Here is a 57,116-nt window from a genome sequence, read left to right as displayed (position 1 = left end):
TGCGTCCGTCGCGCTGGTCACCCCGGAGACCGCCACCAAGTCCCCCGAGGAGATCGACCTCAAGGCCGTCGCCGAGGCGACGGTGAAGGTCCGTGAGGAGACCCGCCGGCCGATCGGCTGACGGGTCTCCTCACGGACACGGACGGTCAGTTGGCCAGCAGGCCCTCCAGGACGTGTGTGTCCGGAAGGGGCCTGCGGGCCTGGCCCGGCGCCGGGCAGCGCGGGTCGAGCCGCAGCCTCGCGAGGTCGCGCCCCGCCACGCCCCAGGCGTGCGGGGAGTACCGCTCCCAGGCCAGCTGCGGCGGGTTGTACCAGCCGTCGCCGAGCCCGCCGAGCATGAACTGCGCCTCGGCCAGGTCGGGTCCGAGCCGGTAGACGAGACCGCCGAAGATCGACGCGAACACATGGCCGTCGTGCACGCTGAGTTCGCCGTAGCTCGGCAGCCGGCCCGTCCGGATCACGGTGCGGGTGGCCAGGTCCATGGCGAACCAGGCGCCCGCGAGCCGCTTGTAGACCCCGTAGAGCACACCGTCGGACACCGCGACGTGCTGAAGGCTCGCGTAGCCCTCGATGGGCGTGACCTCCCACAGCACTTCACGCCGCGTCAGGTCGAAGGCGGCGATCGTGGCGCTGGGCCGGGTCGGCGGGACGCTGCCTCCGCCCCAGGTGTCGCCCGCGAGATAGGCGATCCTGCGGCCCCGCCGGTCGTCCAGCGCGAGGGACATCACGCTCTGGTCGGTGATCACGTCCTTGTAGACCGTGATCTTGCGCCGCCGCCGGTCGAGCGAGGTCAGCGCACCCTTGAGCAGACCGACCCCCGGGGCCGAGGCCACCAGCAGCAGATCCTGGTCGCGCACATGCGCCATGTCCGTCGGGCGCTGCTGGTCGTGGTCGATGAAGCCGAGCGATCTGACCCTTCCGCGGTCCGGGTCGAGCTCCAGCAGCTCGGTGCTCGGGTACATCGCCGCGTACAGCCTGCTGCCCACGACCTGGAGCTGTTTGGGCTCCCCCGCGACGCTGGTGCGCCGGGAGGTGCGGGTGCCGCGCGTGGTCGTGCGATGGGTGGTGATGGAGAAGTGCCCGCCGACATGGACGACGCCGCGCGACTCGTACGCCATGGACTGCACCGGGTCGGGCCCGGACAGACCGGCGTCGATCAGTTCCACTATCTCCGACTGCTTGCTCTCCAGGTTCAGCCACCAGAGCCGGCCGCTGCCCGCCGCGCCGAGCAGTGTCGTGGCGTCGAGCGGGACCACGGCGCGGTGTTCGTCGCCGGGCGTCGGGGCGGCGACGGGGACGAGCGTGTCGCCGTCGCGCCGGTAGACGGTCCCGGTCGGGCGGCCGACGCAGTACAGCGTGCCGTCCGCCGTCATGGTCATCGCGTCGAGCAGCCGCTCGGCGGCGGGTGTGGCGATCACCTTCGCGTCACTGCCGTCGGGTGCCATGTCGACGAGGTACTTCGTGAGCGCCGCGATCACCCGGCCGTCGCGGGCGATGATGGCGGCCGCGCCGCCGTACGGGGTGGGGGTGATGTTGGTCTTGGCGCCCGTGGTGCGGTCGTAGGCGACGACGTAACCGGACGGCAGCGTTCCCGCGTATACGAAACGGTCGTCGGCCGCGATCGCACGGACGTACTGCTGGCCGGCGAACGCCACGCCGAGATTACGCAGCGTGCCGGTGGAGGGCTTGTACTCCCACACCTCACCGCGGGGCGAAGTCCCCGCGTAGACGGTGCCGTCGGGCGCGGTCGTCAGACACCAGACGAAGCCGCCGGACGGACCGATCGTGCCGATGAGCGCGACCTGGCCGGTCGCGGGGTCGAAGCGGTAGATGTCCGGGAACGGATACGTCCCCGCGTAGATGTGCCCGCCCGAGACCGTCGTCGCCCAGCCGCCCTCACCGCGGTTGAGCCTGACGGCCCTGGTGAGCGTCTTGGACGGAAGGTCGATCTCGCCGAGCACCGGAGGGTTCTGACCGCGGGCGACGACGTACGCCTTGTCGCCGAGAACGGTCATGCCGACGATCGCCGCGGTCAGCGACGCGACGCCGTACATCGCGATCGTGGGGCCCGAGCAGGGATCGCTCGTGCCGGATGCGCCTGCTCTGTCTGCCGCCTCGGCACTCGCCTCGGCGGGGAAAAGGGACTGTCCCGCCACGGATGCCAGGGTGAACCCGGCTCCTGCCTGCAGTAACCGCCTGCGTTCCATGCGTCCTCCCCAGAGAATCGGACCACCGGGACACCATGCCTGGCGGGGCTCCACAGCGGAAGCTGCCGAACGAGCCTCGCGTTTGCGGGCGTCGGATGATCAACGCGGCACGGCGGCGCAGGTTACGAATGATCCCGTTTTCTGATGTATTCGAGGGAAACGCAGGCCTATGACCACACTTTCGGCAAGGTCAACGGTCTTTAGAAGGCAACACTTTCCAGTCAAAGCCTGCTGTCCGAAGAAACGTACCGCCATGACATCACCGCAGGTCAAACGGTAGTTCTCTGTTGGACCACCACAGATCATCCACATGGTGGACGGTGTTATGCGAGGACTCGAACCCGGTGCGAGCTGCCCGAACGGTCATTCGGTCACCTCAGTTCGCACGTATGCGGCCGGAAAGAAGCGCCGCATGTGCGTTCACTGTGCGCATACGCAAGACTCCCGAACGCAATCAACCCCCGAATGCAGGAGATTCACCGATGCGTTACATCCGCAACACGATCGCCACAACTGCCGCCCTGCTGCTGAGCGGTGCCGCCCTCTCCACCGCGCACGCCGCGCCCGCCGCGCCGACCGCGCAGCCGGCCGGTGCCAACAGCCTCTATGCCCCCTCCGCGCTGGTGCTGAGCATCGGCAAGGGCGAGGAGGCGGCGACCGCGACCGTCGAGCGTGCGGTCACCCTCACTTGTACCCCGCGTGCAGACGGCAGCCACCCGGCGCCGGTCGCAGCGTGCCGTGAACTGCGCGCGGTGGACGGTGAGTTCTCGGCCCTGAAGTCTTCGCCTTCGCACACGATGTGTACGCGCCAGTGGGACCCGGTCGTGGTCACGGCGACCGGCGTGTGGCAGGGACAGCACGTGTCGTGGTCGGAGACCTACGGCAACCGCTGCGAGATGGAGGGCAGCCTCGCCGAGGGTGCGGTCTTCTCCTTCTGACGCACAGGCTGATCCCGCCGAGCGGTGGGACGTTCGCACAGGCGCCCGGCCAGGAGCCGCGGCCGGCGCCACGTCAGGACCGCGCCGTACGGATCGCCGTGAAACGGATCGCCGCGAACGGATCGGTCTCACGGATCACGCTGGACGGATCGGGTCCGCGGATCAGGCCCCACGGATCAGGGCGTACGGATCAGGCGTCAGATCAGGGCTTCGGGTCGGGACTTCGGATCAGGGCTTCGGATCAGGGCGTACGGACGCCGTCCAGGAACGGCTCGATCGCCGAGCGCCAGCCCTCCGGCTGGTCGTAGTGCACCAGGTGGCCCGCGTCGACCACCTCCGCGTACTCCCCGCGCGGCAGCACCCTGACCATCTCCTGGGACTCGGCGCGGCCCAGTTCGCCGTCGAGGCCGCGCACCACCAGGGTGGGGCACTGGACCTGGGCCAGTTCCTCCCAGTGCGCGTCGTGGACCCAGGTCTCCCGGGCCTTGAGCATCTGCCGGCGGGAGAACACCGGACGCCAGCCGTCCGCCCGTTCCGCCATGACCTCGGCGAAGAACTCCCCGCGCGACGGCGTCGGACGCTCCACCCACGGATCGTCCTCGCCGAACCATCTGCGGACGTCGGCGAGCGTCGCGAACGGCACGGGCCAGGCCCGGAACCAGTCGTCCCACTCCCGCTGCGACGCCGCCCCGAGCGCCGACGCCCGCATGTCACAGATGATCAGCGCCTGGACCAGGTCGGGACGCTTGGCGGCGAGCTGCCAGGCGGTGAGTGCACCCATCGAGTGACCGATCAGGGTCACGGGGGCGAGGTTCAGCTGTTCGACGGCGGCCTCCGCGTCGGCGACGTACGCCTCACGGGTGAACGGGCCCTCGGGCGGCTTGTCACTGCGCCCGTGGCCCCGTTGGTCGAGCGCGACCGCACGGTGCCGGTCGGACAGCCAACGGGCCGTGGACGCCCAGTGGGACGCGCGGCCCATCAGGCCGTGCAGCAGTAAGACCCCCGGCGCGGGCTCCGGTTCACCGCTCCCCTTGGGCGGGTCCGCGAACTCCCAGGCAGCCAGGCGTACGCCATCGGCTCCGGTCACATCGATGCGCCGCACCATGTGCCTGGCACCCCCTTCTCTCCCCCGGTCGTCCAGATCGGTCGAAGTTCCCGCCAGCCTATCGAACTCCTATTCGAAAACGGGGTTCCGGCGTGCAACACCCCTCGTTCGAGTGACCACGCTCAAGGATTGACTTCCGCCGCCGAGGGGAGATCTTCAGCGGGAGGCGGGCCGCTCGGGGAAGACGGTCCGAGGGGACCGACCCTGGGAGCTCGGGGCTCCGGGTCGGAACAGGGGAGGACAGGCCCCGGCGCTCAAGGGCGCCGGGGCCCCTCTGTCGCTCCGGGGCGCACGCACTGCGCCGTTGTGCACACGGGACGTACGAGGGGCGCATCACTCTGACCTCCCCCTGCCTCCGCCGGCGGGATCCCCACCCCGACCGTGGGTCACAGCCTCTGCCCCAGCGTGGCACGCGATTCGCCCGGGCGCTGCCATTCCGGGCGGAAAACGTCTCCGCGAGGCGGTGAACGGGCCACCACCGCGCCGCCGGACGCGCCCCCGGCCGCCCCCGCGCGAGGGCGGGACGACGGTCACCGGCGCCTTGGTGCCTGCGGGTTGGGCCTGCGGCCGTGCCGGTGGTGCGGGCATGTGTGCCGCGCCGGGCCTGCGGCCGTGGCGGCGGTGCGGGCATGCGATGTGCCGCGCCGGGCCTGCGGCCGTGGCGGCGGTGCGAGCATGCGATGCGCCGCGGCGGGCCTGCGGCCGTGCCGCCGTTGCCGGTTGCCCGGCGGCGGTTGTGACCCGCCACTCCTGACGGTCGGGGCACGCCGCAGGTGCCGGGCCCACGCCTGCGGCCGGCGGATGCCCTACCGAGCCGCCTCGCGCTGCCTGTTGTGACGGCCGCACCGGCCCTGACGGACCGGCAGATCCTGACCGACCGCGGCTGCCGCTCGTCCGGCGCCGCCCCTTGCGTCCGGCCGCACCAGCCATCTGACGGACCGGCAGATCCTGACCGACGGTGCCTGCCGCTCGTCCGGCACCGCCCCTTGCGCCCGGCCGCACCAGCATCTGACGGGCCGGCACGTCTTGACCGACCGCGCCTGCCGGTGACTCGATCCGCCTGTTGCGTCCGCCGGCTCTACCGCTTACCCGGCCTTCGCCGGGACCGCCACGGGCGGCCGTCTGTTGTGAGCGAACGCACCGACCAGTCGGGCGGACCGACAGATCGTGCCGACTGCGACCGCCGCGTCTGGCGCCCGCCCGGCGCCGCCCGGACCGGTCCCGCGCCTGCCGGTCGCGCCCGGCCCATGCCCGCTGCCGCCGCATGCCCCGCGCGGCGTGCGGTGACGGACGGCGGCTGCCGCGCTGCCACCCACCGCTTCCCAGGCTTTCGCCAGGAGCGCCGCCTGGCGTGACCAGCCGTGCCTGCCGCCCGCAGCCGCCGGGTAGGCCCTGCCGGGCCTTCCCCCGCCGCCTGTTGCGCCCGGTCGCAGCGGCACCGACGGGCCGACACGCCATGGCCGACCGCGCCTGCCGCTTGCCGGGACGGACGCCTCCACTGGTGGCCCGTCCGGCGCGACCGGTCGCGCCTACCTCTCTGCCCGGCACCCACCGGCCACTCGGCGCGGCGTGCCCGACCGCCTTCCGCGACCAGCCGCCTCCGGTGGAGGCCGACGCCCAGCGCCCGCGTCCGCACATGCCTCCGGCGGCCGGGTGGCCCTGCCGGGCCTTCCCGTGCCGCCTGGTGTGACCAGCCGCACCGGCTGCCTGTCCGGTCGGCCCGTGGTGACGGCCGCGCCGGCAACTCGCCCCGGTCGGCCCGTTCTCCGCGCGCCCTGCCTACTGCTTGGCCACGAACACGTGCGACGCCACGTCCGCCTGGAGCTCCGCCGCCTCGCCGCTGCTGCCGACCAGCACTCCGCCGGCCGACTCCGTCACGCTCACCACCGAGCCGGGCTGCACGCCCGCCCGTCGCAGCGTGTACATCAGCTGGGCGTCCGTCTGGATCGGCTCGCCGATCCGGCGTACGATCACGGTCTTGCCGTCCGTGCCCGGGTCGAGGTCCGCGAGCGAGACCATGCCCTCGTCGAGGAACGGGTCCGCCTCCGCCTTCTCGCCCAGCTCCTCCAGGCCCGGGATCGGGTTGCCGTACGGCGACTCCGTCGGGTGGCGCAGCAGTTCGAGCACGCGCCGCTCGACGGCCTCGCTCATCACGTGCTCCCAGCGACAGGCCTCCGCGTGGACCTGCTCCCACTCCAGCCCGATGACGTCGACGAGCAGACACTCCGCGAGCCGGTGCTTGCGCATCACGCGCGTCGCCAGCCGCCTGCCCTCCTCGGTCAGCTCCAGGTGACGGTCGCCGGCGACCGTCACCAGTCCGTCCCGCTCCATGCGGGCCACGGTCTGGCTGACCGTGGGTCCGCTCTGGTCGAGCCGTTCGGCGATACGGGCGCGCATGGGCACCACACCTTCCTCTTCCAGCTCGAGGATGGTGCGGAGATACATCTCCGTCGTGTCGATCAGTCCGGACATACGTGCCCCTCGATGAAATCGTGATGCGCTGCGGCCCCGGGTCAATTCTTACGCATCCCACTGACAACCGTGCCGTGCCCGGCGAAGCCAAGGGCGGAGCCGGTGGAAAAACTCCGTGAAACCTGTCGGCAGGCCGGTACGGGAGGCCGTATTGACACAGCAATGGTCCAGACCGCAACGTGATCCGCGACGCGGGTATTCCCGCGCCTGTTCCCCACTCCCGGAACCTCCACCCCCGGAAAGGGCTCGGCGATGAGCGAGAGCAAGCTGGCCGGTCAGTTCTTCGACGCCGCGATCGGTCTGCTGCAGCGTGTACGGGACGAGGAGGCGGAGAACATCGCGGCCTCGGGCGAGGCGATCGCCGACGCCGTCGCCGCCGGGGGCCGTCTGTTCGCCTTCGGCGCCGGGCACTCGTCGCTGGCCGCGCAGGACGTCGTCTACCGCGCCGGCGGATTCGCCCTGATGAACCTGCTGGCCGTGCCCGGTGTCGTCGGTGTCGACGTCATGCCGGCGACGCTCGGCTCCGCCCTGGAGCGCGTGGACGGTCTCGCGGGTGCCGTGCTCGACTCCAGCCCGGCCCGGTCGGGCGACGTCCTCGTGATCATCTCCCTGTCCGGCCGCAACGCGCTGCCCGTCGAGATGGCGATGAACGCGCGGGCGCTCGGGCTCACCGTCATCGGCGTGACCTCGGTCGCGTACGCGGAGGAGACCAGGTCGCGGCACTCCTCGGACACCTTCCTCAAGGACCACTGCGACATCGTTCTCGACTCCAAGATCGCCGTCGGGGACGCGGAGCTCACCCACGAGGGCATCGAGGCGCCGTTCGCCCCCGCGTCGACGGTGGTCACCAGCGCGCTGATGCAGGCGACGATGGCGGCGGCCGCGGAACGGCTGGTCGAAAAGGGGATCGAACCGCCGCTGCTGCGGTCGGGGAACGTGGACGGCGGCCACGAGTGGAACGGCCGGGTGATGACGGAGTACGGCGACCGGATCTTCTTCCGGCACTAGGACGAGTCCGCTCGGCCTTCGTCCGGATCGGGCCCACCCGGTGAGCCGGGCCGGTGCATCAGTGCTCCGGCTTGTCTCCGTCCGTCGTCGAGGCCAGGTCGAGCGCGGCTGCGGTCAGGACCGACATGCTCTCCGCATAGACGGCGTCCGGGCGTTCGAAGGCCGGGCGGCTGGGCCCGCGCAGGAACGTCACCACGCCCAGCGTGCGGCCCCGGCTGCGCAGGACCGAGCACAGGGCGTGGACCATGTCGCGCGGCCACTGGCGGTCCGTCGACCAGTTCGCGGACGCGGAGGCCGGGGCACTCGCGCGGACCGAGCCGTTGCGGTCGGCCGCCTGGAGCGCCGGGTGGCCGTGCGGATAGCGGACCGGGATGCCGCCGCCCGCCACCGGGACGCACGGTCCGGGCGCGCCCGACGGTGTGGACGCCGTACGGACCAGACGGCGGCCGTCCGGCTCCATCAGGTCGATCAGCGCATGGTCGGCGAACCCGGCGAGCGCGAAGTCCAGATACGCCGTCGCCGCCTCCATCGGGTCCTCGCACTCCGCGGCGGCCCGGCCCGCGCGGTGCAGCTGGCTGGAGCGGAAGCGGAGGCGGTCCGCGTCCTGTTCCGCCAGCTTCGCCTCCGTCACGTCCTGGAACAGCCAGCCCACGCCCAGCGGTACCGGTTCCTCCGCGAGCGGCGAGGCCAGCCGCAGAAAGCCGCTGCGCCAGCACCGGCGGCGTTCGGTCTCGCCGGCGGGCAGGGTCACCCACACCTCGCTGAGGCCGCGGGCCGCGCCCTCCGCCAGCACATGGTGGAGCGCGCCCTCCAGCTGCTCCACGCCCTGGAGGACCAGTTCGCCCAGCGGCCGGCCGAGCGGTGAGGTCCGCCCGGCGCCGAGGGCACGTGCGGCGTAGCCGTTGACGACGGTCGGCCGCAGGTCCACGTCCACCAGGACGACACCCCAGGACGCGTCCTCGAACAGCGCCTCGCTCAGCGCGATCGAACGCTCCAGGTCGATCTGCGCATGGACCTCGCTGAACGCGCAGTACACCCCGGCGGGAGCGCCGTCGGCGCCGAGCACCCGCGCCGACTGGGTCCGTACGAGCACCCGGCCGCCGTCCTTGCGCAGCAGGGCGAACTCGTGGACCTGCCGGCCCGGCGCGTCCATCGCGGCCATGAGCCGGCCCTGGACCTCTCCGGCGTCGGCCGTCCGCACCGCCCAGCCGGCGAAGCCGCGGCGTCCTACGGCCTCCTCCGCCGACCAGCCGAGGATCCGTTCCGCCTCGCGGTTCCAGTGCGTGATGGTGGCGTTCGCGTCGAAGGCGCAGAGCGCGGCGTCCATCCCGTCCAGGAGTGCGGCGAGCAGTTCCGAACCGGGCACCGCGACAGGCTCGGGCCCCGTACCGGCACGCTCCGGCTCGTCGGGCCCGAGCGCGTTGGCGGCCTCACTCTTCGAAGCACTCATCCTGTACCCCCTGCAGGACGCGTCCGCGCGAGCTGATGCACGTCAGATCATTCAACTCGAACGTGACTCACGACACACGCTGTTCGGGTAAATCGTTGCCTGCCGGAAATGCGGACGCCGGGTGCCGGCCGGACGGCCGGCAACGGGGCGGAGAAGCGGCCGGCAACGAAACCGCCCCGGCCGGGCGGATGCCGGCCGGGGCGGAACGGTGTCGCGGAGGTGTCAGCCCAGGGTCGCGAGCGCCTGGTTCAGCGTCGCGGACGCCCGCATGACGGCCGCGGCCTTCGCCGGGTCGGGCTGGTAGTAGCCGCCGATGTCGGCCGGCTTGCCCTGCACCGCGATGAGCTCGTCGACGATGGTCTGCTCCTGCGCGGCCAGCGTCTCGGCGAGCGAGGTGAAGGCCTCGGCGAGCTTGACGTCGTCGCTCTGGCCGGCCAGCTCCTGCGCCCAGTACAGCGCGAGGTAGAAGTGGCTGCCGCGGTTGTCGATGCCACCGAGCTTGCGGCTCGGCGACTTGTCCTGCTCCAGGAACGTCGCCGTGGCGCGGTCCAGGGTGTCCGCCAGGATCTGGGCACGCGCGTTGTCGGTGGTCTGCGCGAGGTGCTCGAAGCTGACCGCGAGCGCGAGGAACTCGCCCAGGCTGTCCCAGCGCAGGTAGTTCTCCTTGACCAGCTGCTGGACGTGCTTGGGCGCGGAGCCGCCCGCGCCGGTCTCGAAGAGGCCGCCGCCGTTCATCAGCGGGACGACGGAGAGCATCTTCGCGCTGGTGCCGAGCTCCAGGATCGGGAAGAGGTCCGTCAGGTAGTCGCGCAGGACGTTGCCGGTGACGGAGATGGTGTTCTCGCCGCGGCGGATCCGGTCGAGGGAGAAGGCGATCGCGTCGACGGGCGACTTGATCTCGATCTGCAGGCCCTCGGTGTCGTGCTCCGGGAGGTACTGCTCGACCTTGGCGATCAGGTTGGCGTCGTGCGCGCGGCCCGCGTCCAGCCAGAACACGGCCGGGTCGCCGGTCGCCCGGGCGCGGGTGACGGCGAGCTTGACCCAGTCCCGGATCGGCGCGTCCTTGGTCTGGCACATCCGGAAGATGTCGCCGGCGCTGACCGCCTGCTCCAGCACGGCGTTGCCGCTGCCGTCGACGACCCGCACGGTGCCCGTGGTGGCGATCTCGAAGGTCTTGTCGTGGCTGCCGTACTCCTCGGCCTTCTGGGCCATGAGGCCGACGTTCGGCACCGAGCCCATCGTGGACGGGTCGTACGCGCCGTTCGCACGGCAGTCGTCGATGACGACCTGGTAGATGCCGGCGTAGCTGCTGTCGGGGATGACCGCGAGGGTGTCGGCCTCCTGGCCGTCCGGGCCCCACATATGGCCCGAGGTGCGGATCATCGCCGGCATGGAGGCGTCGACGATGACGTCGCTCGGGACGTGCAGGTTGGTGATGCCGCGGTCGGAGTCGACCATCGCGAGCTCGGGGCCCTCGGCGATCTCCGCCTCGAAGGACTCCTTGATCTTCGCGCCGTCGGGCAGCGACTCCAGACCCTTGAGGATGCCGCCGAGCCCGTCGTTCGGGCTCAGGCCGGCCGCGGCGAGCGCGGCGCCGTGCTCGGCGAACGTCTTCGGGAAGAAGGCGCGTACGACGTGGCCGAAGACGATCGGGTCGGAGACCTTCATCATCGTGGCCTTGAGGTGCACGGAGAACAGCACGCCCTCGGCCTTGGCGCGGGCGATCTGCGCGGTGAGGAACTCACGCAGCGCACCGACGCGCAGGACGGAGGCGTCCACGACCTCACCGGCGAGTACGGGTACCGACTCGCGCAGCACGGTGGTGCTGCCGTCGTCGCCGGACAGCTCGATGCGCAGCGACCCGTCCTCGGGAACGACGACGGACTTCTCGGTGGAGCGGAAGTCGTCGGCCGTCATGTGCGCGACGTTCGTCTTCGACTCGGGGGTCCACGCGCCCATGCGGTGCGGGTGCGCCTTGGCGTAGTTCTTGACCGACGCGGGGGCGCGGCGGTCGGAGTTGCCCTCGCGCAGGACCGGGTTCACGGCGCTGCCCTTGACCTTGTCGTACCGGGCGCGGATGTCCTTCTCCGCGTCGGTCTTCGGGTCGTCCGGGTAGTCCGGAAGCGCGTAGCCCTGCTCCTGGAGCTCGGCGACGGCCGCCTTCAGCTGCGGGATCGAGGCCGAGATGTTCGGCAGCTTGATGATGTTGGCCCCGGGGGTCTTCGCCAGTTCACCCAGCTCGGCGAGCGCGTCGTCGATGCGCTGGCCCTCCTCGAGGAACTCCGGGAATCCGGAGATGATGCGCCCGGCCAGGGAGATGTCACGGCTCTCCACAGTGACCCCGGCCGTCGAGGCATAGGCCTCGATCACCGGCAGGAACGAGTACGTCGCCAGGGCCGGCGCCTCGTCGGTGTGCGTATAGATGATGGTCGAGTCAGTCACCGGGTGCTCCGCTCCACGTCTGCAACATTGCTCGACATCAAGATATCCCGGGTTCGGGCCGTTCCCGGAAGGGCCCTCATTAAATGGCTTGAGCCGCCGCCTGCCGGTTCCTAAGGTGTGGGGCACACGATGAAAGGAGGTGATCCGGAAGTGGTTTCGTTTCGGATGCGTGAGGTGACTGCGGGCTAGAGGCCCGTTGTCGCACGATGTGCACAGACGGCAGGCCTCCTGCCGCAATCCCAAGCAGTCACCGACCCGCGGGCTCGCCGGTACATCCGGCCGGCTCCTCCGTCAGGAGGAACCAGAGCCCGCGGGTTTCTGCATGTCCGGGCCCGGTGCGGCTGATTCCCGGCGGCCCGGACGCGTCGGCGGGCCCCGCACCCGGTAGGAGCCGCCGCGGGCCCGGCCCGCTGAGTTCCTGTACGGAACCCTCTCCCCCGCGTGAAGATGGCCCCCTGCCCCATGAAGGAGTCGGTGCCATGCCCAGAGCCGTGCCCGAGCGCGACGCCGCGTGTGCCGTCGCGCAGGCCGCCGCCGTGGTCGGCGACTGGTGGAGTCTGCTGATCGTCCGGGAGACGGCCCGCGGCAGACACCGGTTCGACGCTCTCCAGCGCGAGCTGGACATCTCCCGGAAGGTGCTCACCGAGCGCCTGAACCACCTCGTCGACAGCAAGGTCCTGGAGAAGGTCCCCTATCAGCGCGGGCCCGTCCGGTACGAGTACCGGCTCACCGAGACCGGCCGCGCGCTGCTGCCCGTGCTCGTGTCCATGCAGGACTGGGCCGACCGCTGGCTGCTCGGGGACGGCACGCTGACCGGCACCGCGGACGAGCACAGCGCCGAGGCGCAGCGGGTGCACGAGCTGGTGGGCGGGCGGCTGGCGCGCTTCACCCTGCCCGTGCACAGCGGCGGGGACCTGGACCCGGTGGACGGCCGCTCGGCGGCCACCGTGCTGTTCTGCTACCCCGCGACCGGCCGTCCGGGTCCGCTGCCGGACGACTGGGACACCATCCCGGGCGCGGTCGGCTGCACGCTGGAGAACCGGCTGTTCCGCGACGCGTACGCGGACTTCACCGCGGCGGGGGTCGCGGTGCGCGGGGTCAGTACGCAGCGGCCCGACGAGCAGCGCGTCTTCGCCGCCGCCGAGGAGCTGCCGTTCCCGCTGCTCTCCGACATGGACAGCCGGCTGTCGGCCGCGCTGCGGCTGCCGACGTTCCGCGCCGGGCAGGGCCTGCGGCTGAAGCGGGCGGTGCTGGTGCTGGACCGGGAGCGCACCGTGCGGCATGTGCAGTACCCGGTGACCGACATCCCGGCCGCGGTGACGACCGCCCTGCGGGAGGCGTCCGCCCTGTCAGGGTGAGAGCCGCTCGATGTCCCATCCGCCGTCGCGGGAGGTGAACCGCAGCCGGTCGTGCAGCCGGTTCGCGTGCCCCTGCCAGAACTCCACCGCCTGCGGCTCGACCCGGTAGCCGCCCCACTCCGGCGGGGCGGGCACCTGCTCGCCCTCCGGGTGGCGGGCGGCCAGCTCCTCGTACGTACGGATCAGCTCCTCGCGCGAGCCGATCACCGAGGACTGGGCGCTGGCCCAGGCACCGAGCTGCGAGCCGTGCGGGCGGGTGCGGAAGTACGCCACCGTCTCCTCCCGGCCGATCCGGGTGGCGGTGCCCGTGACGACGACCTGGCGGGCGATGGGATGCCAGGGGAAGAGCACCGAGACATACGCGTTGGCGTCGATCTCGCGGCCCTTGCGGGAGCCGTAGTTGGTGTAGAAGACGAAGCCCCGGGAGTCGTACTGCTTCAGCAGCACCGTGCGCGACGACGGACGGCCGTCGGGGGTGGCGGTGGACACGACCATGGCGTTCGGCTCGTGCAGTCCGGCGGACGCGGCCTGCGCGAACCAGCGCGCGAACTGCTCCATGGGCGTGGGCGCGAGGTCCGTCTCCAGCAGCGGCGTGGAGCGGTAGTGCTCGCGCATCAGGGCGGGGTTCGGGGCGGCGTCGTCGGTCACGGGCTCATCCTGCCGCAGCGCCCGCTTCTCCCCGGCACCCAGTGCCGGGGATCCTGACAGGGGATTCGACACGGGAGTGGCACCGGGGAGGCGGGAGTGTGCCGGATGTCACGCTTCCCCGCATCGTCCGGACCCGCCAAAATCTTGCCTCGGGCCACTGTGGCTCCCCGACAGCAGGGGATATCGTGCCTGCCTCCCCGGCGTTGGGGTGACCGCCCGTCGCCCGGGGCATCACCGGGGTGACCGGTCCACGATCACGCACCGGCCGACCCGCACCCGCCGTACGCATCCCGAGGAGCCGCCTGATGTCCGACTTCGTACCAGGACTCGAAGGAGTCGTCGCGTTCGAGACGGAGATCGCCGAACCCGACAAGGAGGGCGGCTCGCTCCGCTACCGCGGCGTCGACATCGAGGACCTGGTCGGCCAGGTCTCGTTCGGCAATGTGTGGGGCCTGCTGGTCGACGGGGCGTTCAACCCGGGGCTGCCGGCCGCCGAGCCGTTCCCCATCCCGGTCCACTCCGGCGACATCCGCGTCGACGTCCAGTCGGCGCTGGCGATGCTGGCGCCCGTGTGGGGGCTGCGGCCGCTGCTCGACATCGACGCGGAACAGGCCCGCGAGGATCTCGCCCGGGCCGCCGTCATGGCGCTGTCCTACGTGGCCCAGAGTGCCCGTGGCCAGGGCCTGCCGATGGTGCCGCAGCGCGAGATCGACAAGGCGCAGACCGTCGTCGAGCGGTTCATGATCCGCTGGCGCGGTGAGCCGGACCCGCGGCATGTGAAAGCCGTCGACGCCTACTGGACCTCGGCCGCCGAGCACGGCATGAATGCCTCCACCTTCACCGCCCGTGTCATCGCCTCCACCGGCGCCGACGTCGCGGCGGCGCTGTCGGGCGCGGTCGGCGCGATGTCCGGGCCGCTGCACGGCGGTGCGCCCTCCCGTGTGCTCGGCATGATCGAGGAGATCGAGCGGACGGGCGACGCGACGGCGTACGTCAAGCGGACCCTCGACAACGGCGAGCGGCTGATGGGCTTCGGCCACCGGGTCTACCGGGCCGAGGACCCGCGCGCCCGCGTCCTGCGGCGTACGGCCAAGGAGCTGGACGCGCCGCGCTTCGAGGTCGCCGAGGCCCTGGAGAAGGCCGCGCTGGAGGAGCTGCACAACCGTCGCCCGGACCGGGTCCTGGCGACGAACGTGGAGTTCTGGGCGGCGATCATGCTGGACTTCGCCGAGGTCCCGGCCCACATGTTCACCTCGATGTTCACCTGCGCGCGCACCGCGGGCTGGTCGGCGCACATCCTGGAGCAGAAGCGCACGGGCCGGCTGGTCCGTCCCTCGGCCCGGTACGTGGGCCCGGGCACGCGCGGCCCGCAGGAGATCACGGGCTACGACGACATCGCCCGCTGATCCCCCTGCGCGTCCGCCCGTTCGATCCCCTTCCCGCGGTCAGGCCGCCGGCTCCAGCAGTTCCGCATGGTGCCGTGCGGCGACCAGCGGGTGGGCGCGCAGCTTGCCCTTGAGCTCGTTCTTTCCGTACTCCGCGAACAGCGGGTTCGCGGGGTCCGCCGTGACGCCGGGGGCGTGCGCCGCGTACGGGAAGGCGAGCGGCTCGACGCGGGCGTCCAGGCGCGGGTTGTAGAAGAACGGCACGGAGTACCGCTCGGTGGCGCCGGGCGGGCTCACCACCCGGTGGTGGGTGGCCTTCAGATAGCCGTCGGTGGCGACTTCGAGGAGCTCGCCGAGGTTGACCACGAAGGCCCCCGGCAGGGGCGGCACGTCGTGGAACACGCCGTCCTCGCGCTCGACCTGGAGGCCGCCGACGCTGTCCTGGTGGAGCAGGGTCAGAAAGCCGTAGTCCTTGTGCGCGCCGACGCCCTGGCCGCCCCCGTCCGCCGGACTGCCGGGGTAGCGCACCAGCTTGAGGTGGATGTGGGCGCGGTCGCCGAAGAGGTGGTCGTAGAAGTCCGCCGGGGCGCCGATGGAGACGAGCAGCTCGTGCAGCAGCCGCTCGGCCACCGTGCTCAGCCGGTCGATCCAGCCGAGCGCCGCGGTGCGCAGCTGCGGCAGGGCGGCCGGCCACTGGTTGGGGCCCTCCAGCCACCAGTACCCGGGCTCGCCGGGCGCGGGGACTCGGGCGGGCCGCTCGGCGCCGATGTCGAGCTGGTCGCGCCAGTCCTGGCTGCCGCCGGTGCGTTCGTCGCCGATGCGCGTGTAGCCGCGGAAGTGCGGCGAGTTGACGTTGTCGATGGCGAGCCGGTCGGCCTCGGGCAGCGCGAAGAAGGCGCGCATGGTGCTGTTGAGCGCGGCTGTCTCGGCCTCGGTGACGCCGTGACCGGTGAGCTGGAAGAAGCCGACGTCATGGGCGGCGCTGTGCAGCTGGGCGTGCAGCAGCGCGCGGGCCTGGGGGCCGCGGTCGGCGGCGGAGAGGTCGATGACGGGGAGCTGAAGAGAGGACATGAGTGCTTCCGCGGGGTGTACGGGATCCCACGGGGCCGCCGGGGGTGGTGGCGGGGCCGCGGGTGCGCCGGGGCGAACGGGATGGGCGGCCTGTCGCAGGGACGGGCCCGAGGTCAGACGGAGCGCCGACAGCCCATGCTCGTGACGCGGACGTAGTCCACGTGACGGCGTCGTACCAGCAGAAGCATGGGCCCAGGATACTGCGCGGGCCCCGAACGTCCTGTGGCGCGGGTCACACCGCCGCCGGTGGCGCGGCCCCGTCAGTCCAGCGTCTCGTCCAGCAGGGCGGCCCACTGCGCGACGACCCGTTTCCTGCGGGCGGTGTCGTCGGTGAGCAGGTTCGCCAGCCCCAGGCCGCGGGCCATGTCGAGCAGGCCCTGGACGGTCTCGCGCACGCCGGGCCGCGACTCGTCCACACCCAGGAGCTGGACCGCGATGCGGTGGGTCTCGCGCCCGACCCTGGCCTCCAGTTCGGTAACCCGGGGGCGTAGCTGTTCCTCGTTGGAGGCGGCGACCCACAGATGCAGCGCGGCACGGAACAGCGGCCCCGTGTAGAGGCCGACGAGGGCCTCGACGACCGCCGCGCGGTCCTGGCCCGGCAGCGAGCGCAGGGCCGAGGACCGTTCCTCGGCGACGTACTCCACGGCGGCCGTGAACAGGTCCTCGCGGGTCGGGAAGTGGTGCTGCGCCGCACCCCGGGAGACGCCCGCGCGCTCGGCGACCACGGAGACCGTGGAGCCTGCCCAGCCGTGCTCGGCCAGGCAGGCGACGGCGGCCTCCAGCAGGCGCTGCCGGGTGGCCCGGCTGCGGTCCTGCTTGGGGGCCTTCGACGTGGCTACAGCTCCCATACGGGATCCCGGCGTTCGATGAAGGCGGTCATGCCCTCCCGGGCCTCGGCCGACGCGAACAGGGACGCCGAGCGCTGCACCAGGTCCTCCGCGTCCCGCTCGAACGCGTCCAGCACCCGCGCGGTGACCAGCCGTTTCGACGCGGCCAGCCCCTGCGGGGAGGCCTTGCGCAGCCCGCCGAGAAGCGGCGCGAGTCCCTCGTCCACATCGTCGGCGGCGAGCGTCAGCAGTCCGATACGGGCCGCCTCCGCCGCGTGGAAGCGCTCCCCGGTCAGGTAGTAGCGCTCGGCGGCCCGCGGGTCCAGACGCGGCAGCAGCGGCAGCGAGATCACGGCCGGCGCGACCCCGATACGGACCTCGGTGAACGCGAAGTCCGAGTCGCTGGAGGCCACCGCCATGTCGCAGGCGCCGAGCACCCCGAGCCCGCCGGCGCGGGTCTTCCCGCTCACCCGGGCCACGACCGGTTTGGGCAGGGTGACGATCTGCCGCAGCAGGTCGACGAAGGTGTACGGGTTGGGCGGGGCCTTGAGATCGGCGCCCGCGCTGAAGGTGCTCCCGGTGTGGGTGAGCACCACCGCGCGTACGGCGTCGTCCTTGGCACAGTCGGCCAGCGCCTGCGCCAGGTCGCCGACGAGCCGCGCCGACAGGGCGTTGCGGTTCGCGGGCGAGTCCAGCGTCAGGGTGGTGATGCCGCGCTCGTGCGCGATGGCGACCAGCGTCACGTGTTCTCCCTTTCCCGGTCCCTCAGTTCACGCCGGAGAATCTTCCCCGAGGCGGCACGCGGGACCCCGCCGATGAACGAGACACGGCGGATCTTCTTGTAGGGGGCGACGCGCTCGGCGACGAAGGCGATGATGTCGTCCTCCGTCAGCTCCTCGGCGCCCGGCTGCCGTACGACGTACGCCTTCGGGATCTCGTTCCCGTCAGTGTCGTACACCCCGATGACCGCCGCGTCGGCGATCCCCTCGTGACCGAGCAGCAGCGCCTCCAGCTCCGCGGGCGGGACCTGGAAGCCCTTGTACTTGATCAGCTCCTTCACGCGGTCGACGACGAACAGCCAGCCGTCCTCGTCGACGCGTCCGATGTCGCCGGTGCGCAGCCAGCCCTCCTCGTCGATCATCGCCGCGGTGGCCTCGGGGCGGCCGAGGTAGCCCTTCATCACCTGCGGTCCGCGGATCGCGACCTCGCCCTCCTCGCCCGGTCCGACGTCCTTGCCCGGGTCGTCGAGGGAGACGAGCCGCAGTTCGGTGGAGGGGATGAGCTTGCCGACGGTGCCGGGCGGCGGGTTCTCGGCGCCGAGGGGGACGACATGGGTGCCGGGCGACAGCTCGGTCATGCCGTACGCCTGGCCGATGGGCGGCAGGCCGAGCCGCTTGGAGCAGGCGGCGGCCAGCTCGGCGTCCAGGGGCGCAGCGGAGCAGATGATGTACTCCAGCGACGACAGGTCGTACTGGGCGACCGCCGGGTGCTTGGCGAGCGCGAGGACGACCGGCGGGGCGACGTACAGCGCGGTGATGCGGTGCTTCTCGATCGCCGCGAGGAAGGTGTCCAGCTCGAAGCGGGGCAGGACGACGACGGTGGAGCCCTGCCGCAGCGGCGCGTTCATCAGCGCGGTGAGGCCGTAGATGTGGAAGAACGGCAACACGGCGAGGATGCGTTCGCCCGGGTTCATCGGGATGAGCGGGGAGAGCTGCGCCAGGTTGGTCGCGATGGAGCGGTGGGTGAGCATCACCCCCTTGGGGATGCCGGTGGTGCCGGAGGAGTACGGCAGGGCGGCCACGTCCTCGGCGGGGTCGATGACGACCTCGGTGTCGGGCGCGTCCGAGACGATCATGTCGAGCATGCTGGTGTGCCCGTCGGCCCGGTCGCAGACGAAGATCTCCTCGATGCCGGCGGCCAGTTCGGCGGCCCTGCGGGCGACTTCGAGCAGCGGTGAGACGGTGAAGATCCAGCGGGCGGAGGAGTCCCGCAGCTGCTTGGCGAACTCCTCCGCGGTGGCGAGCGGGTGGACGGTCGTGACGGACGCGCCGGCGCGGGTGGCCCCGTAGAAGACCGCGGGGTACGCGACCGTGTTGGGGCTGTGCAGGGCGAGGACGTCGCCCTTGCGCAGCCCCGCCTCGGCGAGTGCGGCGGCGATCCGGCGGTGGAAGAGGTCGAGCTGGGTGTAGGTGACGGTGGTGCCGTTCACCCCGTCGATCAGCGCGATCGTGTCCCCGAACTCGGCGGCCCGGTGGAGCACCGCGTCGTGGATCGGCTCGCTGACGGCAGGGACGTCTGCGTACTCACTGCTGAACACGGTTACCGGCATGGTCGGCCCCCTCGCTGTGTGGACGGCCAGAATCGCCTCTGTCAGTACGACTTGGGGAGACCCAGGGACTGGTGGGATACGTAATTGAGGATCATCTCCCGGCTGACCGGGGCGATCCTGGCCACGCGGGAGGCCGTGACCAGCGAGGCGAGGCCGTACTCCCGGGTCAGGCCGTTGCCGCCGAGCGTGTGGACGGACTGGTCGACCGCCTTCACACAGGCCTCCCCCGCCGCGTACTTGGCCATGTTGGCGGCCTCGCCCGCGCCGATGTCGTCCCCGGCGTCGTAGAGGGCGGCGGCCTTCTGCATCATCAGCCGGGCCAGTTCCAGTTCGATGTGGGAGGCGGCCAGGGGGTGGGCGATGGCCTGGTGGGCGCCGATGGGGGCCTTCCAGACCTGGCGGTCCTTGGCGTAGGAGAGGGCCGTGGCGAGTGCGTACCGCCCCATGCCGATGGCGAACGCGGCGGTCATGATGCGCTCGGGGTTGAGGCCGGCGAACAGCTGGAGCAGTCCGGCGTCCTCCTCGCCCACGAGCGCGTCGTGCGGCAACCGCACGTCGTCGAGGACCAGCTCGAACTGCTTCTCGTGCGCCTGGAGTTCCATGTCGATCTGCGAGCGCCGGAAGCCGTCGGCGTCCCGGGGGACGATGAACAGGCACGGCTTGAGGCTGCCGGTCCGCGCGTCCTCGGTCCGCCCCACGATCAGCGTCGCGTCGGCGATGTCGACACCCGAGATGAAGACCTTGCGCCCGGTGAGGGACCAGCCGTCCTCGGTCCGGTGCGCGGTGGTCGTGATCCGGTGCGAGTTGGACCCGGCGTCCGGCTCGGTGATGCCGAAGGCCATCGTGAGGCTGCCGTCCGCGAGGCCGGGCAGCCAGGTGCGCTTCTGCTCCTCGGTGCCGAAGCGGGCGATCACGGTGCCGCAGATCGCGGGCGAGACGACCATCATCAGCAGCGGACAGCCCGCGGCCCCCAACTCCTCCAGCACGATGGAGAGTTCGGCCATGCCACCGCCCCCGCCGCCGTACTCCTCGGGCAGGTTCACCCCGAGGTAGCCGAGCTTGGCGGCCTCCGCCCACAGCTGTTCGCGGTCGTATCCGCGGCCGTGCCGCTTCCCGAGCGCGGCGACGGCGGCACGCAGGTCCTTGTGCTCCTGGCTTTCTACGTTCATGACGCGGTGACCTCCTGGGTGGCTTCCGCCGGCGCTTCGTCGACGACGGCGAGCAGGGCGCCGACCTCGACCTGGCGGCCGGTGACGGCGTGGAGCGCGGTGAGCGTGCCGGAGGCGGGCGAGACGATGCGGTGCTCCATCTTCATGGCCTCCAGCCAGATGAGCGGCTGCCCCTTGTCGACCCATGAGCCCTCGCCGATGCCCTCGGCGAGACGGACGACGGTCCCGGGCATCGGGGCGAGCAGCGAGCCGGGTTCGGTGCGGTCCTCGGGGTCGGGGAAACGGGGCCGCGCGGTCAGCGTGTGGGACCCGGCCGGGCCCTCGACGTGCACGGTGGCTCCGTACGCGGTGACGTCCCAGGCGCGGACGACGCCGTCCGTCTCCAGGACGACGCGTCCGGGAGCGGTGTCGAGCACGCGCAGCCCCGGCATGTCCTCGACGGTGTAGCCGCCCCCGCGGGCGGGCCGGTAGCGGACCTCGTGCTCGCCGCCGGACCGGTCCGTCCAGGTCTTGGTCTGTGCCTGCGCCGGGAGGTTGCGCCAGGCACCGCCGAAGCGGCCCCCTCGTGCGGCGGCGTCCGCGAGCGCCGCGGCGACGGCGGCGAGTCCGGCGTCGGGCGCGGGCCGGGTGAGGCCGTCGAGATGCCGGTCGTAGAACCCGGTGTCGAGCTGTCCGGACGCGAAGTCCGGGTGTTCCAGGGAGCGTACGAGCAGCTCCCGGTTGGTGACCGGACCGTGCACCCGCGCCCGGCGCAGGGCGTGCGCGAGCCGGCGGACGGCCTGCTGCCGGGTGGGCGCCCAGGCAATGACCTTGGCGATCATGGGGTCGTAGTGGACGCCGACGGTGTCGCCGTCGGCATAACCGGTGTCCAGACGGACCCCGGGGTCCACGTCGAGCCGCCGCAGGGTGCCGGTCTGCGGCGCCCAGCCGCGGGCCGGGTCCTCCGCGTACAGCCGGGCCTCCACGGCGTGGCCGTTCGCGGCCGGCGGGTCCGCGGGCAGTGCCTCGCCCTCCGCCACCCGGATCTGGAGGCCGACGAGGTCGATGCCGAACACCGCCTCCGTGACCGGGTGTTCGACCTGGAGGCGGGTGTTCATCTCCAGGAAGTGGGCGGTGCCCGCCGGGGAGACGAGGAACTCCACCGTGCCGGCGCCCACATATCCCACGGCGCGCGCCGCGGTCACCGACGCCTCGTGGAGCGAGGCCACCAGAGCGGGCGCGAGTCCCGGTGCCGGGGACTCCTCGATCACCTTCTGATGGCGGCGCTGGAGTGAGCAGTCCCGGGTGCCGAGGGCCCAGACGGTGCCGTGCGTGTCGGCGAGGATCTGGACCTCCACATGGCGGCCCGCCTCGACGTACGGTTCGACGAAGACCTCGCCGTCGCCGAAAGCGCTCAGCGCCTCGGCGCGTGCCGCCTCCAGTTCCCCGGCGAGGGCGTCCAGCGAGCGCACGATCCGCATACCGCGGCCGCCACCGCCCGCCGCCGCCTTCACCAGGACCGGCAGATCGGCCTCGGTGACCTCGCCCAGGGGCGCGAGGCCCATCAGCTCCTTGGCCCGGGTCTTCGACGCCATCGCCTCGATCGCGGCCGGCGGCGGCCCGATCCACACGAGTCCCGCGTCCGCCACCTCCTGCGCGAACGCGGCGTTCTCGGACAGGAATCCGTACCCCGGGTGCACCGCGTCGGCGCCCGCGGCGAGCGCCGCCTTCACGATCAGGTCGCCGCGCAGATAGGTGTCGCCGGGGGCGGCCCCGGGGAGCCGTACGGCGGCGTCCGCCTCCCGTACGTGCAGGGCGGAGGCGTCCGCGTCGGAGTACACGGCGACCGTCGCGATGCCGAGTTCACGGCAGGTCCGGAAGACCCGGCAGGCGATCTCGCCGCGGTTGGCGACCAGGACAGTGGAGATCATCGTCAAGCCCTCACATCCGGAAGACGCCGAAGCCGCCGCGCGCGCCTTCGACGGGGGCCGTGTGGATCGCGGACAGGCACAGACCCAGCACCGTGCGGGTGTCGCGGGGGTCGATCACCCCGTCGTCGTACAGCCGTCCCGACAGGAACATCGGCAGCGACTCCGCCTCGATCTGCTGCTCGACCATCGCGCGCAGTCCGGCGTCGGCCTCGTCGTCGTACGGCTGTCCCTTCGCCGCCGCGGAGGCGCGGGCCACGATGGAGAGCACACCGGCGAGCTGCTGGGGGCCCATGACGGCGGACTTGGCGCTCGGCCAGGCGAAGAGGAAGCGCGGGTCGTAGGCCCGGCCGCACATGCCGTAGTGCCCGGCGCCGTAGGAGGCGCCCATCAGCACGGACAGATGCGGGACCTTCGAGTTCGACACCGCGTTGATCATCATGGCGCCGTGCTTGATGATGCCGCCCTGCTCGTACTCCTTGCCGACCATGTAGCCGGTGGTGTTGTGCAGGAACACCAGCGGTACGTCACGCTGGTTGGCGAGCTGGATGAACTGCGCCGCCTTCTGCGACTCGGCGCTGAACAGCACGCCCTGCGCGTTGGCGAGAATCCCCACGGGATAGCCGTGCAGGGACGCCCAGCCGGTCACCAGGCTCGGCCCGTACAGCGGCTTGAACTCGTCGAAGTCGGAGCCGTCCACGATCCGCGCGACGACCTCACGGGGGTCGAAGGGCGTCTTCAGATCCTCGGGCACGATCCCGAGCAGCTCCTCCTCGGCGTACTTGGGGTCCCCCATGCCGGAGGCCAGGGGAAGCTCGGTCGGACCCGGATCGGGCTGTGCCTTGCGCCAGTTGAGCCGCGCCACGATCCTGCGGGCCTGACGCAGCGCGTCCGGTTCGTCGACCGCGAAGTAGTCCGCGAGGCCCGAGGTGCGGGCGTGCATCTCCGCGCCGCCGAGCGACTCGTCGTCGCTCTCCTCACCCGTGGCCATCTTCACCAGCGGCGGACCGCCGAGGAACACCTTGGACCGTTCCTTGATCATCACGGTGTGGTCGGACATGCCCGGGACGTACGCGCCGCCCGCCGTCGAGTTGCCGAACACCACCGCGATCGTCGGAATGCCGGCCGCCGACAGCCGGGTCAGATCGCGGAAGATCGCCCCGCCCGGGATGAAGATCTCCTTCTGCGAGGGCAGGTCCGCGCCGCCGGACTCGACCAGCGAGATGCACGGCAGCCGGTTGGCGTACGCGATCTCGTTCGCCCGCAGGATCTTCTTCAGCGTCCACGGGTTGGAGGCCCCGCCGCGTACGGTCGGGTCGTTCGCGGTGATCAGGCACTCGACGCCTTCCACCACCCCGATGCCGGTCACCGTGGACGCGCCCACCGGGTAGTCGCTCCCCCACGCGGCGAGCGGGGACAGCTCCAGGAACGGTGTGTCGGGGTCCAGCAGCAGCTCGATCCGCTCCCGCGCCAGGAGTTTGCCGCGGGAGCGGTGCCGGGCGACGTACTTCTCGCCGCCGCCCGCCAGTGCCTTCGCATGCTCGGCGTCCAGGTCGGCGAGCCGGCCGAGCATGGCCTCGCGGCGGGCCGCGAACTCGGGGGACGCCGGGTCGACGGCCGAGGAGAGCACGGTCACAGCAGTACCTCCGGGATGTCCATGTACCGGGAGCGCAGCCACTCGCCGAGCGCCTTGCCCTGGGGGTCGAAGCGGGCCTGCGCCGCCACGCCCTCGCCGAGGATGCCCTCGACCGTGAAGTTGAGGGCCCGCAGCCGCGGCAGGACGTGGCGTACGACGGTGAGGTCGGCGGTCTCGGGGAGCAGGGCCCGGAAGCGGTCCACGGTCAGTTCGTGGGCGAGCCAGCGCCAGGCGTCGTCGGTGCGGGCCCACACCCCGACGTTGGCGTCGCCGCCCTTGTCGCCGCTGCGCGCACCGGCGACGAGGCCGAGGGGCGCTGCGCGGCGGGGGCCGTCGGGCAGCGGTTCGGGCAGCTCGGCGGCGGGTTCGGTGGCGGGGTCTGCCGCGGGCTCTCCTGCGGGGTCCGCCGCCGGGTCGAAGGGCTCGGTGTCGGCGGGGAGGGCGGCCGGCGGGATCTCGCAGCGCCGCCCGTCGGGCAGTACGGCGATGTGCGGGACGGAGGCCGCGTCCACGTGCTCCGCGTCGAACACCCCGTACGGAGCGCCCTTTCCGGGCGGGGCCGTCACATGGAAGCCCGGGTAGCTGCCCAGCGCGAGTTCGATCGCGGCGCCGCTGACGGCGCGGCCGACCTTATCGGGGTCGCTGTCCCGCACGACGAGTCGCAGATAGGCGCTCGCACGCTCCTCGGTGTCGCCGTCGGGCCGCTCGGTGCGGGCGAGTTCCCAGCGCACCTCGGCCGGCCGGTGCTTGCCGAACGCGTCCTCCAACTGGTCCCGCACCAACTGGGCCTTGGCCTCGATGTCGAGTCCCGTCAGTACGAACACGACCTCGTTGCGCCAGCCTCCGATGCGGTTCAGCCCGACCTTGAGGGTGGGCGGCGGGGTCTCGCCGCGTACGCCCGAGATCCGCACCCGGTCCGGGCCCTGCTGTTCCAGCCGTACGGTGTCGAGACGGGCGGTGACGTCGGGGCCCGCGTAGCGCGCGCCTCCCGTCTCGTACAGCAGTTGGGCCGTGACGGTGCCGACGTCGACGAGGCCGCCGGTGCCCTGGTGCTTGGTGATGACGGACGTGCCGTCGGCGTGGATCTCGGCGAGGGGGAAGCCGGGGCGGCGCAGCACACGGGCGTCGTGACCGGCGAAGAAGGCGTAGTTGCCGCCGGTGGCCTGGGTGCCGCACTCCAGCACATGGCCGGCGACGACGGCGCCCGCGAGCGCGTCGAGATCGTCGGGGCCCCAGCCGAAGTGGGCGGCCGCCGGGCCGGTGACGAGGGCCGCGTCGGTGACCCGGCCGGTGACGACGACGTCCGCGCCCGCGCGCAGACAGGCGGCGATACCCGCGCCGCCGAGGTAGGCGTTGGCGGTGAGCACCTGCGGGCCCCAGCCGCGGCCGAGCAGATCGTCGCCCTCGACATGGGCGACCTTCACGGGCACGCCGACACGCTCGGCGAGGGTGCGGACGGCGTCCGCGAGCCCGGCCGGGTTGAGCCCGCCCGCATTGGCGACGATTTTGACACCACGTTCATGGGCGAGGCCGAGGCTCTCCTCCAGCTGCTTGAGGAAGGTCTTGGCGTAGCCGAGCGAGGGGTCCTTCAGGCGGTCGCGGCCGAGGATGAGCATGGTCAGCTCGGCGAGATAGTCGCCGGTCAGGACATCGAGGGGACCGTCGGTGAGCATCTCGCGCACGGCGTCGAAGCGGTCGCCGTAGAAGCCGGACGCGTTCCCGACACGCAGGACGTCACCGGCGCCCGCGGCGGTCACAGGGCCTCCTTGGGGGCACGGCCCGGTCCCGCCGGTCCCGCGAAGGCCTGGGCGATGTCGAGCCACCGGTCGGCGTCCTCACCCTCGGCCCGCACGGCGAGGTCGGCGCGGTGGGCCCGTTGGGTGACGAGCAGGCAGAAGTCGAGTGCGGGTCCGCTGACCTTCTGCTCCGCGTCCGCCGGTCCGTACGTCCATACCTCGCCGCCGGGCGCGGTGAGTTCCACGCGGATGGGCGCCGTGGGCGGGGTCAGCGAGCGGACGCCGAAGGCGTAGTCGCGGGCACGGACGCCGATGTACGCGACGTGCCGCAACCGGTCGGTCGGCTCGCGTACGGCTCCGAGCGCGTCGGCGATGTCCTGTCCGTGCGCCCAGGTCTCCATCAGCCGCCCGGTCGCCGTGGAGGCGACGCTCATGGGCGGCCCGTACCAGGGGAAGCGACTGCCGGCCGGCGCCGCGCGCAGAGCCTTCTGCAACTGCTCGCGCCCCTCGCGCCAGCGGGCGAGCAGCTCGGCGGGCGGCTGCGCGGCTCCCTGCTCGGCGCCCTCGTCGACGAAGGAGTACGGCGCGGCGAAAGCCTTCTCCGTCTCGACGGCGAAGGCCTCGGCGTCGGTGACGGCCAGCAGGGCCGCGGCATCGGTCCAGGCGAGGTGCGCGATCTGGTGGGCGATGCTCCAGCGCGGCGCGGGCGTGGGCCGCGCCCAGTCGTCGGCGCTCAACCCCCCGACGAGCCGGTCGAGTTCATCGCTCTCGCTGCGCAGATCGTCCAGGACGACGGTCGGGTCGGACACGGTGGCGCTCCCTCGGGACACGACGGTGTGTGCCCGGAGCATGGCAGCGCGCAGAGAAACAATCAAGCATGCTTGCTTTGATTTCTGCGGGGATCTGCCGCCGTGTCACGGCCGTGGTCGGCCCGGCGTGCTGGGGTCGGGTGGAACCCAGCTGCGGGGGTCGGGTGGAACCCGGCTGCTGGGGGCCGGGCGGCAGGGCGCTCCCGACTGCCCGGCCTACTGGGGCTGTTTCGCCACCTGGGTCCGCACCGCACCCATGCTCGCCCCGATGACCAGCGCGATCGCCATCGCGTCGATCAGGGACAGGCCCTGGTGCAGGACGAGGAAGCCGGCCGTCGCGGCGATCGCCGGCTCCAGGCTCATCAGGACCGCGAACGTCGGTGCGGGCAGCCGTCGCAGCGCCAACAGTTCCAGCGTGTACGGCAGAACGGACGACATCAGCGCGACGGCGAGCCCGAACGCGAGGGTCGACGGCACGATCAGCTTCGACCCGGCCTCCGCGATGCCCAGCGGCAGACTCAGGAGAGCACCGACGGCCATCGCCAGCGCCAGTCCGTCCGCCTGCGGGAAACGGCGTCCGGTACGGGCGCTGAAGACGATGTACGCGGCCCACATCGCGCCCGCGCCCAGCGCGAACAGCGCGCCGACGGGATCGAGCCGGTCGAAGCCGCCGCCGCTGAGCAGCACCACACCGCCCAGGGCGAGACCCGCCCAGACCAGATTGATCATCCGCCGCGACACGATCACCGACAGCGCCAGCGGACCGAGGACCTCGAAGGTCACGGCCGCGCCCAGCGGAATCCGGTCGGCAGCCTGGTAGAAGAGGATGTTCATGGCGCCCATGGCGGCGCCGAACGCCACCACCGTGCCCCAGTCGGCACGCGAATGGCCGCGCAGCTTCGGGCGGCACACCACGAGCAGGACGACGGCGGCGAGGACGAGCCGCAGGGTGACCACGCCGAGCGCCCCGGCGCGCGGCATCAGCATCACCGCGACGGCGGCACCGAACTGGACGGACAGCGCACCGGCGACGACGAGGGCGACCGGGCCGAGGGTGCGGCCGGCGTCCCGTGCCGAGCCGGCCGCGCTGCCGTCGAGGGCGGCCGCGGCCTCCGGTTCGGTGACGACGACAGTGGTGCGCGCTTCGTCCACCGGAACCTCCCTGATCGGCCGGGCCGTGGCGCGTCACCCCCGGCCTGCTGCGGCCCTCCCCACGCTACGACTCCTCCGCCGCCGCGTGAAATGCCGACTGTGCTGCCGTTATGCTCCACGCGCATGAGCATCGAGATGCGCCATCTCCGCTGCTTCCTCGCCATCGCCGAGGAGTCCAGCGTGACCAGGGCCGCGGTCCGGCTGCACCTCACCCAGCCCGCCGTCTCCCGCGCCCTGGCCGCGCTCGAGAAACAGCTCGGCACACGGCTGGTGGACCGCTCCACGCACCATCTCGCGATCACCCCCGAGGGGCGGGTCTTCCGCGACAAGGCGGCCGCGGCGGTCGCCGCCTTCGACGAGGCACTGGACACCGGCAGGCTGCGGCGGCGGCCGCTGCGGCTGGGGCACGCCTGGTCCGCCCTCGGGCCGTACACCACCCCGCTGCTGCGCCGCTGGGAACGCGAGCACCCCGAGACCCCGCTGGAGCTCCTGCGGATCGACGACCGCACCGCCGGGCTGGTCCGCGGCGAGGTGGACGCGGCGGTCCTGCGGGGCCCGGTGGACACGCCGGGCCTGGTCACCGAGCTGCTGTTCACCGAGTCCCGGGTGGCCGCGGTCACCTCGGACGGCCCGTTGGCGGCGCGCCCGTCCCTGACGCTGGCGGAGCTGACGAACACGCCGATGATCCTCAACACGGTCTCGGGTCTGACGACGCTGGACCTGTGGCCGCCGGAGTCCCGGCCGGGGACGACGGTGACGGTCGCGAACACGGACGACTGGCTGACGGCGATCGCGGCGGGGAGGGGGGCGGGGGTGTCGGTGGCGTCGACCGCGGCGATGCATCCGCACCCGGGGGTGACGTACCGCCCCCTGACGGACGCGCCCCCGGCCCGCGTCATGCTGGCCTGGCGCGCGTCGTCCCCGCACCCGGCGCTGCGGGAACTGCTGGCGCTGGCACGCGAGCTGACATGACCGCGGGTGCGGACCACTGGTCGGGGCTCGGCCCCGAGCCCCGCTGAGCCGGACAAGGTGCCCGGCGTCTCGAGGCTGTCCGGCGATCGAGGACACGGCCGCAGGGGGTGCCGCCGCAACGAAAGCCGCAGGCCACTTGTCGGGGCTCCGCCCCGAACCCCGCGCCTCAAACGCCGGCGAGGCTGAATGTGCGACCACCAGCCCGTCCGGCCGAGCCCGACAACGTGTCCCGGAAATCCAGCCCGTCCGGCGATCGAGGACACGACCACAGCGCGTGCCGCCGCAACGAAACCCGCAAGCCACTTGTCAGGGCTCCGCCCCGAACCCCGCGCCTCAAACGCCGGCGAGGCTGAATGTGCGACCACAAACCCGGGCGAGACAGGCGGCCCGGCCGAACACGCAGCCACACCAGTCCCGTCCGGGCCGAGCCGGACAACGCGTCCCGCACATCCAGCCCGCCCGGCGATCGAGGACACAACCACAGCGCGTGCCGCCGCAACGAAACCCGCAAGCCACCGGTCAGGGCTCCGCCCCGAACCCCGCGCCTCAAACGCCGGCGAGGCTGAATCTGCAGCCACCAGCCCGTCCGGCGGTGAGGACACGACCGCAGGGCGTGCCCCGTGACGAAAGCGGAACGCCGCAACGCACACGCGGCCACCCCCGCCCGTCCGGCGGTGAGGACACAAGACACACCCCCGCGCGCACCCCCCTCCCCCCACCCCCCGTGGTACAGACAGCACATGACCCGCGACGAACTCCTCTGGTTCCTCCGCCGACACAAGCTCGCCGTCGAAGCCTCCGTCGGGCCCGGCGGCAGACCGCAAGCCGCCGTCGTCGGTTTCGGTGTCAGCGATCAGTTGGAGATCGTCTTCGACACCGTCAACACCACCCGCAAGTACCGCAACCTCCTCGCCGACCCCCGTATCGCCCTCGTCATCGGGTGGGACGAGGCCGTGACCGTGCAGATCGAAGGACTCGCCGACTTTCCCGAGGGGCCCGAGCTGGAGCGCCTGAAGGCTGCCTACTTCACGGCGTATCCGGAAGGGCGGGAGCGGCTCGGGTGGCCCGGGATCACGTATGTGCGGGTGCGGGCGCACTGGGCGCGGCACAGTGACTTCACCGTGGAGCCCGCGCGGATCGAGGAGCTCACTCTCGACTGAGGTCGTCCGGCAGGGCCTCCGCGAGCACCTCCGCGAGGTGCCGTGCGCGGTGGCCCTCCAGCTGGGCCAGCTGCGTACGGCAGGAGAAGCCGTCCGCGAGGAGTTCCGCGTCCGGGCCCGCCGTGCGGACCGCCGGGAGGAGCTGGTCCTCCGCGCAGGCCACCGACACCTCGTAGTGGCCGCGCTCGAAGCCGAAGTTGCCGGCCAGTCCGCAGCAGCCGCCGCTCAGCTCCCCTTCCAGACCCGCGCGTTCACGCAGCCGGCGTTCCGCGTCCTCGCCGAGGACCGCGTGCTGATGGCAGTGCGTCTGGCCGGCCACCGGGCGATCCAGGCGCGGCGGTGTCCAGTCCGGGGCGCACTCCTCCAGCGCCTGGGCGAAGGTGCGGACCGATGCCGCGAGGCGCGCCGCGCGGGGGTCGTCCGGCAGGAGTTCGGGGAGGTCCGTCCGCAGCGCCGCCCCGCAGCTCGGCTCCAGCACGACCACGGGGGCGCCCAGGTCGAGCAGCGGCTCCACGGTGTCCAGGGTGCGGCGCATCACCGTGCGGGCGCGGTCGAGCTGGCCCGTGGAGACGTAGGTGAGGCCGCAGCAGACCCGGCCGGGCGGCACGACGAGGCCCAGGCCCGCGGACTCCATGACCCGTACCGCGGCCCGGCCGACCTCCGGGGAGAGGTGGTCGGTGAACGTGTCCGGCCACAGCACAGCCGTACGGCTTGTCGCGAGGACCTCCGTACGCCCTCGCAGATGCCCGGCCAGCCAGGTGCGGAACGTCTCCGGGGCCAGCCGCGGGATGTCCCGTTCGGGCCCGATGCCGCCCAGCCGCTTGGCGACGGACGCCAGCGGCCGGACCCGGGCCGCGGCGTTGACGAGCCGGGCGAAGGGGGCCGCCGCACGCAGCCACTCGGGCAGCCGGCCCATGGCGTAGTGGGACGCGGGCCGGCGGCGCCCCGCGTAGTGGTGGTGCAGGAACTCCGCCTTGTACGTGGCCATGTCGACGCCCACCGGGCAGTCGCTGCGGCACCCCTTGCACGACAGGCACAGGTCGAGCGCGTCCCGCACCTCGGGGGAACGCCAGCCGTCCCGCACGATCTCGCCCGCCAGCATCTCGTGCAGGAGCCGGGCCCGGCCGCGGGTGGAGTGGGCCTCCTCGCCGGTGGCGCGGAAGGACGGGCACATCACTCCGCCGCCCGAAGCGGCCGATGTCGTACGGCACTTGGCGACGCCCACGCACCTTCGCACCGCGCCGGCGAAGTCGCCGCCGTCGTGCGGGTAGCCGAAGGCCACGTCGATCCTCTCCCGGGGGAGCACGGCGAAGCGGAGGTTGGCGTCGAGGCGGTCGGGGCGGGCCAGCATGCCCGGGTTCATGCCGCCGGCCGGGTCCCACAGGTCCTTGAACCGGCCGAAGAGGCCGACCAGTTCGTCCCCGTACATCTTCGGCAGCAGCTCCGCGCGCGCCTGGCCGTCGCCGTGTTCGCCCGACAGCGAGCCGCCGTGGGCGACGACGAGTTCGGCGACCTCCTCGGAGAATCGGCGGAAGGCCCGCACACCCGGCTCGCTCAGCAGGTCGAAGTCGATACGGACGTGGATGCAGCCGTCGCCGAAGTGCCCGTACGGCGTGCCGCGCAGGCCGTGCGCCGCCAGCAGCGCCCGGAAGTCGCGCAGATAGGCGCCCAGCCGGGCGGGCGGCACCGCGCAGTCCTCCCAGCCGGGCCAGGCCTCCGTGCCGTCGGGGGTGCGGGTCGCCGTGCCGGCCGCGTCCTCGCGCACCCGCCACAGGGCGCGCATGCCGGCCGGGTCGTCGACCACCGTGCCGTCCAGCGCGTCGGCCGCGCGGAGCACGGCCTCGGCGCCGGCCCGTGCCTCGGCCGCGGTGTCCCCGCCGGTCTCCACGAACAGCCACGCGCCGCCGCGCGGCAGCCCGTGGCCGGGGGGCACCAGGTCCTCGGCCATGCCCTCGACGGTCAGCGGGCGGAGCGGAAGGAGCCCGGAGGCCGCCTCGGCCGCCGCGCTCTCGTCGGGGTAGCCGAGCACCGCGAGGGCCCGGGCCCGGGGCGCGTCGACGAGCCGTACGGTCGCCTCCGTCAGCACCCCGAGCGTGCCCTCGCTGCCGCAGAACGCGCGGGTGAGGTCGACGCCCTTCTCGGGCAGCAGCGCGTCCAGCGCGTAGCCGGAGATCCGGCGGGGCAGCCCGTCCGTGAACCCGGTGCGCAGCAGGGCGAGATGGCCGTCGACGAGTTCGCGCAGGCCGGCGGGGGCGCCGGAGTCCCAGCCACGGCCGAGGCGCAGTGCGGCGCCGTCGTAGGTGGTCACGGAGAGGCCGTGCACGTTGTCGGCGGTCGTGCCCCAGGCCACCGAGTGCGCGCCGCAGGAGTTGTTGCCGATCATCCCGCCGATCGTGCAGCGGGCGTGGGTGGAGGGGTCGGGGCCGAAGGTGAGGCCGAGGGGGCGTACGGCGTCGCGGAGGGTGTCCAGCACGACGCCGGGCTGGACGACCGCCGTGCGGGCCTCGGCGTCCACGTCGAGCACGGCCCGCATGTGGCGGGTGAAGTCGAGCACGACGCCGATGCCGGTGGCCTGCCCGGCAATCGACGTACCCGCGCCGCGCGGCACGACGGGCACCTCGTACTGCCGGCAGACCGCGAGTGCGGCGGCCACGTCGTCGGCGTCCCGGGGTGCGACGACGCCGACCGGTACCCGCCGGTAATTGGAGGCGTCCATGGTCATCAGGGCTCTGCCGGCGGCGGAGAAGTCCACCTCGCCGCGCATGTCCCGCCCGAGCGCCCGCGCCAGCTCGCCCGTCGCGTCGGCCGTCGCACCGGCCGTCGTGCGGGCGTCCGCGGACCCGGAGTGCGCCTCCCGCACCCGGGCAGAGCTGCCGTCCGGCTGCCGGTCCGGCCCCGTCTGTCGCTGTTCCGCCATGTCTCTCAGCATGCCCCCGTCACTCCCGTCACACCGCCGCGAAACGGGCCGGTCCGGCGGCCGCTCTCTGCCAGGCCTTGGCAAAGCCGGGGGGAAGAGCCCAAAGTGATCGCCAACTCTCCTATAGTGACGAGCACTTGATCGGGAACTCGCGGCTCCAGTTCTGCCCCCGCCACCCCTCGGAAGGCAACACTCGATGACCGGCACCGCTCAGAAGCGATGACCCGCGGTACGCGGGCGGTCCCCCCGGCCGGGCCACACCCCACGCCTGTCGGGACGACCGAGAACACACTGAAGATCGTCGTCGTCGGCGGCTTCGGCGTCGGCAAGACCACGATGGTCCGCTCCGTCAGCGAGATACGCCCGCTGCACACGGAAGAGGTGATGAGCCGCGCCGGCCGCAGCCTGGAGGACACCAGCAGGGTCAGCGGCAAGAACGCCACCACCGTCGCGTTCGACTTCGGCCGGATCACCGTCGCCGACCGCAGCGTCCTCTACCTCTTCGGCGCCCCCGGCCAGAAGCGCTTCTGGTTCCTGTGGGAACGGCTGCTGGCGGGCACGATGGGTGCGGTCGTCCTCGTCGACACCCGTTGCCTCGACGAGGCCTGGTACGCCCTGGACCGCCTCGAACACCACGGCATGCCGTACATCGTCGCGGTGAACGACTTCGGCGGACCGCTGCACAGCGACGAGCACATCCGCGAGGCGCTCGCGCTCGGCCCCGACGTGCCGATGGTGGAGTTCGACGCCCGCGACCACTCGTCCAGCAAATTCGTCCTGATCGCGCTGGTCGAGCATCTGCACGCCCTGGCGGTCCGCCACAAGGGCTGAGCCCGCCGGTGACGCCGGCCACCGGTACGACCGTCATATGGGCAGCTGTCTCATCCGCCGGACCGCGTCCGCGCGACGCCCCGTGACCGACTACGCTCCGGAACGTGGCTGAGATCCGGATTCCCGCTGACATCAAGCCCGCCGACGGCCGTTTCGGCGCGGGCCCCTCCAAGGTGCGGACGGAGGCGCTCGACGCCCTGTCCGCCACCGGCACGTCCCTGATGGGCACGTCCCACCGCCAGGCCCCGGTGAAGAACCTGGTCGGCACGGTGCGCGACGGCGTGCGCGACCTGTTCCAGCTCCCCGAGGGCTACGAGGTGATCCTCGGCAACGGCGGCTCCACCGCTTTCTGGGACGTCGCAACGCACGGCCTGATCGACAACAAGTCCCAGCACCTGTCGTTCGGCGAGTTCTCCTCCAAGTTCGCCAAGGCCGCCAAGCTCGCACCCTGGCTGGCCGAGCCCACCGTCATCACCTCCGAGCCGGGCACGCACCCCGAGCCCGAGGCCGAGGCGGGCGTCGACGTGTACGGCTTCACGCACAACGAGACCTCGACCGGTGTCGCCGCCCCCCTCAAGCGCGTGAACGGCGCCGACGAGGGCGCGCTGGTGCTGGTGGACGCCACCTCGGGCGCCGGCGGACTGCCCGTCGACATCGCCGAGACCGACGTCTACTACTTCGCCCCGCAGAAGTCCTTCGCCTCCGACGGCGGCCTGTGGATCGGTGTCTTCTCCCCCGCCGCCCTGGAGCGCGCCGCGCGCATCCACGGCTCGGGCCGGCACGTCCCGGAGTTCTTCAGCCTCCCGACGGCGATCGACAACTCCCTGAAGAACCAGACGTACAACACCCCCGCGCTGGCGACCCTCTTCCTGCTGAACGAGCAGCTGAAGTGGATCAACGGCCAGGGCGGTCTCGACTGGTCGGTGCGCCGCACGGCGACCTCCTCGCGGACCCTGTACGGCTGGGCGGAGGCGTCGAAGTACGCCACCCCGTTCGTCGTCGACCCGGCCAAGCGCTCGCAGGTCATCGGCACCATCGACTTCTCCGACGACATCGACGCGTCCGCGGTCGCCAAGGTGCTGCGCGCCAACGGCATCGTCGACACCGAGCCGTATCGCAAGCTGGGCCGCAATCAGCTGCGCGTGGCGATGTTCCCGGCGATCGACCCGGCGGACGTCGAGGCGCTCACCGCGTGCGTCGACTACGTGATCGAGAACCTCTGACACCCACGTCGTACGAGTGAGGGGCCCGGCGGCCGAGGCTGCCGGGCCCCTCGTCGTCCCGATGGGCGCGGGCTCGGCCGGATGGAGCAGCGGCGCGGGCAGGGGCGGGGCGGCCGCCCGATGCTGAGCGTGCCCATCGTGCTCGCCCACCGGGAGAACCACCGTGCCGCTGCCCCGACGCTCGCCGCTTCGTCTGTCCGCCGCCCTGCTGACCGCCGCCGCTCTCGCCGGGCTGGTGTCCGCGCCCGCCCGCGCCGCCGACCCCGCCGGCTCCGACCACGACCGCGCGCTGCAAAGGCGGTTGCAACAACTGATCGCCGCCCCGGGCGGGCCGCCCGGCATCATCGCCGTCCTCCGGCGCGACGGCCGCTCCGAGGTCCATCGCGCCGGTGTCGCCGAGATCGGCACGGACCGGCCGGTCCGGGTGAGCGACCACATGCGGATCGCCAGTACGGCCAAGGCGTTCAGCGGAGCGGTCTCCCTCAGCCTCGCCGACCGCGGGAAGCTGCGCCTGGACTCCACCATCGGCAGGGTGCTGCCCCGGCTGCCGCGCGCCTGGCACCGGGTCACACTGCGGCAGTTGCTCAACCACACGAGCGGCCTCCCGGACTACTCCGAGGACCGTGAGTTCCTGGAGCTCCTGGCCGCGAACCCGCGGCGGCGCTTCGACTCCCGCCGGCTGCTCGACTTCGTCGCCGGCGAGCCGCTCCGGTTCCGGCCGGGCTCGCGGTACCGGTACTCCAACTCCGACAACATCGCCGTGGCCCTGATGGCGGAGGCGGTCACGGGCCGGCGCTACGAGGACCTGCTCGCCCGTCTTGTGTACCGCCCGCTCGGTCTGCGCGACACCAGCCTTCCGCAGGGCTACGAGCTGCCCGAGCCGTATCTGCACGGCTACGACGTCACCCCGCCGGACCCGCCGGAGGACGTCTCCGAGGTGCTCAGCGCGTCCGGCGTCTGGGCGTCCGGCGGCATCGTCTCGACACCGCGGGACATGACGGCGTTCGTCCGCGGCTACGCGGGCGGCCGGCTGATCTCGGCGCGGACGCTGCGCGAGCAGCGGCGCTGGGTCGCGGGCGCGTCGGAGCCGGCGGGGCCGGGCGCGAACAAGGCCGGTCTCGCGATCTTCCGCTATGCGACACGGTGCGGGGTGGTGTACGGCCACACCGGCAACTTCCCCGGCTACACGCAGCTGATCGCGGCGACGGCCGACGGCAGGAGGTCGCTGACGTTCTCGATCACGACCCAGGTGAACCGGCTGAACAAGCCGGAGCTGCTGGAGCAACTGCGGGACGTCCAGGAGGACTTCGTCTGCGAGCTGCTGCGCCGGTAGACGCGTGCGCCACGCGGGTGGGGCCATCCCCCGGTTCCGGCCCCACCCGCGAGCGACCCGCGCTCAGGTCCCGGCGCGCGACGTCAGCGGCTCAGACGCTGGAAGCGGCGGACCGCCAGCGGCAGGAACACCGCCGTCACGGCCAGCGGCCACACCACCGCCATCAGCACCCCGTGCTCCTGGATCCAGCTCCCGTCCCCCGCCACCGGGTTGCCGAACAGCTCCCGGGTCGCCGCGGCCGTCGACGAGATCGGGTTCCATGCCGCGACCGTGCCCAGCCAGTCGGGCATCGACGACGGCGGGACGAAGACGCTGGAGATCATCGTGAGCGGGAACACCACCGCGTAGAGCCCGCCCGCCGCCTCCGGGCTCGGCACCAGCAGGCCGAGCCAGATCCCGACCCAGATCAGACTGAACCGCAGCAGGACGAGCAGGGCGAACGCGGCGGCCGTGCCCAGGATTCCGCCGTCCGAGCGCCAGCCCATCACCAGGGCCGTGGCCGCGAGGATCGTCAGCTCGGCGCAGGCCACGATCAGATCGTTGACCCCGCGGCCGGCGACGACCGCGGACGGTGCCATCGGCATCGAACGGAAACGGTCGATGACCCCCTTCGAGGAGTCGGTGACGACCGAGATGGCCGTGTTCATGAAGCCGAAGGCCATGGTCATCACGAACATGCCCGGCATCAGGAAGTCGCGGTAGTCGCCCCCGCCCGGCGGCTTCATCGCGCCGCCGAAGACATAGCCGTACAGCAGCACGGAGACGATGGGGAAACCCAGCTGCCAGGCGATGTAGGAGGGTTGGCGCCGGTAGTGGGTCAGCCCGCGGCGTACGACGTTCCAGCAGTCCAGCACCGCCCAGTACAGCCGGCGCTCCCCCTCGGTCTCGACCCGCAGATCGACGGCGGCGACACCGGTGGTCGCCGGTCCGCTGCGGTCCATGACGTCGCTCATGCCGCGCTCACCTCGGTCTTCTCGGTCGTCCCGGTCGAGTCGGTCTTCTCGGTCGAGTCGGTCTTCTCGGTCGCGTCGGGTGTCTCGGTACGGTGGCCGGTCAGGCGCAGGAACACGTCGTCCAGGCTGGGCCGGCGCAGGCCGATGTCCTCCACCGCGACGCCCGCGTCCTGGAGGGTGCGCGCCACCTCGGTCAGCGCCGCCACCCGGTCGGTCACCGTCGCGTGCACCCGGCGCTCCTGCTCGCTGGTCTCCGGCCGGCCCTGCGCGACGCGCGCGACCACGGCAGCGGCCGCCGGCAGGTCCGCGGGATCACCGACCACGACCTCGATACGGTCGCCGCCCACGCGGTTCTTCAGCCCGTCGGGGGTGTCGTCGGCGATGGCCCTGCCCTGGTCGATGACGGTGATGTGCGAGGCCAGCTTGTCGGCCTCGTCGAGGTACTGCGTCGTCAGCAGCACGGTCGTCCCGCCCGCCACCAACTCTCTTACGGCCTTCCACACTTCGCCGCGCCCGCGCGGGTCGAGGCCCGTCGTCGGCTCGTCCAGGAACAGCACCTCGGGCGCGAGGATCATCGAGGCGGCGAGGTCGAGGCGTCTGCGCATGCCTCCGCTGTACTGTCCGACGCCCTTGTCCGCCGCCTCCACCAGGTCGAACTGCTCCAGCAGTTCACCGGCGCGCAGCGCGGCCCGCCTGCCGCCCAGATGGAAGAGCCGCCCGAACATCTCCAGGTTCTGGCGGCCGGTGAGGATCTCGTCGACGGCGGCGTACTGACCGGCGAGCCCGATCCTGCCGCGGACCCGGCGGGGGTCACGTGTGACGTCGGCGCCGGCGACCCGCGCCCGTCCGCGGTCGAACCGCAGCAGCGTGCTGAGGACGCGCACGGCGGTGGTCTTGCCGGCGCCGTTCGGCCCGAGCAGACCGTGCACGGTGCCCCGGCGCACGGCCAGGTCGAAGCCGTCGAGTGCGCGCTTGTCCCCGTATCTCTTCTCGATCGCTTCGGCGAGTACGGCGTGTTCGTTCACGAGCCCTCCCGGCAGGACGGATGACAGACAACTGGGTACGGCGTACTCACAAGAGAGTACAGCGTACCCAGTTCTTGTCCAGCGCATTAGGCTGAAGCCATGACGACCGAAACGAGCGGCAGCGGAGACATCTCCCGCACCCTGGAGCTCCTGTGGGGCACGGGCGAGCGTCCGAGCCGGGGCCCGAAGCCCGGCCTGACCCTCGACCGGATCGTGACGGCGGCCGTCGAGATCGCCGACGCGGAGGGGCTGGCGGCCGTCTCGATGCGGCGCCTGTCCACGGAACTGGGCGCCGGCACGATGACGCTCTACCGGTACGTCCCCGGCAAGGCCGAGCTGCTCGACCTGATGCTGGACCGGGTCGGCGGCCAGCCCCCGGCCACGAAGGAGCCCGAGGCGGACTGGCGCGCCGCGATCGACGCCCTGGCGCGCGGCTACCTCACGCTCTACCGGGAGCACCCCTGGCTCCTCAAGGTCAACCAGGCCAGAACGGTCCTCGGCCCGAGCGCGCTACGGGGACTGGAGTACGCGCTGACGGGCCTTCAGGACATGGGCCTCACGGACCCCGAACTGATCTCCGTGATCATCGCGACGCAGAGCTTCGTGATGGGCATCGCCCGGATGGAGATCGAGACGATCGAGGCGGCGAAGGCGACGGGCCGGAGCGACGAGGACTTCTGGGAGGGCCAACGGCCGTTCCTGGAACGGGCGATGCTGAGCGGGGAGTACCCGCGGATGGCGGCGCTGGCGGAGGACACGTTCAGCAGGGACTTCGACCATTTCGAGTTCGGGCTGGGGAGGCTGGTAGCCGGCCTGGAGGCCCTGGTCCGCGACCGCGCATCGAGCCCGGCCGGGACAACAGGCCGCGCGTCCAGCCCTGCCGGGGCAACGGGCCGCACATCAAGCCCCGCCGGCGATTGAGGCGCGGGGTCCGGGGCAGCGCCCCGCCAACCGGCTGAACCTGCCCGCACACTCAGCCGCGCCGCAGCAGCCGCTTCAGGCCCAGCACCAGCGCCGTCGCCGCCGCCAGACCGATCACCGCGTAGGTGAAACTGTTCTGGTCGTCGCCGGCACCCTCGCCCCCGCCGCCGCCCGACGCACCGTCCTTCCCCGACGGCGACGTCCCGCCCGACGCCTCGTCCTTGCCGAGCGGCACCCGCTCCACCTCGCTCTGCTCCCCCTCCGTCCCGAACATCAGCGCCTTGCCGTCCGTCGTGTACGTGACCGACTCCGCCTGGCCCTGGATCGGCGCCTTCACCCGGTGGTCCGCGCCGAGGCGGCCGTTCGTCCACTCGTAGCCGCGGGCGCTGAAGTACGAACGCAGCACCAGCTCCTTCCCGTCCGGCGAGAACGCGCCGTCGGTCACCCACGGCACCTCCCCGACCCGGCGGAAGGTGTTCGTACCGGACCGGGTGAGTTCGGCCGGGCCCTCGTACAGACCGCCGCCGTCCTCGTTCTTCGACCCGATGTAGACCCGCCCGGTCTTCGGATGGACCATCAGCGCCTCGGCGTTGCGGGCTCCGTCGGCGTACCTGACCGTGTACTGCGTGGCGTTCACGGTCATGTCCTTGAGCGCCTTCGGCTCGGGGAACGTGTAGATCCACACGTGGTCCCAGCTGCCGTTGAGGTTGTCCCCGATGTCGCCGACGTAGACCTTGCCGTCCGGGCCGACCGAGATCGCCTCCATGTCCCGCGGAGTGCCCACCCCGCGCAGGGTGATCGTCGCGACCGTCTTCCCGGTCCGGGATTCGACGGCGAACACCCGCGGCTCGTCCTGGTCGTTGTGCGTCCAGTACACCCCCGGGTGCGCCCGGCTGGCGGCGAGGCCGCTGGACTCCGTGACCCGCGGGTCCGTGATCGTGAAGCCGGGGTCCTCCGACGTTGCGGAAGCGGCCGGCACGGCGGCGAGCAGGACGAACGCGGCGGCAGCGGCGGTGACGTACGGAAGCGAACGCATGCCCCAAGCCTGCCATCCCGCCCGGGTTCCGGCCCGCGCCCCCGGAACCGTCTCCCGGCAGCCCCGCCCGCACCCGCGCCCGCACCGGCACAGGCACCACCCCCGTGGCCGGTCTCACATCGCGGACCAGCCGTCCCGTCCGCCATGATGTGCCCCATGCGTTTCATGTTCGTCGGCGACTCCATGACCATCGGACGCGCCGGCGACTACACCTGGCGCTACCGGATGTGGCAGCACCTCGGCGCATCCTTCGGCAGCCCGTACGAGATCGTCGGGCCACGGACCTGGCTGTACGACACCGAGGTGGACGCCCCGCGCTCGTACGCCTACGCGGCGCCGTTCCCCGCGGACGCCCGGCGCCATCTCGCGGGCTGGGGCGAGGGCTGGCTCCACATGGCGCCGGTGATCCGCGAGACGGTGACCGACCAGCGCCCGGACGTCCTGCTGGTCTCGCTCGGCCTGATAGACCTCGGCTTCTACACGGACAGCGGCCAAACCGCCCTGAACGTCCGCCGGTTCATCGCCGAGTCCCGTGCCGCCAACCCGCACGTCCGGATGGTGCTGCTCCCCGTCATACCGAACGTGCGCGCCCGTGCGGACGCGCCGTTCGCGGCGGAGTGCGACCGCTTCAACGAACTGCTCGCCAAAGCGGTCGCCGACCTGGACACCGCGGCGTCCCCGATCCTCCTGGCGTCCCGTCCCGAGCGGTACGACCTCGACACGGACACCTACGACGGCACCCACCCGAGCGCGTCGGGCGAGCACAAGCTCGCGGCGGCGTACGCGCAGGCGATGCACCAGGCGTGGGGGCTGGGCGCCCGTTACGAGGCCGCGGCCTGATCCTGCCGCGTACCGCCCCGGCCGAGGCCGTCAGAAGACGAACGGCCCGGGGTTCTGCGGGGAGGTCGCCGTGCAGGTGGCGGTGATCCCGAACACCACCACGGTCAGGGACGTGGCTTCCAGGCTGTCGCCCACCGCCACGGTGCCGTCCAGCGGTCCGGTGGAGACGGCGCCGCCCGCCGGGATCGCGGGGTTGGCGTTGCCGGTGAACGTCGTGGTGTCCGTGCCGTTCTTCGCCAGCGTGAGCGTGGACTTCACCGAGTTCGCCGAGATGGGCAGGGGTGAGGTGATGGCGTCCGTGGCCAGGCTGATGGTCGCGGCTGTGCCGTCCTGCGTGGCCGTGAGGTTCGCCGTACCCGAGCCGAACGAGCCGCAGTCGAAGGACAGCGTCGCCTTCTCCGGCGTCACCGCCTGGGCCGCGGGCGCCATCGCGAGCGTGCCGGCGGCCAGCAGGCCGACGCCGAGGAATGTGCCGATGCCAAACGTGCCGTGCTTCATGGGAGGTCCCGCCTTCGTGTGTGGGGTCACGGGCCGGCGCCGGCGGCTGCCATCGGGCGTGCGCACGCAATCCTGGGGCGTGGGGAGCCCGGGAAGCCGGATCACCTGCGAGCACGGTGCGGCTGATGGGTCGTCAGCGACGCTCCCATTGCTGCACGGGCCTCCCGGGAAAACAAGGAGAGCCACCGAATGTTGACATGTAACGGCCAAATCAGGCTGTCGGCTCCAGCGGGGCGCGCGTCAGGCGGTTGGCGAAGGTGGAGAGCGTGTAAGTCCCGATCCCCATGACCACCTCCAGCGCGTTCTGCGGAGTGAAGCCCTGGCCGAAAAACGCTGCCAGCGACTCGCCCCCGGCCGCGCCGGACGCGGCGATCACGTCGAGCGTGAACCTCCGTACGGCTTCGAGGCGTTCGTCGTCGAGCGGGCGCTGCGCGACCAGCGCCGCCACGGTTTCCTCATCCGCCCCCAGCGCCCGGAGTTTGCCGGTGTGCATCACGACGCAGACATGGCACTCGTTGCGCGCCGCGACCGTCATGATGACGACCTCGCGCGCCACCGGATCCAGCGTCGTGCGCTCGAAGAGGGCGCTGAGCTGAAGGAATCCGTCCAGCGTGTGCGGCGAGGCGGCGAGTCTGGCGACCGCGGGCGGCAGATGCCCCAGATTGCGCCGGACCGCCTCCATCGAACGACGGGACGCGGGCGGTGCGGACTCCGGGCTGTGGTCGGGAAAGGCGCGATCGGCGACGGCGTGATCAGTGAGCACGGTGACCCCTCTAAGATGGACAACATGGTTGACGATAAAAAGGTAAACCAGGTTGTCGATAACGGCAAGGGGGTTCCCGGCAGGGGCTACGAGCTCCCCCTGCTCCTCTTCGCCGGATTCCGCTCCCTCATCGACCGGCTCCACGTCGAGCTGGCCCGCCAGGGCCACCCCGACGTCCGCCCCGCACACGGCTTCGCGATGCAGGCGATCGGTATCGACGGCGCGACCGCGAGCGAGGTCGGCCGCCGCCTCGGCGTCTCCAAGCAGGCCGCCGGCAAGACCGTCGACCGGCTCGTGGCGCTGGGCTACGCGGTCCGCGCCGACGACCCGGCCGACGCCCGCCGCAAACTCGTCCGGCTCACCCCGCACGGCCTGGACGCACTGTCCCGCTCGGCCGCGATCTTCGACGAACTGCGCGCCGACTGGGCACGGAAGCTCGGTGCGGACCGGGTCGGCGACATCGAGCAGGCACTGCGCTCGGTCGTCCCCGCCGACGCCTTCCGCCTCGACGCGGCGGGCTGGTTCAGCGGCGCTTGAGCGTGCCGCGAGGCCGGCCCTTGCTTCGAGCGCGCTCCAAGGAGTTGGCTTGGGGCCCATGGAGTACACGCAGCTCGGACGCACGGGACTCAAAGTCAGCCGACTCGTCCTCGGGACGATGAACTTCGGGCCTCTCACCGACGAGGCCGACAGCCACACGATCATGGACGCCGCACTCGGCGCGGGCATCAACTTCTTCGACACGGCCAACGTCTACGGCTGGGGCGAGAACAAGGGCCGCACCGAGGAGATCGTCGGCAGCTGGTTCGCCAAGGGCGGCGACCGCCGCGACAAGGTGGTCCTCGCCACCAAGGTCTACGGGAACATGGGCGCCGACGGCGAGGCCTGGCCCAACCACGACAAGCTCTCCGCGCTCAACATCCGGCGCGCCGTCGACGCCAGCCTCAAGCGGCTGAAGACGGACTACATCGACCTCTACCAGTTCCACCACATCGACCGCAGCACCCCGGTCGAGGAGATCTGGCAGGCCATCGACACACTCGTCCAGCAGGGCAAGATCCTGTACGTGGGGTCGTCCAACTTCCCGGGCTGGAAGATCGCCCAGGCCAACGAGGCCGCCGCGCGCCGGGGTTCGTACGGGCTGGTCAGCGAGCAGTGCCTCTACAACCTCGCCGAACGCCGCGCCGAGATGGAGGTGATCCCGGCCGCGCAGGAGTACGGCCTGGGCGTCATCCCCTGGTCGCCGCTGCACGGCGGACTGCTCGGCGGGGTGCTCAAGAAGGAGGCCCAGGGCGGACGCCGCGCGACCGGCCGTGCCGCCGACACTCTGGCCGACGCCGACTCCCGCGCGCAGATCCAGGCATACGAGGACCTGCTCGACAAGCACGGTCTGGAGCCGGGCGAGGCCGCGCTGGCCTGGCTGCTCTCCCGTCCGGGCGTCACGGGACCGATCGTCGGTCCGCGTACGGCGGACCAGCTGGAGTCCGCGCTGCGCGCCGTCGAGCTCGAACTGAGCGACGAGGTGCTGGCCGGTCTCGACGAGATCTTCCCGGGTCCGGGACCCTCTCCGGAGGCCTTCGCCTGGTAGGTCACCGGCAGTGACCGACGGACGGCCGTGGGCCGGCCGGCAGCGGACGGATACCGGACGCCGCTACCGGCCGGCCACGGCCGCCACGGCGATGATGCCGAACATCAGCACAAGGACGCCGGCCATGATCTGGTTTCTGGTCTTGGTCTTCACGCAACGAGGTTAACGCGGCTGTTCGAGGGGTCCCGAACCCGGCTCCGGTTCCGCACCCCGTTCCGTGCCGGGGGCCGGCTCCGTACCCGCGCCCGGCTCCGTACCGGGGACCGTCGGGGCGCCCGGACCCGGATCGGTGGCCGGCCCCGGTTCCATGGCCGCCTCCGCGCCCGGCTCCGGCAGAGCGCCCGCGTCCTTGCCGAGCGGCCAGGTGCCCACCGTCTCGTACCGCGGCTCCTCCCCCTTCACCCCGCTCACCGGCAGGTTGCTGCGGACGAGATGGAGTTCGGACACCTCCCAGGGGGTGCTGTCGAAGTCGGCCAGCGCGTCGACGAACGGGATCAGCGACATGTCCACGCGGCTGCGGGCGACGGTGAGGTGGGCCGTGTAACGGCGGTGTTCCTCCATGCCGATCCCGGACCTGCGGGCGGCCGCGTCCGCGCGCTCGGCGAGCAGGCGCATCTCCGCCAGCCCGCCGGAGGCCCCGGCCCACAGCGCACGCTTGCCGAAGTGCCCGCCGGCGTGGATGCGCAGCGGGAAGGGGTCGGTACGGCGTGCGGCCCGGCCGAGCCGTTCGTGCAGCTCGGGCAGGATCTTCTCGTCGACCTCGCCCAGGAAGGCGAGGGTGAAGTGCCAGCCCGCCCGGCCGGTCCAGCGCAGGCCGTCCGCGCCGGGCAGGGTTCTCAACCGGTCCACGGCGAGGCCGAGTTCGTCGACGGCCTGGCCGGGCGGCAGTACGGCGGCAAAGAGTCTCATGATCCGAGTCTGGCCCAGCCGGCCCGGTTCACACAGGTGCCGGGAGCCCTTCCCTGCGCCGTCCCACGGGGCGCCGGACCCCCGTCCCACAGCGTGGCCGGTTCCGGTCCCACCCCTCGGCCGGCCCTCGTCTCACGCGGCGGTCGCGAGCCTCTCCCGGGGCACGAACTCCAGGTGCTTGTGGCCCGGCCGCAGGTCGACCTTCAGGCGCAGCCCGCCGGCGCGGGCGAGCATCACACCGATGCCGAGCGCCGCCAGCAGCGAGATGACACCGCCCGCCGCGAAGCCGATCCGCGGTCCGTAGGTGTCGGTGATCCAGCCGAAGACGGGCGCGCCCAGGGGCGTACCGCCGACGAAGACCATCATGAACAGGCTCATCACGCGCCCGCGCATCGCCGGTTCCGTCGCCATCTGGACGCTGGAGTTGGCCGTGACGTTGACGGTGAGGCCGGCCATCCCGATCGGCACCATCATCAGCGCGAAGATCCAGAACCCCGGTGCGAACGCGGCGACGGTCTCCAGCAGTCCGAACATCACCGCGGCTCCGACCAGGAACCGCAGCCGTGAGGTCCCGCGGCGCGCCGCGAGCAGGGCGCCCGCCAGCGATCCGGCCGCCATCAGCGTGTTCAGCAGCCCGTAGGTGCCCGCGCCCGAGTGGTACACGTCGTCGACGAACGCCGACAGCCAGATCGGGAAGTTGAAGCCGAAGGTGCCGATGAACCCGACCAGGACGATCGGCCAGATCAGCTCGGGGTGCGTCGAGACGTACCGCAGGCCCTCGCGCAGCTGCCCCTTGCCCCGGGGGGCGCGCTCCACCTTGTGCAGCTCGCTGTTGCGCATCAGCAGCAGGCCGGCGATGGGGGCGAGGAAGGACAGTCCGTTGAAGAGGAACGCGTAGCCGCTGCCGACGGCCGTGATGAGGACACCGGCCACGGCGGGGCCGACGAGCCGCGCGGACTGGAAGTTGGCGGAGTTGAGGCTGACCGCGTTGCCGAGCTGGTCGGGGCCGACCATCTCGGAGACGAAGGACTGACGTGCCGGGTTGTCGACGACGGTGACCATGCCGAGCAGGAAGGCCGTGAGGTAGACGTGCCAGACCTCGACGTGTCCGCTGAGGGTGAGGACGGCGAGCGCGGCGCCCGTCGCGCCCATGGCCGACTGGGTGGCCAGCAGCAGACCGCGCTTGGGCAGCCGGTCGGCGAGCACCCCGCCGTACAGGCCGAACAGCAGCATCGGCAGGAACTGCAGCGCGATGGTGATGCCGACGGCGGACGCGGATCCGGTGAGCGTCAGGACCAGCCAGTCCTGGGCGATGCGCTGCATCCAGGTGCCCGTGTTGGACACCACTTGGCCGATGGCGAAGAGCCGGTAGTTACGGATCTTCAGTGAGCTGAACATGGTCGTAGGAGAGGGTGCGGGTGCGGAGTCTGCTCCGGGTCCCGTACTCAACAGCGTCGCCTCCTCGGCGGTCGGTGCTTACGCCAGGTGCGCGAGCTTCTCCAGTACGGGAGCGGCCGCGCGCAGCTTGGCCCATTCCTCATCGTCGAGCCCCTCGGCGAGGGCGGCCAGCCAGGCGTTCCGCTTGCGGCGGCTCTCCTCGAGCATGGCCTCGGCCTGCTCCGTCTGGCTGACGACCTTCTGCCGGCGGTCGTCGGGGTGCGGTTCGAGACGGACGAGCCCCTTGGCCTCCAGGAGCGCCACGATCCGGGTCATGGACGGCGGCTGTACGTACTCCTTGCGGGCCAGCTCACCGGGGGGGGCCGAGCCGCAGCGCGCCAGGGTGCCGAGCACCGACATCTCGGTGGGGCTCAGCGATTCGTCGACGCGCTGGTGCTTCAGGCGCCGGCCCAGCCGCATGACGGCCGAGCGCAGGGAGTTCACGGCGGCGGCATCGTCGCCGTAGGACAGGTCCGACATGTTCGTTAGCGTAACTCATTACCCATGCTAAATACCAGCCGGGGGCGGGGGCCCGAGAGGGGCGCGAAGACGGTGCGGGAGGCGCACCCCGGGGGCGGTCCGGCGGCGCCCGGAAAAGGGCCGGGTCACCCATATGAGTGAGACGTATCCGGAAAGTGACGCACCGGCCACGACGCTGCGGCGACCCTGGCTGGCATGGGATCGACTGTGCTCAGCCTGCGGATAGACGGTGAGCTGCTCGACCGGCTCAGGCACCACGCCGCCATACGCGGAATGAGCGTCCAGGACTATGTGGTCCGGACGCTCATTCGCGACGACTTCGACGAACGCTTCAAGGCGGCCGTCGACGAGACGGAGAAGTTCTACGGCCTGACGTGAGCCGTGGGCGTCACGCCGGTCCGCGGGAGGGGGCTCAGGCGAGGCCGAGTGCCGGCATCGCGTAGTAGAAGACGAACACCGCGGAGACGACGTACATCGCGACGGGCACCTCGCGGCCCCGGCCGACGGCCAGCCGCAGCACGCTGAAAGCGATGAAGCCGATGCCGATGCCGTTGGTGATCGAGTAGGTGAAGGGCATCATCACCATCGCCAGGAACGCCGGGACCGCGAGCGTGTAGTCGCTCCAGTCGATGTCCCGGATCGAACCGGCGAGGATCAGGAAGCCGACCGCCAGCAGCGCGGGCGTCGCCGCCTGCGAGGGGACCATGGTCGCGAGCGGTGTGAGGAACAGCGCCACCGAGAACAGCGCGCCGGTCACCACCGAGGCGAGCCCGGTCCGGGCACCCTCACCGACACCCGCCGTGGACTCCACGAAGCAGGTCGTCGCCGACGACGAGGTCGCGCCGCCCGAGGCGACCGCCAGACCGTCCACCAGCAGGACCCGGTTGATCCCGGGGAAGTTGCCGTCCTCGTCCATCAGCTTCGCCTCGTCGCCGACACCGAGGATGGTGCCCATGGCGTCGAAGAAGCAGGACAGCAGCACGGTGAAGACGAACAGCACACCGGTCAGATAGCCGACCTTCTCGAAGCCGCCGAACAGGCTCACCTCGCCGACCAGCCCGAAGTCGGGGGTCGCGACCGGGCTGCCCGGCCACTCGGGCGTGGTCAGACCCCAGCTCGGAACGTCCGCCACCGCGTGGATGCCCATGGCGACCAGCGTCATCACGACGATGGAGATGAGGATCGCGCCCGGCACCTTGCGGATGATCAGGGCGAGCGTGAGCAGCGCGCCCACGGCGAAGACGAATACCGGCCAGCCGTTGAGGTGGCCGTCGAGGCCCAGCTGGAGCGGCACGGTGGTCTTGGCGACGTCCGGGATACGGGAGACGAAGCCCGAGTCGACGAGCCCGATCAGCATGATGAACAGGCCGATACCGATCGCGATGCCCTTGCGGAGACTGCGCGGCACCGCGTTCATCACCCGCTCCCGCAGGCCGGTGGCGACCAGCAGCATCACGACGATGCCGGCGAGGACGACCATGCCCATCGCGTCCGGCCACGACATCCGGGGGGCGAGCTGGAGCGCGACGACGGTGTTCACACCGAGACCGGCGGCCAGGGCGATCGGGACATTGCCGATGACGCCCATCAGCAGCGTGGAGAAGGCCGCGGTCAGCACGGTGGCGGTGACCAGCTGGCCGCTGTCGAGCTGGTGCCCGTACATGTCCTTCGCGCTGCCGAGGATGATCGGGTTCAGCACGATGATGTAGGCCATCGCGAAGAAGGTGGCGAAGCCGCCACGGACCTCACGGGCCACGGTGGAACCGCGCTGCGAGATGCTGAAGAAGCGGTCCAGGGGGCCGGACGGCGTCTGCGGGGGGTCGACCTTGGCGGGGGCCGAGCTGGTCATGCGGTCCTCATTGCGGTGACTGAACTCGGCGGTTCAGCAGTGCTGAACTTGGCGGTTCATACGAATAAAACCGGTCAGGGGCAAACCGTTTCAGTATGAACATATGAGGCCGTGATCGCTATCTCCGCGCGTAGACAGCGTGTGAGCAGCTGAGGAGACCGGCGGGAGGGGCGTACAGGAGCAGCACTAAGCTGGCCGCATGGCGAAGTGGACCCCACGGCACGAGGCACCGGAACCCCTTGAGGGGCCGATCGTCGGCACCATCGTCGGCGGCACCATCCTGTGGTTCGTCCTCTTCCTGGTACAGATCCCCTTCTACAACTGGTTCGACGAACGCGACCTGATGTGGTGGGTGTGGACCTGCCTGGCCGGCGCGGGCCTCGGCCTGATCGGAATCTGGTACGTACGGGGCCGGGACGTCGCGATCAAGCGCGCGAAGGCGGCGGAGAGCGCGACGGCCTCGCCCGTGGCCGCCGATGACGCGCCGGCGCCGGGGGCGCACGGGGACGAATCCGCCGTTCCCGGGAGCAAGCCGGGGTCACCCTCGGACGAACCCGTAGTTCCCCGGGACGATTCGTCTCCTCCCCCGGTCTGATCCCGGGCGACTCGGCGGGTGAACGGGACCGTCCGGTCGTACCGTCGAGACCATGACGCAGCGGGCGAGGATCGAGACCAACGGCCCTGAGCCGGACGGCCCCCACATCGACGCGGGCGCCGAACTGGATCCCGTGCACCCGATGAAGCCGCCGAAGTCGCTCACCGCGACCCGGCCGCCGGCCACCGGGCTCACGGCGGCCGAGGTCGCCGAAGCCATCGCGCGGGGCGAGGTCAACGACGTCCCCGTGCGCTCCTCCCGGTCCACCGCCGACATCGTCCGGGCCAACGTCTTCACCCGCTTCAACGCGATCATCGGCGTGCTGTGGGTGATCATGCTCTTCGTCGCGCCGATCCAGGACAGCCTCTTCGGCTTCGTGATCATCGCCAACACCGGCATCGGCATCATCCAGGAACTGCGCGCCAAGAAGACCCTCGACGGGCTCGCCGTCATCGGTGAGGCCAAACCGTCCGTACGGCGCGACGGGGCCTCCGCGGAGATCTCCACCTCCGAGATCGTCCTCGGCGATCTGGTCGAACTCGGCCCCGGCGACAAGGTCGTGGTCGACGGCGAGGTGGCCGAGGCGGAAAGCCTGGAGATCGACGAGTCGCTGCTGACGGGTGAGGCCGACCCGGTTCTCAAGCAGCCGGGCGACCAGGTCATGTCGGGCAGCTTCGTGGTGGCGGGCGGCGGGGCGTTCACGGCGACGAAGGTGGGACGCGAGGCGTACGCGGCCCAGCTCGCCGAGGAGGCGTCCCGCTTCACGCTGGTCCACTCCGAGCTGCGCAGCGGTATCAGCACGATCCTCAAGTACGTGACCTGGATGATGATCCCGACCGCGACCGGGCTCATCATCAGCCAACTGGTGGTCAAGGACAACAACTTCAAGGACTCCGTCGCCAGGACCGTCGGCGGCATCGTGCCGATGATCCCCGAGGGCCTGGTGCTGCTGACCTCGGTCGCCTTCGCGATCGGCGTCATCCGGCTCGGCCGCAAGCAGTGCCTCGTCCAGGAGCTGCCCGCGATCGAGGGCCTGGCGCGGGTGGACGTCGTCTGTCTCGACAAGACGGGCACCCTGACCGAGGGCGGCATGGACGTCACCGAGCTGCGGCCGCTGGACGGCGCGGACGAGCCCTATGTGCGCAAGGTCCTGGGTGCGATGGGCGAGTCCGACCCGCGGCCGAACGCCTCGCTCCAGGCGATCATCAACGCCTACCCGGACAGCGAGGACTGGCGGTGCACGCAGTCGCTGCCTTTCTCGTCGGCGCGCAAGTACAGCGGCGCCGCCTTCAGCGAGGGCAACGGCAACAGCTCCACCTGGCTGCTGGGCGCGCCCGACGTCCTGCTGCCCGCGGGCGACAAGACACTCGCCGAGATCGAGCAGCTCAACGAACAGGGTCTGCGGGTGCTGCTGCTCGCGCGGGCGGCCGGCGAGCTGGACGCGCCTGCCGTCGCGTCCGGGGCGACCCCCACCGCGCTCGTGGTCCTCGAACAACGGCTGCGGCCCGACGCCTCGGACACCCTGCGCTACTTCGCCGACCAGGACGTCGCCGCGAAGGTCATCTCCGGTGACAACGCGGTCTCCGTGGGCGCGGTGGCCGGAAAGCTCGGTCTGCCGGGCGCGGAGAACACGGTCGACGCCCGCCGGCTCCCCTCCGAGCGGGCCGAGATGGCGGCCGAGCTCGACTCCAACGCGGTCTTCGGCCGGGTGAGCCCGCGGCAGAAGCGGGACATGGTGGGCGCGCTCCAGTCCAACGGCCACACGGTCGCCATGACCGGCGACGGCGTCAACGACGTCCTCGCCCTCAAGGACGCGGACATCGGCGTCTCCATGGGCTCCGGCTCCGAGGCGACCAAGGCCGTCGCACAGATCGTGCTGCTGAACAACAGCTTCGCGACCCTCCCGTCCGTGGTGGCGGAGGGACGGCGGGTGATCGGCAACATCACCCGCGTCGCGACGCTCTTCCTGACCAAGACCGTGTACTCGGTGCTGCTGGCGATCCTGGTGGTCTGCTGGCAGGTGGAGTACCCCTTCCTGCCCCGGCATCTGACACTGCTGTCGACGCTGACGATCGGTGTGCCGGCGTTCTTCCTGGCGCTCGCGCCGAACAAGGAGCGCGCGAAGCCGCACTTCGTGCGCCGGGTGATGCGGTACGCGATCCCCTCGGGCACGATCGCGGCGGTCACGACCTTCTGCACCTACCTGCTGGCGCGCTCCCACTACAGCGGCCCCGGCTCCCTCGAAGCGGAGACGAGCGCGGCGACGCTCACGCTGTTCCTGGTCTCGATGTGGGTCCTCGCGATCATCGCCCGCCCGTACACGTGGTGGCGCATCGCGCTGGTGGCGACGATGGGCGGATGCTTCCTGATCGTGCTGGTCGTGCCCTGGCTCCAGCACTTCTTCGCGCTGAAGCTGGTCGGCATGACGATGCCGTGGGCCGCGGCGGCGATCGCGGCGGTGGGGGCGGTGCTGCTGGAGCTGGCTTGGCGGTACGTGGGGAGGAAGTACCCGGCGTAGGGCGGCCGTTCCTCGGGTTGCCTCTCCGGCCGAACACCCCAGGGTGCGCAACGCCGTTCCCGATCCCTGGCCGGCCGATCGGCTCCAACCGTGCAGAACCTGAGGTTTGAGCAACTTCTGAGCCGGAATTGTGTGCTCCACCACAGGTGAAGTCCGTCGCCGGTGCTGAAGTTGATCACGACCGACGAGCACACCCGCTGCCCTCCTGACCAGGGGGCGATCCGGCCTGCTCGAGAACACGCAAAGCACCAGGGGGATCCCATGCGCATAGGCAACTCGCCGCGCACAGCCGTACGTCGAGTGACCGTTGCTGTGGCAAGCATCGCCGCCACCGCCGTCTTCACCGAAGCGTGTCGGATCCGCTGAGCGCGAGGCTGTGAAGGCATTCATCGGCATCACCGCGATCTCCAGCGCCTGCAAGAAGTGAGGCAGCAGCCATGAAGTCGATCGAAGTCATAGCCGTCATCGCGCTCGTCGTCGAGGTGGGGCTGATGGGGCCGGCACGGTTCGGTACCGAGCGGCGGCACTGGAAGCACCATCTGAAGCGAGGTCCGAAACCGCGTACCGGTGACGATGTCGCGCATGCACCCGCAATCCTGTACGGGCTCGCAGCCGTGGCCGTGACGGTCGCCGCGGTGGCCGCACCGCTGGACATGAGCCTGTCCACGGTCGGCACGATCGCGATGTTCGGGGTCCTCCTGCCGGCGTTCGCCGCGAACTCGGTGATGGTGCTTGCCTCCAGAGGCCGCCCCGAAGCCGTGACCCGTCTGCAGCGGTGGGCCGCCTTCGCGGTGGCCGTCGGCGGCGGAGCCGTATCGGTGGGTCTGGCGGTCTGACGAGCCGCTGTACGAGGTGACAGGCCCGGGCCGCGCAGGCGGGCCGGGCCTGGGCCGACCGGCTTCCGGTGGGTGCGCGGATCTTCACGGACCACCGGGAACTCGCTCATCACAGGCCGGTGGGCCACGAACCCCCAAGAGCCCGGGGTAGAGCCACACACCCGCCGACGGCGACCTGACCGCCGCCAAGCGGGGTGCGGGTCGGCGCGGTCCGCCGCCCGCGTCCGTACACCTGGTGGCGCATCGCCCTGGTGGTGACGATCCGAGGGTGCTCCCTGATCGAGCGGGTGGTGCCCTGGAAGAACCCGGCGCAGGCGGCGGACGCGCCAGGACGGGAGCCCAGGCGGGCGTCGGGCTGCGGACCCGCGGGGGCGGACCGAGAATGGACGGCGAGGGACACGGCCAGGTCCGCCTGAAGGGACGTGCCCATGCGCGCAGAGTCGCCGTCCGCGCAGAAGGGCGCCTTCGTCGCCTGCGCTGTCGCCCTGTTCTGCATCCAGGTCGACTTCTTCGCCCTGAACCTGGCCATCCCCGGGATAGCGGCCGAGCTGGACGTCACCCCTTCTGCCGCCCAGTGGACCCTGTCCGCGTACATGCTCGCCGTGGGCTGCTTCTTCATCGTGGGCGGCAGGGTGGGCGACGTCTTCGGCCGGCGCGGCACCCTGCTCGCCGGCATCGCGCTGTTCGCCGCGGGGTCCGTGGCCTGTGCGCTCGCCCCCGGGCTGCCGCTGCTGGTGGCCGCCCGTGTCGTCCAGGGCATCGGCGCCGGATTCGTCTTCCCGGTGTCCGTCGCGGTCATCAGCAACGCCTTCCCCGGCGAGAACCAGGGCCGTGCGCTGGGCGCCGCGTTCGGAATCGCCAACATCGGCACCGCTCTCGGGCCCTTCGTGGGCGGCGGGTTCACCGAAGGCCCGGGATGGCGCTGGATCTTCTGGCTGCTCGCCCCGCTCAGCGCACTCGCGCTGATCGTCGCGGTCCGCTCCGTCCCCGACTCCCGTGACCCCTCGGCGCCCCGCCAGCTCGATCTGACCGGCTGCTTCACGATCGTGTGCGCTCTGGCGGCCGTCACGCTGGCCGTGGAACGCGGCAGCGCGTGGGGCTGGGACAGCGTCCGCACCCTCGCCCTCTTCGGTGTGGCGGCGGTGGCGGGCGGACTCTTCCTGCTGCGCGAACGCCGGGCCCGGCACCCGCTGGTCGATCTGCGTCTGTTCCGCAACACCTCCTTCGACCTGGTGACGGGCATGGGCTCGGTCGCCAACATGGGCTACGGCGTCACCGTCTTCGTCGCGACGCTCTACCTCCAGGGCGTACGCGGTCTGTCCCCGCTGATGGCCGGCATCGTCTTCCTGGCCCCCGCGCTGCTCGTGGCATGCGCCGGGCCTCTGGGGGCCCGGCTGGGGACGCATATGCGGCCCACCGCGGTGATGGCGCTCGCCGGGCTGATCGCCGGAACGGGGATGATCGCGCTGAGCCAGGTGACGGCCTGGTGGCTCTACATCCCCGTCTTCGCCTGGTGCGGGCTCGGCCTCGGACTGGGCTGGACCTTCGCCAGCGTCGCGACCCAGCAGGTCGTACCGCCGGCCAGGGCGGGCGAGGCGTCAGGGGTGGTACTGACGTTCCTGGTCACTCTGGGCGCGATCGCCCTCGCGGGCGCGGCGACCACGATCACGGCGATGACTCCGGAGAGTCCTGCGGAGGACGCGTACGACACGATTCTGCGCTTCGGCGGAGCGGTGATCCTGCTGGCGTCGGCCGTCGTGATGGTGGTGCGCCACCGGCTCGTGGTCCACGGCAAGGTGCCACCGCTGTCCCTGCACGCGCCGTGGCCACCGCCGGACTCGGACTCGGACTCGGACGAGAGCAGGGGGCCGCGGCGGGGGTGAGGTGTACAGGGGTGCGCGGCAGGGGAGTTGGGCCGCGACCGGCCCGGGCCGACGGGGTCGAGGGCCGGGCGGGGACTGCGGGTGGCCGGGGCCGCGTCGGCCGGGATCCGGGAGTGACCAGGGCTCTCCTGTTGTGCGGTGGCCTGGCCCACGTGATCCGCATCCGACCGCGCCGGCGCCTGAGTACGCGTACTCAGGACCAACACCCGTGCCCCGGCGCACAATCGCCGCATGCATCGTCTGACGCCCGCCGCCGCCGGTCTCCTGCTCGTGCTCGCCGTACCGGTGCTGGCGGGGTGCGGTACCGAGAAGGCCCCCGAACCGGCCGCTGAACGGGCCGCCGCCTCGGCGTCCGCCTCCTACGAGGCCGCGCGGAAGACCGCGAAGGCCGAGCACGACCGCCGCTTCAAGGACGTGGCGGCGATCTGCTCCGACCGTGGGCCGAGCGCATCCCCCGAAGCCACCGCGTCACGGTCGATGGACCCGGAGGCGCAGAAGTACGCCGAGAACCACGCGTTCAAGCGGAAGGCACCCCTGTCGGGCGATGCCGCCTGCCGTGGTGAGGCGCATGCGAAGCGCATCGCGCGCGGGCTGGAGGGTGTCCGGGACGAGCCCGCCCTGCGTGCCGCACTGAGGCGGCTCGGCTACGGCAGCGCGGACCTGGAGGTCTACGGGACGGGTGGCTCGCTCGGCTTCACCTTCCTCGTGCCGGACACCGGGCCCTGCATCACAGGTCTGCTCGGCACACCCCCCGACGTGGAGTCGCACGGCTTCTTCATGGAGGGCGGCTGCAGGGAGCCCAAGGGCGGTCACTGACCTCCGGCCGCGCAACGCGGGGGGCATATTCAATCGTTCAACCAACAGCATTACGCTGTGCCCACCACAGCGCTCGCTGTGACGCCTGAGGCGTGGGAGACGCCTGGGCGACAAGGGGTGGGGAGAACCGCATTGATGCTGCGGCATGCCGGAAGACGTCGAAGAACCGCGTACGGCGCACTGATCGGGACGCTCGCCGCGAGCGCCGTCGTCCTCGCGCCCGGATGGGGGCAGGCCGCCGGGGGGCCGTCCGCCCCCCCGGGGCAGGCGCCCGTCCCGTCCGCCGGGGCGACGCTCGCCACCGGTGAGCGGCTGGAAGTCGTCCCGCGCCGTGGGCAGTCGGCACCCGGCTTCCGCGTCGTGCCGAAGAGCCAGGGCGGACAGCCGGGCCGGTACGCCTACAGCGTCCTGGACGGAAAGCTTCAGGTGCGGCCCGTCGGGCTGCGGCAACCGGCCAGGTCCACCACGGTCGGCATCGGATCGCCGACGCGGTCCGCTCCCGCTCCGCGCGCCGCGTACTCCGTGAAGATCCAGCTCACCGGCACCGATCACTTCGGGCCCATCATCCAGGTGTGGAACCGCAAGACCTGGGTCTACCACGAGGTCGCCGCGGAGCAGTTCGGCAACTCCGGCAAGGTCTCGCTGCCGCCCGGCGACTACATCACCGTCGGGATGTACAGCAACTGGCAGCAGCCCGACCACCTCCTCACCAAGACGTTCACGGTGAAGGACCGAGGCCTGACGGTGACGTTCGACCCGGCTCTCGCCAAGGAGACCGCCATCACGGCGGACGATCCGTCCGCGCGCCGCGCCTCCGCGGCCGTGTCGCTCCGCATGCCGAACGGGGACGTCGTCGGTTTCCTCGGCGGTTGGGGCAACAAGGTCTACGCGACGCCCTTCTCACTGCCCGGTGCCTCGCTGCGCGTCCACGAGGTGCTGGTCAAGGACGGGTCGGCGGCCAACACGCCCAGCCCGTACCGCTACGACCTCTACCGCAACTTCCCGGGCGGGGTGCCCGCCTCGCCGCGGGCCCAGGTGCGCACGGCCGACCTGGCACGGACGGTCACCACGCTGCGTGCGGCGGGAGACGACACCACGGGCTGGTTCTCGTCGTACCCCTCCGTCAGCGACTCGTCCGGCGTCTACCTCCCGACCCCGGTCCGGGTCCCCTCCACGGTCACGGAGTACGCCACGCCCGGCCAGGCCTTCGGCCGCATGCTGTCCTACGACGGCGGCCCCACGGTCACCGCCGAGCCCCGCACCCTCCCCCAGGGCGCAGGCCCGGCCGAGACGTTCGGTGCCGCGCCCTTCGCGCTGCGCTCCTTCCCGCCGTCCGGCGCCGTCCAGCGGGGCACCAAGCTCGAGGTGTACGAGCCGTGGGCGTTCACCGACTCGCTCGGCCACGCGGGCAGCGACTACGACTCCGTCCAGGACTTCCTGCTGACCTCGCGCGGTACGAAGCTCGCCGAGACGAAGGGCCTCGAGACGCCCAAGGTGTGGTCCGCCGCGGTCCCGAGGGCGCAGGCGCCCTATGAACTGACCCAGACGGTGCGGCACACGGGGCGGCCCACGCGGCTCTCCACCCGGCAGACGACCGAATGGGCCTTCGTCTCCGACGGCTACTCCGGCTCCGCCACCGACCTGCCGCTCGCGGACGTCGACGTCCGTGTCGACGGACTCGACGCGCGCAACGCGGCAGGCGCCTCCCCCGTCACCGTGGAGGCGCTCGCCACCTCCCGCAGGCAGGGGGCGACCGCGAGCGTCACCGGCCTGGAGTACTCCGCCGACGACGGCGCGACATGGACCGCTCTGCCCGCCGCGGACACGGGCGGCCGGGCGACGGCCGAACTCTCCGTCCCGCAGAACGCGCGGTACGTCTCGCTGCGCGTGAGCGGCAAGGACTCGGAGGGATCGACCGTCCGCAGAGCGGTGATCCGGGCGTTCGTCGGCCCCGCGCCGGCGGCCGACGAGACCGTGGGCTCCATCAAGGTCACGAACGTCGTCGTCAACAACGGCAGGGTGATCGCGCCGGTCATGTACGACGACCCCAACAGGGAGCCGTACACGGTCCGGTACACCGTCACCGA

46 protein-coding genes and 2 pseudogenes (2 of these 48 only partly in view) are annotated in these 57,116 nt (G+C 71.8%); 21 read left to right on the top strand and 27 right to left on the bottom strand.

The features are described 5' to 3' along the window. Positions 1-121: the final stretch of a hypothetical protein gene (locus RPQ07_RS20915; RefSeq protein ID WP_313945696.1), read on the top strand. Its footprint begins 758 nt before the window's first position; the window shows 121 of its 879 coding nt (coding positions 759-879); its start codon lies off the left edge, out of view; the stop codon is at positions 119-121. Between the two features lie 25 nt (positions 122-146). Here the strand turns inward: RPQ07_RS20915 and RPQ07_RS20910 are convergent, their stop codons facing one another. Further along, positions 147-2,156: a hypothetical protein gene (locus RPQ07_RS20910; RefSeq protein ID WP_313945695.1), complete on the bottom strand. Its 2,010-nt coding sequence runs from the start codon at positions 2,154-2,156 to the stop codon at positions 147-149. 533 nt (positions 2,157-2,689) lie between these two features. Here RPQ07_RS20910 and RPQ07_RS20905 point away from each other — a divergent pair. Next, positions 2,690-3,145, top strand: a complete 456-nt coding sequence (locus RPQ07_RS20905) for a subtilase-type protease inhibitor (protein ID WP_313945694.1) — start codon at positions 2,690-2,692, stop codon at positions 3,143-3,145. Positions 3,146-3,386: 241 nt separating this feature from the next. On the opposite strand, the gene RPQ07_RS20900 is transcribed toward RPQ07_RS20905, so the two are convergent. Together RPQ07_RS20900 and RPQ07_RS20895 are read right to left on the bottom strand one after the other, a co-directional pair. Further along, a complete protein-coding gene (locus RPQ07_RS20900) occupies positions 3,387-4,250 on the bottom strand; it encodes an alpha/beta hydrolase (RefSeq protein ID WP_313945693.1) in 864 nt (287 codons plus the stop codon). A gap of 1,779 nt (positions 4,251-6,029) precedes the next feature. Next, the gene (locus RPQ07_RS20895; protein WP_313945692.1) at positions 6,030-6,722 is read right to left on the bottom strand and encodes a metal-dependent transcriptional regulator; all 693 of its coding nucleotides are present in this window, start codon (positions 6,720-6,722) and stop codon (positions 6,030-6,032) included. A gap of 252 nt (positions 6,723-6,974) precedes the next feature. Here RPQ07_RS20895 and RPQ07_RS20890 point away from each other — a divergent pair, with 252 nt between their 5' ends. Next, entirely contained in the window at positions 6,975-7,730 is a 756-nt protein-coding gene (locus RPQ07_RS20890) for an SIS domain-containing protein (RefSeq protein WP_313945691.1), read from the top strand. A gap of 58 nt (positions 7,731-7,788) precedes the next feature. Here RPQ07_RS20890 and RPQ07_RS20885 read toward each other — a convergent pair whose 3' ends face one another. Together RPQ07_RS20885 and RPQ07_RS20880 are read right to left on the bottom strand one after the other, a co-directional pair. After that, the gene (locus RPQ07_RS20885; protein WP_313945690.1) at positions 7,789-9,180 is read right to left on the bottom strand and encodes a PAS domain-containing protein; all 1,392 of its coding nucleotides are present in this window, start codon (positions 9,178-9,180) and stop codon (positions 7,789-7,791) included. 222 nt (positions 9,181-9,402) lie between these two features. Continuing rightward, positions 9,403-11,622, bottom strand: a complete 2,220-nt coding sequence (locus RPQ07_RS20880; RefSeq protein ID WP_313945689.1) for an NADP-dependent isocitrate dehydrogenase — start codon at positions 11,620-11,622, stop codon at positions 9,403-9,405. 479 nt (positions 11,623-12,101) lie between these two features. Here RPQ07_RS20880 and RPQ07_RS20875 point away from each other — a divergent pair, with 479 nt between their 5' ends. Further along, a complete protein-coding gene (locus RPQ07_RS20875) occupies positions 12,102-12,980 on the top strand; it encodes a winged helix-turn-helix transcriptional regulator (RefSeq protein WP_313945688.1) in 879 nt (292 codons plus the stop codon). Here RPQ07_RS20875 and pdxH read toward each other — a convergent pair. Beyond that, positions 12,972-13,595, bottom strand: a complete 624-nt coding sequence (pdxH, locus tag RPQ07_RS20870; protein ID WP_413777843.1) for a pyridoxamine 5'-phosphate oxidase — start codon at positions 13,593-13,595, stop codon at positions 12,972-12,974. The two genes, RPQ07_RS20875 and pdxH, sit on opposite strands and share 9 nt — an antisense overlap. A 338-nt stretch (positions 13,596-13,933) precedes the next feature. Here pdxH and RPQ07_RS20865 point away from each other — a divergent pair, with 338 nt between their 5' ends. Continuing rightward, a complete protein-coding gene (locus tag RPQ07_RS20865; protein WP_313945686.1) occupies positions 13,934-15,034 on the top strand; it encodes a citrate synthase 2 in 1,101 nt (366 codons plus the stop codon). 39 nt (positions 15,035-15,073) lie between these two features. Here RPQ07_RS20865 and RPQ07_RS20860 read toward each other — a convergent pair whose 3' ends face one another. The 10 genes from RPQ07_RS20860 to RPQ07_RS20815 form a co-directional block, all read right to left on the bottom strand. Continuing rightward, positions 15,074-16,084: an isopenicillin N synthase family dioxygenase gene (locus RPQ07_RS20860; protein ID WP_313945685.1), complete on the bottom strand. Its 1,011-nt coding sequence runs from the start codon at positions 16,082-16,084 to the stop codon at positions 15,074-15,076. 260 nt (positions 16,085-16,344) lie between these two features. Beyond that, positions 16,345-16,932 carry a TetR/AcrR family transcriptional regulator gene (locus RPQ07_RS20855; RefSeq protein WP_313945684.1) on the bottom strand — a complete coding sequence of 196 codons (588 nt, stop codon included), beginning with the start codon at positions 16,930-16,932 and terminating at the stop codon, positions 16,345-16,347. After that, positions 16,920-17,654: an enoyl-CoA hydratase family protein gene (locus tag RPQ07_RS20850; RefSeq protein WP_313945683.1), complete on the bottom strand. Its 735-nt coding sequence runs from the start codon at positions 17,652-17,654 to the stop codon at positions 16,920-16,922. Before RPQ07_RS20850 ends, RPQ07_RS20855 begins: the two co-directional genes overlap by 13 nt. Further along, entirely contained in the window at positions 17,651-19,240 is a 1,590-nt protein-coding gene (locus RPQ07_RS20845; protein ID WP_313945682.1) for a 4-coumarate--CoA ligase family protein, read from the bottom strand. Before RPQ07_RS20845 ends, RPQ07_RS20850 begins: the two co-directional genes overlap by 4 nt. A 41-nt stretch (positions 19,241-19,281) precedes the next feature. Next, the gene (locus RPQ07_RS20840; protein ID WP_313945681.1) at positions 19,282-20,409 is read right to left on the bottom strand and encodes an acyl-CoA dehydrogenase family protein; all 1,128 of its coding nucleotides are present in this window, start codon (positions 20,407-20,409) and stop codon (positions 19,282-19,284) included. Continuing rightward, positions 20,406-22,319: an acetyl/propionyl/methylcrotonyl-CoA carboxylase subunit alpha gene (locus tag RPQ07_RS20835; protein WP_313945680.1), complete on the bottom strand. Its 1,914-nt coding sequence runs from the start codon at positions 22,317-22,319 to the stop codon at positions 20,406-20,408. Before RPQ07_RS20835 ends, RPQ07_RS20840 begins: the two co-directional genes overlap by 4 nt. 10 nt (positions 22,320-22,329) lie before the next feature. Next, on the bottom strand, positions 22,330-23,952 hold the full coding sequence (locus RPQ07_RS20830; protein WP_313945679.1) for an acyl-CoA carboxylase subunit beta: 1,623 nt from the start codon (positions 23,950-23,952) through the stop codon (positions 22,330-22,332). Next, positions 23,949-25,709: an acyclic terpene utilization AtuA family protein gene (locus tag RPQ07_RS20825; protein ID WP_313945678.1), complete on the bottom strand. Its 1,761-nt coding sequence runs from the start codon at positions 25,707-25,709 to the stop codon at positions 23,949-23,951. The genes RPQ07_RS20830 and RPQ07_RS20825 overlap by 4 nt, the downstream gene beginning before the upstream one ends. Next, the gene (locus RPQ07_RS20820; protein WP_313945677.1) at positions 25,706-26,497 is read right to left on the bottom strand and encodes a TIGR03084 family metal-binding protein; all 792 of its coding nucleotides are present in this window, start codon (positions 26,495-26,497) and stop codon (positions 25,706-25,708) included. The genes RPQ07_RS20825 and RPQ07_RS20820 overlap by 4 nt, the downstream gene beginning before the upstream one ends. A 216-nt stretch (positions 26,498-26,713) precedes the next feature. After that, positions 26,714-27,649, bottom strand: a complete 936-nt coding sequence (locus RPQ07_RS20815) for an EamA family transporter (RefSeq protein ID WP_313945676.1) — start codon at positions 27,647-27,649, stop codon at positions 26,714-26,716. Between the two features lie 123 nt (positions 27,650-27,772). Here RPQ07_RS20815 and RPQ07_RS20810 point away from each other — a divergent pair, with 123 nt between their 5' ends. Next, on the top strand, positions 27,773-28,621 hold the full coding sequence (locus RPQ07_RS20810; RefSeq protein WP_313945675.1) for a LysR family transcriptional regulator: 849 nt from the start codon (positions 27,773-27,775) through the stop codon (positions 28,619-28,621). A 740-nt stretch (positions 28,622-29,361) separates the two neighbouring features. Then, positions 29,362-29,781 (top strand): pyridoxamine 5'-phosphate oxidase family protein, encoded by a 420-nt coding sequence (locus RPQ07_RS20805; protein WP_313945674.1) that lies wholly within the window; start codon positions 29,362-29,364, stop codon positions 29,779-29,781. On the opposite strand, the gene RPQ07_RS20800 is transcribed toward RPQ07_RS20805, so the two are convergent. Then, entirely contained in the window at positions 29,768-32,545 is a 2,778-nt protein-coding gene (locus RPQ07_RS20800) for an FAD-binding and (Fe-S)-binding domain-containing protein (protein ID WP_313948962.1), read from the bottom strand. The two genes, RPQ07_RS20805 and RPQ07_RS20800, sit on opposite strands and share 14 nt — an antisense overlap. 372 nt (positions 32,546-32,917) lie before the next feature. Between RPQ07_RS20800 and RPQ07_RS20795 the strand changes: the two genes are divergently transcribed. From RPQ07_RS20795 to RPQ07_RS20785, 3 genes are all read left to right on the top strand, one after another. Next, positions 32,918-33,529: a GTP-binding protein gene (locus RPQ07_RS20795; protein WP_313945673.1), complete on the top strand. Its 612-nt coding sequence runs from the start codon at positions 32,918-32,920 to the stop codon at positions 33,527-33,529. A 104-nt stretch (positions 33,530-33,633) separates the two neighbouring features. Beyond that, a complete protein-coding gene (gene serC / locus RPQ07_RS20790; RefSeq protein WP_313945672.1) occupies positions 33,634-34,752 on the top strand; it encodes a phosphoserine transaminase in 1,119 nt (372 codons plus the stop codon). A 163-nt stretch (positions 34,753-34,915) separates the two neighbouring features. Further along, complete coding sequence (locus tag RPQ07_RS20785; protein WP_313945671.1) at positions 34,916-36,085, top strand: serine hydrolase domain-containing protein; 1,170 nt, start codon at positions 34,916-34,918, stop codon at positions 36,083-36,085. Between the two features lie 83 nt (positions 36,086-36,168). Here the strand turns inward: RPQ07_RS20785 and RPQ07_RS20780 are convergent, their stop codons facing one another. Together RPQ07_RS20780 and RPQ07_RS20775 are read right to left on the bottom strand one after the other, a co-directional pair. Continuing rightward, positions 36,169-37,038 carry an ABC transporter permease gene (locus RPQ07_RS20780; protein WP_313945670.1) on the bottom strand — a complete coding sequence of 290 codons (870 nt, stop codon included), beginning with the start codon at positions 37,036-37,038 and terminating at the stop codon, positions 36,169-36,171. Beyond that, positions 37,035-38,063: an ATP-binding cassette domain-containing protein gene (locus RPQ07_RS20775; RefSeq protein ID WP_313945669.1), complete on the bottom strand. Its 1,029-nt coding sequence runs from the start codon at positions 38,061-38,063 to the stop codon at positions 37,035-37,037. Before RPQ07_RS20775 ends, RPQ07_RS20780 begins: the two co-directional genes overlap by 4 nt. 99 nt (positions 38,064-38,162) lie before the next feature. On the opposite strand from RPQ07_RS20775, the gene RPQ07_RS20770 reads away from it, so the two are divergent. Next, positions 38,163-38,984 carry a TetR/AcrR family transcriptional regulator gene (locus RPQ07_RS20770; protein WP_313945668.1) on the top strand — a complete coding sequence of 274 codons (822 nt, stop codon included), beginning with the start codon at positions 38,163-38,165 and terminating at the stop codon, positions 38,982-38,984. Between the two features lie 52 nt (positions 38,985-39,036). Here RPQ07_RS20770 and RPQ07_RS20765 read toward each other — a convergent pair whose 3' ends face one another. Next, complete coding sequence (locus RPQ07_RS20765) at positions 39,037-40,020, bottom strand: WD40 repeat domain-containing protein (RefSeq protein WP_313945667.1); 984 nt, start codon at positions 40,018-40,020, stop codon at positions 39,037-39,039. A 156-nt stretch (positions 40,021-40,176) separates the two neighbouring features. Between RPQ07_RS20765 and RPQ07_RS20760 the strand changes: the two genes are divergently transcribed. After that, the gene (locus RPQ07_RS20760; protein ID WP_313945666.1) at positions 40,177-40,860 is read left to right on the top strand and encodes a GDSL-type esterase/lipase family protein; all 684 of its coding nucleotides are present in this window, start codon (positions 40,177-40,179) and stop codon (positions 40,858-40,860) included. Positions 40,861-40,890: 30 nt separating this feature from the next. On the opposite strand, the gene RPQ07_RS20755 is transcribed toward RPQ07_RS20760, so the two are convergent. Next, on the bottom strand, positions 40,891-41,358 hold the full coding sequence (locus RPQ07_RS20755; RefSeq protein ID WP_313945665.1) for a hypothetical protein: 468 nt from the start codon (positions 41,356-41,358) through the stop codon (positions 40,891-40,893). Between the two features lie 211 nt (positions 41,359-41,569). Next, on the bottom strand, positions 41,570-42,040 hold the full coding sequence (locus tag RPQ07_RS20750) for a carboxymuconolactone decarboxylase family protein (RefSeq protein ID WP_313948961.1): 471 nt from the start codon (positions 42,038-42,040) through the stop codon (positions 41,570-41,572). Positions 42,041-42,145: 105 nt separating this feature from the next. On the opposite strand from RPQ07_RS20750, the gene RPQ07_RS20745 reads away from it, so the two are divergent. After that, the gene (locus RPQ07_RS20745; RefSeq protein ID WP_313945664.1) at positions 42,146-42,658 is read left to right on the top strand and encodes a MarR family winged helix-turn-helix transcriptional regulator; all 513 of its coding nucleotides are present in this window, start codon (positions 42,146-42,148) and stop codon (positions 42,656-42,658) included. A gap of 58 nt (positions 42,659-42,716) precedes the next feature. After that, positions 42,717-43,706 carry an aldo/keto reductase gene (locus RPQ07_RS20740; protein WP_313945663.1) on the top strand — a complete coding sequence of 330 codons (990 nt, stop codon included), beginning with the start codon at positions 42,717-42,719 and terminating at the stop codon, positions 43,704-43,706. Between the two features lie 348 nt (positions 43,707-44,054). Here the strand turns inward: RPQ07_RS20740 and thpR are convergent. The 3 genes and pseudogenes from thpR to RPQ07_RS20725 all read right to left on the bottom strand — a co-directional run. Then, positions 44,055-44,615, bottom strand: a pseudogene (gene thpR, locus RPQ07_RS20735) (RNA 2',3'-cyclic phosphodiesterase); the annotation flags it as partial. 132 nt (positions 44,616-44,747) lie between these two features. After that, entirely contained in the window at positions 44,748-46,064 is a 1,317-nt protein-coding gene (locus RPQ07_RS20730) for an MFS transporter (RefSeq protein WP_313945662.1), read from the bottom strand. Between the two features lie 27 nt (positions 46,065-46,091). Then, on the bottom strand, positions 46,092-46,532 hold the full coding sequence (locus RPQ07_RS20725; protein ID WP_313945661.1) for a MarR family transcriptional regulator: 441 nt from the start codon (positions 46,530-46,532) through the stop codon (positions 46,092-46,094). A 195-nt stretch (positions 46,533-46,727) separates the two neighbouring features. Here RPQ07_RS20725 and RPQ07_RS20720 point away from each other — a divergent pair, with 195 nt between their 5' ends. Further along, positions 46,728-46,910 (top strand): ribbon-helix-helix protein, CopG family, encoded by a 183-nt coding sequence (locus RPQ07_RS20720; protein WP_313945660.1) that lies wholly within the window; start codon positions 46,728-46,730, stop codon positions 46,908-46,910. Between the two features lie 34 nt (positions 46,911-46,944). Here the strand turns inward: RPQ07_RS20720 and RPQ07_RS20715 are convergent, their stop codons facing one another. After that, positions 46,945-48,381, bottom strand: coding sequence for an NCS2 family permease (locus RPQ07_RS20715; RefSeq protein ID WP_313945659.1), 1,437 nt, complete (start codon positions 48,379-48,381; stop codon positions 46,945-46,947). A 199-nt stretch (positions 48,382-48,580) separates the two neighbouring features. Between RPQ07_RS20715 and RPQ07_RS37805 the strand changes: the two are divergent. The 3 genes and pseudogenes from RPQ07_RS37805 to RPQ07_RS20700 form a co-directional block, all read left to right on the top strand. Beyond that, positions 48,581-48,826 (top strand): annotated as a pseudogene (locus RPQ07_RS37805) (DUF2530 domain-containing protein); the annotation flags it as partial. Between the two features lie 202 nt (positions 48,827-49,028). Next, entirely contained in the window at positions 49,029-51,494 is a 2,466-nt protein-coding gene (locus RPQ07_RS20705; protein ID WP_313945657.1) for an HAD-IC family P-type ATPase, read from the top strand. Between the two features lie 437 nt (positions 51,495-51,931). Further along, on the top strand, positions 51,932-52,330 hold the full coding sequence (locus RPQ07_RS20700) for a hypothetical protein (protein ID WP_313945656.1): 399 nt from the start codon (positions 51,932-51,934) through the stop codon (positions 52,328-52,330). Between the two features lie 109 nt (positions 52,331-52,439). Here the strand turns inward: RPQ07_RS20700 and RPQ07_RS20695 are convergent, their stop codons facing one another. Then, a complete protein-coding gene (locus RPQ07_RS20695; RefSeq protein WP_313945655.1) occupies positions 52,440-52,760 on the bottom strand; it encodes a hypothetical protein in 321 nt (106 codons plus the stop codon). Here RPQ07_RS20695 and RPQ07_RS20690 point away from each other — a divergent pair. The 3 genes from RPQ07_RS20690 to RPQ07_RS20680 form a co-directional block, all read left to right on the top strand. Then, positions 52,759-54,213 carry an MFS transporter gene (locus RPQ07_RS20690; protein ID WP_313945654.1) on the top strand — a complete coding sequence of 485 codons (1,455 nt, stop codon included), beginning with the start codon at positions 52,759-52,761 and terminating at the stop codon, positions 54,211-54,213. The two genes, RPQ07_RS20695 and RPQ07_RS20690, sit on opposite strands and share 2 nt — an antisense overlap. Before the next feature lie 231 nt (positions 54,214-54,444). Continuing rightward, positions 54,445-55,029 carry a hypothetical protein gene (locus RPQ07_RS20685; protein ID WP_313945653.1) on the top strand — a complete coding sequence of 195 codons (585 nt, stop codon included), beginning with the start codon at positions 54,445-54,447 and terminating at the stop codon, positions 55,027-55,029. A 135-nt stretch (positions 55,030-55,164) separates the two neighbouring features. Further along, positions 55,165-57,116, top strand: the 5' portion of a protein-coding gene (locus RPQ07_RS20680) for a hypothetical protein (RefSeq protein ID WP_313945652.1). It continues 580 nt past the right edge of the window; only the first 1,952 of its 2,532 coding nucleotides appear in the window; it begins with the start codon at positions 55,165-55,167; the stop codon falls past the right edge of the window.

It is taken from the genome of Streptomyces sp. AM8-1-1 (assembly GCF_032229325.1).
GTDB classification, from domain to species: domain Bacteria; phylum Actinomycetota; class Actinomycetes; order Streptomycetales; family Streptomycetaceae; genus Streptomyces; species Streptomyces achmelvichensis.
The sequence above is the reverse complement of the archived record's forward strand: the minus strand, read 5'-3'. Positions and strand labels throughout refer to the sequence as shown.

What these genes read in the sequence shown, in the direction of transcription:
- RPQ07_RS20905 (WP_313945694.1), top strand. Translation starts at nt 2,690, where the DNA reads ATGCGTTACATCCGCAACACGATCGCCACAACTGCCGCCCTGCTGCTG.
- RPQ07_RS20900 (WP_313945693.1), bottom strand. Translation starts at nt 4,250, where the DNA reads ATGGTGCGGCGCATCGATGTGACCGGAGCCGATGGCGTACGCCTGGCT.
- RPQ07_RS20895 (WP_313945692.1), bottom strand. Translation starts at nt 6,722, where the DNA reads ATGTCCGGACTGATCGACACGACGGAGATGTATCTCCGCACCATCCTC.
- RPQ07_RS20890 (WP_313945691.1), top strand. Translation starts at nt 6,975, where the DNA reads ATGAGCGAGAGCAAGCTGGCCGGTCAGTTCTTCGACGCCGCGATCGGT.
- RPQ07_RS20885 (WP_313945690.1), bottom strand. Translation starts at nt 9,180, where the DNA reads ATGAGTGCTTCGAAGAGTGAGGCCGCCAACGCGCTCGGGCCCGACGAG.
- RPQ07_RS20875 (WP_313945688.1), top strand. Translation starts at nt 12,102, where the DNA reads ATGCCCAGAGCCGTGCCCGAGCGCGACGCCGCGTGTGCCGTCGCGCAG.
- pdxH (WP_413777843.1), bottom strand. Translation starts at nt 13,595, where the DNA reads ATGCGCGAGCACTACCGCTCCACGCCGCTGCTGGAGACGGACCTCGCG.
- RPQ07_RS20865 (WP_313945686.1), top strand. Translation starts at nt 13,934, where the DNA reads ATGTCCGACTTCGTACCAGGACTCGAAGGAGTCGTCGCGTTCGAGACG.
- RPQ07_RS20860 (WP_313945685.1), bottom strand. Translation starts at nt 16,084, where the DNA reads ATGTCCTCTCTTCAGCTCCCCGTCATCGACCTCTCCGCCGCCGACCGC.
- RPQ07_RS20855 (WP_313945684.1), bottom strand. Translation starts at nt 16,932, where the DNA reads ATGGGAGCTGTAGCCACGTCGAAGGCCCCCAAGCAGGACCGCAGCCGG.
- RPQ07_RS20845 (WP_313945682.1), bottom strand. Translation starts at nt 19,240, where the DNA reads ATGCCGGTAACCGTGTTCAGCAGTGAGTACGCAGACGTCCCTGCCGTC.
- RPQ07_RS20840 (WP_313945681.1), bottom strand. Translation starts at nt 20,409, where the DNA reads ATGAACGTAGAAAGCCAGGAGCACAAGGACCTGCGTGCCGCCGTCGCC.
- RPQ07_RS20835 (WP_313945680.1), bottom strand. Translation starts at nt 22,319, where the DNA reads ATGATCTCCACTGTCCTGGTCGCCAACCGCGGCGAGATCGCCTGCCGG.
- RPQ07_RS20810 (WP_313945675.1), top strand. Translation starts at nt 27,773, where the DNA reads ATGAGCATCGAGATGCGCCATCTCCGCTGCTTCCTCGCCATCGCCGAG.
- RPQ07_RS20805 (WP_313945674.1), top strand. Translation starts at nt 29,362, where the DNA reads ATGACCCGCGACGAACTCCTCTGGTTCCTCCGCCGACACAAGCTCGCC.
- RPQ07_RS20800 (WP_313948962.1), bottom strand. Translation starts at nt 32,545, where the DNA reads ATGCGCGGCGAGGTGGACTTCTCCGCCGCCGGCAGAGCCCTGATGACC.
- RPQ07_RS20795 (WP_313945673.1), top strand. Translation starts at nt 32,918, where the DNA reads ATGACCCGCGGTACGCGGGCGGTCCCCCCGGCCGGGCCACACCCCACG.
- RPQ07_RS20780 (WP_313945670.1), bottom strand. Translation starts at nt 37,038, where the DNA reads ATGAGCGACGTCATGGACCGCAGCGGACCGGCGACCACCGGTGTCGCC.
- RPQ07_RS20770 (WP_313945668.1), top strand. Translation starts at nt 38,163, where the DNA reads ATGACGACCGAAACGAGCGGCAGCGGAGACATCTCCCGCACCCTGGAG.
- RPQ07_RS20765 (WP_313945667.1), bottom strand. Translation starts at nt 40,020, where the DNA reads ATGCGTTCGCTTCCGTACGTCACCGCCGCTGCCGCCGCGTTCGTCCTG.
- RPQ07_RS20760 (WP_313945666.1), top strand. Translation starts at nt 40,177, where the DNA reads ATGCGTTTCATGTTCGTCGGCGACTCCATGACCATCGGACGCGCCGGC.
- RPQ07_RS20755 (WP_313945665.1), bottom strand. Translation starts at nt 41,358, where the DNA reads ATGAAGCACGGCACGTTTGGCATCGGCACATTCCTCGGCGTCGGCCTG.
- RPQ07_RS20750 (WP_313948961.1), bottom strand. Translation starts at nt 42,040, where the DNA reads ATGGAGGCGGTCCGGCGCAATCTGGGGCATCTGCCGCCCGCGGTCGCC.
- RPQ07_RS20745 (WP_313945664.1), top strand. Translation starts at nt 42,146, where the DNA reads ATGGTTGACGATAAAAAGGTAAACCAGGTTGTCGATAACGGCAAGGGG.
- RPQ07_RS20740 (WP_313945663.1), top strand. Translation starts at nt 42,717, where the DNA reads ATGGAGTACACGCAGCTCGGACGCACGGGACTCAAAGTCAGCCGACTC.
- RPQ07_RS20725 (WP_313945661.1), bottom strand. Translation starts at nt 46,532, where the DNA reads ATGTCGGACCTGTCCTACGGCGACGATGCCGCCGCCGTGAACTCCCTG.
- RPQ07_RS20720 (WP_313945660.1), top strand. Translation starts at nt 46,728, where the DNA reads ATGGGATCGACTGTGCTCAGCCTGCGGATAGACGGTGAGCTGCTCGAC.
- RPQ07_RS20715 (WP_313945659.1), bottom strand. Translation starts at nt 48,381, where the DNA reads ATGACCAGCTCGGCCCCCGCCAAGGTCGACCCCCCGCAGACGCCGTCC.
- RPQ07_RS20705 (WP_313945657.1), top strand. Translation starts at nt 49,029, where the DNA reads ATGACGCAGCGGGCGAGGATCGAGACCAACGGCCCTGAGCCGGACGGC.
- RPQ07_RS20700 (WP_313945656.1), top strand. Translation starts at nt 51,932, where the DNA reads ATGAAGTCGATCGAAGTCATAGCCGTCATCGCGCTCGTCGTCGAGGTG.
- RPQ07_RS20690 (WP_313945654.1), top strand. Translation starts at nt 52,759, where the DNA reads ATGCGCGCAGAGTCGCCGTCCGCGCAGAAGGGCGCCTTCGTCGCCTGC.
- RPQ07_RS20695 (WP_313945655.1), bottom strand. Translation starts at nt 52,760, where the DNA reads ATGGGCACGTCCCTTCAGGCGGACCTGGCCGTGTCCCTCGCCGTCCAT.
- RPQ07_RS20685 (WP_313945653.1), top strand. Translation starts at nt 54,445, where the DNA reads ATGCATCGTCTGACGCCCGCCGCCGCCGGTCTCCTGCTCGTGCTCGCC.